The organism is Kitasatospora purpeofusca (assembly GCF_000718025.1).
Taxonomy (GTDB): domain Bacteria; phylum Actinomycetota; class Actinomycetes; order Streptomycetales; family Streptomycetaceae; genus Kitasatospora; species Kitasatospora purpeofusca.
On the sequence record NZ_JODS01000007.1, the window covers coordinates 170,641 to 227,112 of the forward strand.

Sequence of the window (56,472 nt, forward strand, 5' to 3'; positions counted from 1 at the left end):
GTACCGGGCGGCCTGGGCCGGATCGTGGTGCTGCCGTTCCACGAGATCATGCCCGCCGTGCGGGACGGCCGGGTGGACGCCGGCCTGGTCATCCACGAGGCCCGGTTCACCTACCGGAACTACGGTCTGCGCAGCCTGGCCGACATGGGCGAGGCCTGGGAGCGGGAGACCGGCCTGCCGATCCCGCTCGGCGCCATCATCGCCCGGCGCTCGCTCGGCGCGGAGCGGCTGCGCGCGCTCACCGAGGCGATCCGCGCCTCCGTCCGACAGGCCTGGGACGACCCGGAGGCCAGCCGCCGGTACGTGCTGGAGCACGCCCAGGAGATGGACCCGGACGTCGCCGACCAGCACATCGCGCTCTATGTCAACGAGTTCACCGCGGAGCTCGGCGAGGAGGGGCACGCGGCCGTCCGCGCGCTGCTCACCCGGGCCGCCGCGGAGGGCCTGGTCCCCCCGCTCGGCCCGGGTGCGCTGGACTTCTGAGCCGCCGCCCGCCCGACCGTCGCCGGTCGGGCGGGTGACTCATACGTCGAACTGCTCGGCCACCGCGCGCAGCAGGACGGCGAGCTTCTGCCCGGCCGGCTTGGCGGGGTAGCGGCCGTGCTGGAGCCCCGGCAGTACCGCGTCCATCATCGTGATGAGGTCCTGGACCAGCGCCGCCATGTCGTCCGGGCTCTTGCGCTGGGCGGCGGCCACCGAGGGCAGCGCCTCCAGCAGCTGGACCTGCATCGCCTGGTCGCCGCGGTGCCCGGCGACCACGCCGAACTCGACCCGCTGCCCCGGCTTGAGCGACGTGATTCCGGCGGGCAGCGCCTTGGTGTGGACGAAGACATCGCCGCCGTCGTCGCGCGACAGGAAGCCGAAGCCCTTCGTCTCGTTGAACCACTTGACCTGGCCGGTGGGCATCTCGAACAGTCCTCGATGTGGGTATGAGGGATCCCGGCCCTGGCCGGGGATCACTGGGTGGGAGAGCGGGCCGACCCGGGGGACGCGCCCTGCGGGGCGCGCACGATCAGCACACTGTAAGGAGCAGACTAACGGTCCGTCACTGTCTCATCCGCGTTCCGCGAAAGTTCCGTACGGAGCCCCGACGGCCACGCGCGACCCGGAATCGGCATGACCCGGGCGCGACTCGACGCTGTCCACTGGCTCACACCTCCGGTCGGAGAGAACGGGGCGCACTGATCGCACCCCTCGGCACAGCCTGCATACCCCCGCCCAGCAGGGATCAAAACTCCCAGCGCCCGGAAAACTGCGCAACGTGACGGGACCGCTCGCCCGCGAAGCGCTTCCGGGGCCGCCCCGGCGGTACCGCGGCGGCCCGCGTCCCGGGCGGCTCTGCGAGACTGGGACGGCCGCCGGACCCGCCGCCGCGGCCGAACCCCGCCGCAGAGGAGCAAGCCCCGTGAGCAGCGCGAGCAGCGTCGGCAGCCAGAGCGCCGACCGAGGCGACGTCTACGTCAAGGCCGGCACGATCGTCTTCGGCATCGGCGCGCTCGCCACCCTGGTGACCTTCGTGCCGCTGTTCCTGCACCTGACGCCGCTGCCGTCGGCCGCGTACTGGCTGAGCATGCTGATGCCGCTCGGCTTCCTGCTCGCCCTGACCGGTCTGCTGCTCTCCGCGCGCGCCCAGCGGCGCCGGGTCCGCGCCGACGCCTGACGGCGCCGCCGCACGGGGTCGGCACGGGGCACCGGCTCGGGGCACCGGCTCTGGCGCCGACACTGGCCTCAGCGGGCGGCCAGGTGCCCGTCGAGCCAGGCCGGGAAGGCCGTGAGGTCGGGCAGCACCACGTCCGCGCCGGCCGCCAGCAGCTCCTCGGCGCCGTACGGGCCGGTCGCCACGCCCACCGCCACCGCGTCCGCGTGCTTGGCGCCCCGGATGTCGCCGAGGTGGTCGCCGACGTAGACGGTGGCGCCGTGCTCGCGCAGGGCCACGCCCTTGGTCTCCGCCCACAGGTCGCCGACCAGCGCGTCCGCGCTCAGTCCCGCGTGCTCCAGGTGGAGCCGGGCGTTCGGCTCGTACTTGCCGGTGATGACCGCGACCCGGCCGCCGTGGGCGCGGACCGCGTCCAGGGCGGCGTGCGCGCCCGGCAGGGCGACCGTCGGCGCGAAGGCGTGGTCCCGGTAGAGGGTGCGGTAGCGGTGGGCGACCGCGTCCAGCTCCTCCGCCGGGAACCAGTTGCGCAGTTCGTCGAGGAGCGGCGGCCCGAGCCGGGTGACCACCAGGTCGGCGTCGATGGCGGTGCCGGTCTCGGCGGACAGCGCCAGATAGGTGGCCCGGATCCCGGGCCGGGTGTCGAGCAGCGTCATGTCGAGGTCGAAACCCACGGTCAGCGGGACGTCCGAGGTCACAGGCATGCCGTCAGGCTATCCAACCGGCCCGGCCGGCCCGACGCCCGGCCGCGGCCTCGGCCTCGGCGGGCGGGGGGATTTGCCCCGGCTTCGACGCGGAACTTAGGTTTGCCTGAGCTATCTGCGAGAGAGAGCCATGACCGACACCACCGCACCCGGAAGAGCCCGGCTGCTGCGCCGCCGAATACTGTGGCTCGCCGCCGCGCTGGCCCTGCTGGCCGGTGCGGTGCTGCTGAGCCTGGCGGTCGGCAGCCGCACCGTCCCGTTCGGCGACACCGTCGACGCCCTGCTGCACGGCGGGGACAGCACCAACGCCGTGGTGATCCGCGAGCTGCGGCTGCCACGCACCGTCGTCGGCCTCGCGGTCGGCGCGGCGCTCGGCCTGGCCGGCACCGTCATGCAGGGCATCACCCGCAACCCGATCGCCGACCCCGGCATCCTCGGCGTCAGCCAGGGCGCGGCGGCCGGCGTGGTGGTGGCGATCTCCGTGTTCGGGGTCTCCACGCTCACCGGGTACGTCTGGTTCGGCTTCGCCGGCGCGGTGCTCGCCACCGTCCTGGTGTACGGGCTCGCCGGACGCGGCCGGGGCGGTACCTCGCCGGTCAAGCTGGCGCTGGCCGGCGCGGCGATCTCCGCGTTCATCGCCTCCCTCAACACCCTGGTGCTCACCACCGACGCTGCCGCGATGGACCAGTTCCGGTTCTGGCACGTCGGCTCGCTCTCCGGGCGGGACGCGGACGTCGCCCGGCAGCTGCTGCCGTTCCTGGCCGTCGGCACGGTGCTGGTCCTGTCGGTGGCGCGCGGGCTGGACGCGCTGGCGCTCGGCGACGACACCGCCAAGGGCCTCGGCGCGCGGACCGGACCGGTCCGCGCGGTCGGCGCACTCGGAGCCACCGTGCTGACCGGGTCGGCGGTCGCGGCGGCCGGGCCGGTCGCCTTCGTCGGCCTGGCCGTGCCGCACGCCGCGCGCGCGGTGGCCGGGGCGGACCACCGCTGGGTGCTGGCCCTCTCGGCCGTGCTCGGCCCCGCGCTGCTGCTGCTCGCCGACACGCTCGGCCGGGTGCTGTTCCCGCCCTCCGAGGTGCCGGCCGGGGTGATGACCGCCCTGGTCGGCGTCCCGGTGCTGGTCGCGCTGGTCCGGCGGCGGAAGGTGGTGGCCGCATGAGCACCGTCGCCCTGCGCGGCTACACCGTGCTGCGGGCCGGACCGGCCTCCTTCCTGCTGCACCGGCGCGCGGCCCTCGCCGCGCTCGGCCTGCTGCTCGCGCTGGCCGCCACCGTCGTCGCCTCGCTCTGCCTGGGCGAGTCCACCGTGGCGCCCGGCGAGGTGCTGAAGGTGGTGCTCGGGCAGCCGAGCCCGCACGAGCTGGTGGTGGGCGAGTTCCGGCTGCCCCGGGTGGTGGTCGGCCTGCTGGCCGGCACCGCGCTCGGACTGGCCGGGGCACTCATCCAGACCGTCGCCCGCAATCCGCTGGCCAGCCCGGACGTGGTCGGTGTCTCCTGGGGCGCCACCGCCACCGTGGTCGGCCTGCTGGCCTACGGCGTGGTCGACTCCACCGGCCAGGTGCCGTACGCGGCCGTCGCGGGCGGGCTGGCGGCCGGGCTGCTGGTGTACCTGCTGGCCTGGCGGCGCGGGCTGCACGCCCAGCGCTTCGTGCTGATCGGCATCGGTGTCTCGGTCGCGCTCTCCTCCCTGACCTCGGTGTTCCTGACCAAGGGGGACGGCTTCCAGGCGCAGGCCGCCAAGGTGTGGATGACCGGCAGCCTGAACGGCTCCGGGTACGACCAGGCCGGCTGGCTGGCCTGGGTGCTGCTGGCCGCAGTGCCGGTGGCGTTGTGGGCGGCGCGGGCCCAGCGCTCGATCTCCTTCGACGACGCCACCGCCGTCGGCCTGGGGCTGCGGCTGGACCGGATCCGGCTCGGCATGGCCCTGCTCGGCGTGGTGCTCGCCTCCTGCGCGGCGGGCGCCGCCGGACCGGTGGACTTCGTGGCGCTGATGGCCCCGCAGATCGCCGTGCGGCTGGCCCGGTCGGTCCAGATCCCGCTGTTCTGCTCGGCGCTGACCGGCGCGCTGGTCGTGGTGCTCGCCGACCTGCTGGCCCGCCGGCTGCTGGCGCCCGTCGAGCTGCCGGTCGGTGTGGTGACCGGGCTGGTCGGCGCGCCGTACCTGATGTGGCTGCTGATCCGCTCCCGCCGTGGAGGTTCCTGAGCCGTGGAGGCCCCGATGCTGCCCGACACCGAGTCCGCCGAGCCCGTGCAGCGGGTGTCCCACCGCCTGGAGGCGCGGGACCTGACGCTCGCCTACGAGGCCCGCACCGTCGCCGAGGGGCTCGACCTGCGGATCCCGGACGGCCGGGTGACCGTGATCGTCGGCCCCAACGCCTGCGGCAAGTCCACCCTGCTGCGCGCGCTGGGGCGGCTGCTGAAGCCGGTCCGCGGCGCGGTGCTGCTGGACGGCGAGGAGCTGGCCCGCGTCCCCACCAAGCGGATCGCCCGGCGGATCGGGCTGCTGCCGCAGTCGCCGTCCGCCCCCGAGGGCATCGCGGTCGCCGACCTGGTGTCGCGCGGCCGCCAGCCGCACCAGAGCTGGTGGCAGCAGTGGTCGGCGGAGGACGAGGCCGCGGTCGCCGAGGCGCTGGAGCGCACCTCGACCGCCGAGCTGGCCGAACGCGGTGTGGACGAGCTGTCCGGCGGGCAGCGGCAGCGGGTCTGGATCGCCATGGCGCTCGCCCAGGGCACGGACATCCTGCTGCTGGACGAGCCGACCACCTTCCTGGACATCGCGCACCAGGTGGAGGTGCTGGACCTGGTCCGGCGGCTGAACGTGGAACGCGGCCGGACGGTCGTCGCGGTGCTGCACGACCTCAACCAGGCGGCCCGGTACGCCGACCACCTGGTGGCGATGAAGGACGGGCGGATCGTCGCCCAGGGACCGCCGGCCGAGGTGGTCACGGCGGAGCTGGTGCGCGAGGTGTTCGGGCTGGAGTCGGTGGTGGTGCCGGACCCGGTGACCGGCACTCCGCTGGTGGTGCCGGGCGCGCCGTGGGCGGCCACCGTGGACGCATAGCCGCTTTTTACGCACCAATTCGGACATAATCGACGCGCTGCCGTGTCCTTCCGCCCGTCTGCGCTGTCCGAGCCGCCCGAGGTGCCGATGTCCCCGATCACCCGCCGCACCCTGCTGACCGCGCTGCTCGGCGGGCTCGGGGGCGCCGCGCTCACCGGCTGCACGGGCCGGCCCGCCGCGCCCCCGCCGATGGACCTCGCGGCCGCCGCCGAGGCCCCCTCCCCCACCGCGCCGCCGAGCGTCACCGTGGCCACCGCCACCGGCCCGGTCACCGTGCCCGGGGCACCCGCGCGGGTCGTCGTGCTGGACACCGCCGAACTGGACTCCGCGCTCACCCTCGGCATCACCCCGGTCGGCGCGGCCCGGGCGGCGGCGGACCCGGCCTTCCCCGACTACTGGCCCGCCTCCCGGCTCGCCCCGATCGCCTACGTCGGACCGATCGGCGCCCCGGACCTCGCCGCCGTCCGCGCGCTGCGGCCCGACCTCATCCTCTCCAACCAGTCCCGCGACGGCGGCCGCTACGACGAGCTGCGGGCGATCGCCCCGACCGTCCTCACCGCCACCACCGGCGCGGCCTGGAAGGCCGATCTGCAGACCCACGCCGAGGCGCTCGGCCGGCAGGACGCCGCGGCGGCGTTCATGGCCTCGTACCAGCGGCACGTCAACCAGGTGACCGCCGCGCTCGCGAACGCCAGGGCGGGCGGCCGGAAGGTCAGCCTGGTCCGCTTCGTCGAGGGCGGCGGGATCCGCCTCTACGGCCGGCAGACCTTCCCCGGCGCCGTCCTCGCCGACGTCGGCGTCCCCCGCCCGGACTCCCAGAACACCGACCGGCCGGACCAGGAGCTCCCGCCGGACCAGCTCGCCAGGGCCGACGGCGACCTGCTCCTGTACGCCGGCTACGGCGACCCGGAGCGCAACGGCCTCACCGCCACCCTCGCGAGCCCCGGCTGGCAGGCCCTGGAGGCCGTCAAGGCCCACCGCGCCTTCCCCGTCGACGACCAGCTGTGGTTCCAGGGCATCGGCTGCACGGGCGCCAACTACCTGCTCGACGAACTCCAGCGCTTCCTCGGCGCCTGACCGGCTCCTGCCCCGGGACACCCGGCCCGGAGCTCAGTCGTCCTGGTCGGCGGTGGCGTTGAGGGAGGTGATGAGGGCCGAGAGACGGGAGTTCCAGTTCTGGTAGGTCGGCCCCTCGATGGAGTGCCGCTTGGCGAGGTCGCGGACGGTGCGCTGGGCGCTCTTCAGCTTGTTCGCGGCGTCGTCGGGCCGGCCCTCGTTGATCTTGGCGGTGGCCTCGTCGAGGGTGCGGAGCAGCTCGATCTGGCGGGCCCGGTCCTTCTCCACCTGGGTCTGCGCGACGCTCTGGCGCAGGGCGTTGATCTGCACCAGCGGGGCCTGGTTGTGCGGCGGCTGGGTGGTGGGGGCGGCCGAGGGCGTCGGGGACGGGGTGGTGGCCGTCGGGGTCGGGGCGGGGGCCTGCGTCGGGGTGGGCGCCGGGGTGACCGGCGCGGTCGTGGTGGGCCGGGCGGACGGCGCGGCGGCGGGCTTGGACGGCTCGTCGAAGGCGGTGAGGGCGAGCATCGCCGCCCCGGCCGCACCGGCCAGGCCCAGGGCCCCGAACACGATCGGCCGGCGGCGGCTCTCCCGCACCGGCTCGGCCGCCGGGAACGGAGCGGCGGCCGGGATCGGCGCCATCACCGAGGTGGCGGCCGGCGGCGCCGGCTGCGGCGGCAGGAGGGTGGTGTGCCGCTGGTCGGCCGACGGCGGCACGGCCTGGGGGAAGGCCGCGGCGAGCAGTTCGGTGGTCGGGTCGGCGGGCACCAGCCCCGGGACGCAGGCCAGCAGTTCGGCCCGCGCGGCGGCGGCGTCGGCGGGGCGGTCGGCCGGGTGCTTGGCGAGGAGGCGCAGCACCGCCGTGTCCAGGGCGGGCGGCAGGCCGGGCCGCCGGACGGAGGGCGGCAGCGGCAGTTCACCGACGTGCTTGTAGGCGATCGCCACCGGGGTCTCGGCCTCGAACGGCGGCGCGCCGGTGAGCATCTCGGTGAGCACGCAGCCGACCGCGTAGAGGTCGGTGCGGCCGTCCACCGGGCTCGCGGTGGCCTGCTCGGGCGACAGGTAGGCGGCGGTGCCGAGCACCGAGGCGGTCTGGGTGAGGTTGTGCGAGGAGCCAGCGCGGGCGATGCCGAAGTCCACCACCTTCACCCCGCCGTCGTGGGTGATCATGATGTTGCCGGGCTTGATGTCCCGGTGCACCAGGCCCGCCGCGTGCGCGTGGGCCAGCCCCTCGCAGACCGCGGCCGCGATCCCGACCGCCTGCTCGACCGGCAGCCCCGGGCGCTGGGCCAGCAGCACGGCCAGCGACCGGCCCTGCACCAGCTCCATCACGATGTACGGCGAGCCCTGGTCCAGGCCGGAGTCGAAGACCATGGCGATCCTCGGGTGGACCAGCATCGCGGCGTGCTGCGCCTCGCGGCCGAACCGCTCGGCGAACCTCGGGTCGTCGGCGAGCCCCCCGTTGAGGACCTTGACGGCCACCTGGCGGCCCAGCACGTGGTCCACCCCGCGCCACACGGTGGCCATGCCGCCGACGCCGAGTATCTCGACGAGCTCGTAGCGCCCGTTCAGCGCGCGTCCGATCACCTGGAACCGCTCCCCTCAGAGGCCCTGTCCGGGGTCCCGGACCGCCTCGTGCACGTGTGCACGATAGCCCCCGGGGGTGACCGGCCCGTCCGCCGACGGCCCACCGCGGGAAGGGGTGGCGGCCGGGGAACCGGGCAGCGGATCCCCGACCGCCGGCTCGTGGTCGTGCCCGGTGGAGGGGCACGATCGGTGCGGTTCGGCAGGTCGAGCGGGTGCCGGCCCGCCCTGACTGCGGGCGGGCGGGCCGGCGGGGTCCGGTCCGTCCGGACCGGCGGCGCGTTCCGGGGTGCGCCGGCCGGTCCGTCCGGTCCGGCCGGGTGGACGGTGGGCACGGGGGGGCCGACCGGCCACCCGGGGTCCGGGTGGAGCGGGTACTGCGGTGGTGCGGGTACTGCGGTGATGCGGGTACGGCGGTGGTGCAGGTACTGCGGTGGTGCGGGGTGGAGCGGTCCGGATGAACGACGGGCCCGGGGGGATTCGCCCGCCGCTCATCCGGAGTTCTGGGTCACCTCCGGTTGCCCGGGGTGCTGTCGGGTCGTGCCGTGCGGTCCGGCCCCGGCCCTACGGGTGGGTCCGCCGCCGGCGGGACGGTGGCGGTCCTCGGTGCGCGGCCGGAGCCGCCGTCGCCGTTCCCGCCGCTGCCCGCGTTGCCCGGACCGGAGCCCGGACCGCTGCCACCGGCCGCGGCCGCGGGGTCGCCGTCCTTGTTCTTGCCGCCCTGGCTGGTGCCGCCCTGACCGGTACCGCCCTGGCTGTTGCTGCCCTGGCTGTCTCCGCCGCCCGGTCCGGAGCCGCCGCCGGACCTGCCCGAGCCCGAGCCGGAACCGGCGCCCGGCCGGGAGTCCCCGGAGCCGGAGCCCTGGCCGGAGGCGTCCTTGTGGTCGTCGTCGCCCGGGTCGCGGAGCGCCCGCGCGCAGTAGTCCGCCACCTTGTCCGGCCCGCCGGCCTCCGCGATCAGCACGCCGAACTGCGGATCCGCGACCAGCAGCCTCGGGCGCTCGCCCTTGCCCGCCCGGTCGGCGAACACCTTGCACAGGGCCGCGTGGGCGGAAGGGGTCGCGGAACTCCGGCCCTCGCCCGGGGTGCGGGCGGGCGTCTCCTCGGTCCGCTTCTCCGGCCCGGACGGATCGGCCGTGGTCGGATCCGCGGCGGCCGGGCCGCCCGAGGCGGTACCGGGACGGGACGGACTGCCGGACGACGCACCGCCGCTCGCGCCACCGGTCGGAGCGGAGGCGGACGGCGGGTTCGCCGGCCGGGCGGCCGGTGCCTCGGACCGCGTCGCCGCGGTGGCCGACGGGGCGGAGGTGTCCGGGGCGACCACCCCCCGGTGCGGCTGGTCCGAACCGCCGCCCAGGGTCACCGGAAGGTTGCCCGTGCCGGCCGCGACCGCGACCCCGCCCAGCGCCGTGGCACCGAGCACGACGGCAGCGGCCTTCGTACTGAAGGCCCTGGTCAGCGTGGCGGCGGCCATCGAACGTCTCCGGACGGGTGCGGGTGCGGCGGGTACTGCTGCGGACGCGAGACGGGCCTCCCGGAACGCGGCCAGGGCCGCTTCCTCCCCGGCCAGTTCGCCCCCCGTCGCCGGCGCCGCGGCGGCGGCGAGCACACGGGCGACCCGGTCTGCCGGTCCGGCTTCGGACCGGGGGGACCCCGTGCGCCCGGTGCTGCCGTCCGGGCCGGTGAGCGAGGCGCCCTGTCCGGCCGGCGGGCCGCCCACGGCACCGGCGAGCAGCTGCTCGGCGGTGTCACGGTCGATCCGACGGGGTCGGTTGGTGCTCATCTCATGTCCTTCAGCGTCGCGGCCCGGCGTTCTGTCACACCTTGGGGAGAACTTTTTCTCGCGGATCTTCCACGGCCCTGCCGCACGGTCCCGCTGCCCGCCGGACCGTTGTCGGGGACCGACCGCGAGGCCGGGATCCCGGCACCCGCCGCACCACCGCCCCCACCTGTCGGGAAGGACTGCTCCAGCAGCTCGGCGAGCCGCTTCAGCCCCCGGTGCGCGGCCATCCGGACGCTGCCGGAGCGCTTGCCGAGCACCTGGGCGGCGCTGTTCGCGTCCAGCTCCATCACCACCCGGAGCAGTACCGCCTCGGCCTGGTCCCTCGGCAGCCGGGAGATCAGCGCCAGCGCGTCCGAGGTGCCGACGGAGGCGAGGGCCGCCCCGGCCGTGTCGTCCCCGCCGGCCAGCTCGGCGAGGTACTCGACCGGCAGGTCGGCGACCGGCCGTCGGCGCCGGGCCCGCAGGTGGTCCAGGGCCCGGTTGCGGGCGACGGTCGCGGCCCAGCCGCGGAAGCCGTCGCCGTCCCCGGAGAAGGAGCCCAGGTCGCGGGCGATCTGGAGCCAGGCCTCGGAGGCGATGTCCTCGGCGTCCTGGGCGTCCTCGGGCCTCCCGCCGACCAGCACCCGCAGATAGCGGAGCAGACCCGGCTGCACGCTGCGGAAGAGCAGTCGGAAGGCCTCCTCGTCCCCTCGCTGGGCGGCCCGGACGGCCTCGGTCAGATCGACGGGGGCGGGGGCCTCGCGCGGGGGCGGGCCGAGGGGAGGGCCTGACGTCGTGACCGGTCCGGACCGGCCGACGGGGCTGTCGGTGCCCGCTCCGGGGCGTTCTGCACTCTGCACCCGCCACATCATGCGCCATCCGGGCGAACGCCCCGGTCCGGTGAGCCCGACCGTTACCCGGTCCGGCCCCGGCCCGGTCCGCGGGCGGCCCCGGGGCGGTCCGCAGGCGCTCCCGGGCCCGGCGGGCACACGTCGCCGGGCCCTTGGACGGACCGCGCGCGGGGCGAAGGTCCCGGGACCTGCTGGCCTTCGCCCGCGGCCGCGCGACCGCCGCCCTGCCTACGTTGTAGGTGAACGATCCGTTCCGGCCGCCGCCGCCCGCGCCCAGCCCCTCCCCCGCCCCGGGTGCCGCCGAGCACTGCCTGCCCCGACCCCCAGGGACCGTCATGACCACCGCCCGCGAGTTCCACGAACGCGGCCTGCGCGACCACCTCGCGCCCGCGCTCCGGCTCCTGGGCCTCACCGGCGGGCGGCGGACCTTCGCCCTCCCCGACCCGACCCACTGGGCCATGGTCGGCGTGGTCGAGCGGCCCGCCGACGGACGGGTCCGCTACACCTTCGACCTGAGCCTGGTCAGCCGCGCCGACTGGTCCGCCGCGGCCTTCCCCGGTCCGCGACCGGACCCGCGCGCCGTCTACGGCATCGAGTCCTGGCGGTCCCGGATCGGCGAGCTGCTGCCGGTGCGGGAGGACGTCTGGTGGGAGGTGCTGCCCGGGCCGCGCTGGCAGGTCGCGCTGGACGACTCGGTGGCCGCCGTCCGCCACTACGGGCTGCCCGAGCTGCGCCGCCGGCTGGACCGGGAGCGCGGTGACGGCACCGGCGAGACCTATCTGTCCGCCGCCGAACTGGAGCAGGTCAACACCACGCTGCTGGCCGTCCCGGTGGCCCGGATCCAGCGCGCGGAGCTGGTCGGCAGGGTGCTGGTGCTGACCGGCGCCTGGACCCGGGCGGACGCCGCCGCCCGCACCGTGCTGCGCGGCGTCGCCCGGGGATTCCTGTCGGCCGAGGACGAGCGCTTCACCGCCGTGCACTGCGCGGACACCCTGGGCCGGCCGCTCTGGGACTTCGAGCGCAGCTGACCGCAGGTCGGCCCGACGTTGCGTCAACTCGTCCACAGGTCAGGCGTATTCGCAGCTCGGTGGCACTGTCACGGCGCGCACCGTGACAACTGTCATGCGGATCCCGCAACGGACGGCACTGCTGGGCGAGGGGTCCCGCTCGGAACACTGGAGGCACGACGGAGCGGGCAACGCCCCGCCGACCGAGCAGCCAGTCCGGGGAGGACCCACCATGAGCCAGATCGCCGCCGCCGACGCCGTCACCACCGGCGCCGCCACCGCCGTCACCGCCAAGGCACCGCACCCGCTCGTCAGGACCCTCCGCCCGCTCGCCGTCGACATCGCGGGCCCGCTCGCCGCCTTCTACCTCCTCCACTCCGGCCTCGGGACGAGCGAGTTCGCCGCCCTCGCCTGGAGCAGCGCGTTCCCGGTCGCCCGGACCGTTCTCGGCCTGGCCAAGGACCGGACGCTGAACCGCTTCGCCGCCCTGATGCTCGGGGTGAACCTGGTCGGCCTGGTGCTCACCACCGTCAGCGGCGACGCCCGGCTGATGCTCGCCAAGGAGGCCGTGCTCAGCGGCTTCATGGCGCTGGCGATCCTGGGCTCCGCGCTGACCGCCCGGCCGCTGATGTCCGCCGCGCTGCGCCCCTTCCTCACCAAGGGCGAGGCCGCCCGGGAGGCCGCCTGGGACCGGCTCGCCGCCGGCTCGCGGCCGTTCCGCCGCTACGAGCGGCTGTTCTCGGTGATCTGGGGCTCCGCGCTGCTCGCCGAGTGCGTGGCCCGGGTGGCCGGCGCCTTCACCCTGCCGGTGGCGACCATGGCGTGGCTGTCCACGGTGCTGCTGGTCGGCGCGATCGTCGCCGGTTCGATGCTCGGGCAGGCCGCCGCGCAGCCGATGGAGAAGCTGGTCCGCACCGAGGCCGCCGCCGCCTGAGCGGCACCCGGACGCCGACGGACCGCCGACGCACCGCCGACCGACCTCGGACCGCCGCCGACGGACCGCTGTCGGATCGTCACACCCTGATCATCGGACGATCCGAGGAACCATCCCGCTCCACCGGTAGTCCACATAACGAGGGGGTAACGGGACCCCCTCGCCGAGGAAAACGGGGAACCTGATGAGCCGGGCAGACGCGCGCACCACCGCCACCGAGGACCGCACGCTCGTCTGGGACGGCTGCCTCAACGTCCGCGACCTGGGCGGACTGCCCACCACCGCCGGAACCCGCACCACCCGCCGGGCGATCGCCCGGGCCGACAACCTCGACCGCCTCACCGCCGAGGGCTGGGACGCCCTGCTCGACCACGGCGTGCGCACCGTCGTCGACCTGCGCAACATCGAGGAGTACAAGCCGCTCCTCCCGCTCCCCGGGGACGTCGAACTGATCCGCGTCCCGCTGGACGAACTCGCCGGCCCCGCCTGGTGGCAGGCCTACGGCCACCTCGACGGCACCCCGCTCGCCCTGCGCCCCTACTTGGACCACTGCCCGCGCGCCGTCGCCGAGTTGATCGCGACGATCGCCGGCGCCCGCCCCGGCGGACTGGTCGTGCACTGCGGCGCCGGCCGCGACCGGACCGGCCTCGCCGCACTGCTGCTGCTCGCCCTCGCCGAGGTCGAGCCCGCCGAGATCGTCGCCGACTACCTGCTGAGCGCCCCCAACGTCCGCCCCCTCTACGGCATGCTCGGCCTCCCGGACCAGTACCGGCGGATCGACGCCGTGCTCGCCGAGGCCGGCACCACCGCCGAGGCCGCCGTGCACGCCGCCCTCGCCGATCTCGACCCGGTCGCCCGGCTGTCGGCCGCCGGCGTCTCCGCCGCCGACCTCGCGGCCGTCCGCGGCCGGCTGCTGGCCCCCTGAGACTCCAACTCGCCCCATCGTCAACCGATGGTTGACGATTCGGTATCGACAACCTACGGTTGACGGCATGGAGAATCCGATCGTTCCCAAGAGCACTCCGCTGCGCCTCGACGACCTGATCGACGCCATCAAGAAGCTCCACCCGGACGCGCTCGACCAGCTCTCGGACGCCGTCATCGCGGCCGACCACCTCGGCGAGCTCGCGGACCACCTGATCGGCCACTTCGTCGACCAGGCCCGCCGCTCCGGCGCCTCCTGGACCGACATCGGCCACAGCATGGGCGTCAGCAAGCAGGCCGCCCAGAAGCGCTTCGTGCCCAAGGACCCGGCCACGCCCAACGACCTCGACCCCAGCCAGGGCTTCGGCCGGTTCACCGACCGGGCCCGGCACGTGGTGATGGCCTCCCAGGAGGAGGCCCGCCGGGCCGGCAACGCCGAGATCGGGGCCGAGCACCTGCTGCTCGGCCTGCTGGTCGAGCCCGACGGCCTGGCCGCGCGGGCGCTCGTCGGCCAGGGCGTCACCCCGGAGGCGCTGCGCACCGCCGCGACGGCGGCGCTGCCCGCCCCGGCCGCCGAGGTGCCGGCGCTGATCCCGTACGACGCCCGGGGGAAGAAGGCGCTGGAGCTGACCTTCCGGGAGGCGCTGAAGCTCGGTCACAACTACGTCGGCACCGAGCACATCCTGCTCGCCCTGCTGGAGCTGGAGAACGGCGCCGGGGTGCTGGACGACCTCGGTGTGCGGAAGGAGGGGATCGAGCGGTTCGTCGTCGAGATCCTCGCCGCGTTCACCGCCCCGGGCACCGACGGCACCGGCGCCGGGCAGGCGTGACCGGACCGTTCCGGGGGCCGCGGGACGGGCGCGCCCCCGGGACACCGGCGGGGACGGCGGGGACGGCGGGGACGGCGGGGACGGCGGGGACGGCCAGGACGACCGGGACGCCGGTCGCGGTCAGAAGCCCGACACGTGGGTGGTGACGATCCGCACCCGGCCGTCGGCCTTCGCCTCCAGCGCCGCACGCAGCCGCAGCGAGCGCGCCGGGCCCAGGAGTTCGAGCGCCTCCCGGTCCTCGACCCAGCGGTGGTCGTCGAGTTCGCCGGCCGGGACGGTCACGGGGGTGCCGTCCGGGACACTGCCGAAGTCGAACAGGAAGTGCTCGGCCGGGTGGTCGAGTTCGCCCGAGGGGTGGGTCCAGGAGATGGCCAGCAGTTCGCCGGCCTCGCGGACGATGCCGGTCTCCTCCAACAGCTCCCGGGCCGCGCACTCGGCCGGGCCCTCCCCGAGGTCGATCGTCCCGCCCGGGAACTGCCAGTGCTCCCGGTACCCGGCCTTCACCAGCAGGATCCGACCGGACGCGTCCCGCAGGACGCACCCCGCCGCCGCGTAGATCCGCGGCAACGAGGCCAACCACTCTTCACGGGACTTCAACGGCTCGACCGGCACGGCGGGCCCTCCTCGGGCTCTGGGACGATGTGCGCCCCACTCTGCCAGCCGGGCCCCGCCGGCCTCAGCGACGGGCCGCGAGGTGCTCGACCAGCCGGTCGAAGCTGGAGTTGTGGCCGGCCTCGGCCTCCGGGCCCAGGTACATCGCCGGGACGTTCTCCTGCTCCATCCGCACCTCGGTCCGGCCGTCGCCGAGGTCGGTGAGGGTGATCCGGCCGGTCAGGCCGACGCCCTCCTCCAGGAACTCCAGCAGCTCGCCCTCGCGGACCGCCGTGAACCGGCCGCGCACCGGGTAGCGGTCGCCGGTGGCCTCCAGCACCATCGTGCTGTCGAAGCGCCCGCCCACCTCCGGCTCGATGGTCACGGTGTCCAGCGGGACGGTGGTGCCGACCGGGCCCCAGAAGCGGACGAACTGCTCGGGCTCGACGTACGCGCGGAACACCTCGGCCGGGGTGGCGGGCAGCTCGCGGACGATGGACAGGGTGCCGAGGTTCTCGGTCATGGTGGTGGTTCCCTCTGTTCGGTGCACGCGGCCCGGTGCCGCGCTTTCGGAGGGGTAGACCGGGGGCCCGGCGGAAACTCATCGCTCCCCGGCGAAGTTTTTCCGGCGGACTTTCCGGAGAACTTCCCGGCGGGCCGATGAGCCCCGGGCGCCGGACCGGTCTCCCCTGGGTGAAGACCGAGACCCGCACCTCCGCCGCCCCTCCGTTGATCTGCGACCTGGGCGCGCTGACCGCCCCCGACCTGGCCGTGGTCGACGCCCTGGCCCGGCTGCGGCTCGCCGCGGCCCGGCACGGCGTGCGGCTCGTCCTGCGCAACGCCAACGGCCCGCTGCGCGAACTGCTCGCGTTCAGCGGGCTGGCCGCCGTACTGCTCGTCGAACCGGACGAGGAGCAGGACGGCGGGGAGTACTGGGAGGCGTACGGCGGGGAGGCGGGGCTACTCCCCGGCCTCCAGCCGGGGCGGCAGGCCGAACAGCGGGAAGAGCACCTCGGTGTCGAGGAAGTTGGTGACCCCGGTGATCCGGCCCGATGACACCTCCAGCACGATCAGCGACCACGGCTCGTGCCCGCCCGCCGGGCTCGGCCGGTACTGCCCGAACGCCTGGCTGCCGTTGGCCACCACCGGCACCAGCCGGGAACCCCGGCAGCCGGACCCGGGACCGAGCATCCACTCCCGGATGTCCGCGTGCCCGGTCAGCCAGAGCGCGAACGGCGGCATGTTGAGCGTGACGTCCTCGTGCAGCAGCGCCGCCAGACCGTCCATGTCGTACGCCTCGAACGCGGCGACGTACCGGGCCAGCAGCGCCCGGTGGTCCTCGTCCAGGGTCGGGGCCGGGCGGCTCGCGGCGGGGTCGGCGGCGAGCGCGGCCCGGGCCCGCTGGAGCGCGCTGTTCACCGAGGCGACGGTGACGCCGAGCAGTTCGGCGACCTCGTTGGCCCGCCAGCCGAGCACCTCGCGCAGGATCAGCACCGCCCGCTGCCGGGGCGCCAGCCGCTGGAGCGCGGCGACGAAGGCCAGCCGCACCGATTCGCGCTGCGCGGCCACCTCGGCCGGGTCGGCCGTCTCGGGCAGCACCCGGCCGTCCGGCGCCGGGCCGAGCCAGGCGACCTCGGGCAGCCGGGCATCGGTCGCGGTGGCCACGGTGGACGGGCCGGCCAGGTCCATCGGCCGGGCCCGGGCGTTGCGGCCGTTCAGCGCGTCCAGACAGACGTTGGTGGCGATCCGGTAGAGCCAGGAGCGGAGCGCGGCGCGGCCCTCGAAGCCGCGGTGGTGGCGCCAGGCCCGGACCATGGTGTCCTGGACGGCGTCCTCGGCCTCGAAGACCGAGCCGAGCATGCGGTAGCAGTACCCGGTCAACTCCGTCCGGTACCGCTCCAACTGGAGCTCGACCGGCTCCTCCGTCATCAGCTCGGCCATCGCCCGTACCCCCACTCGCCCGCCGCCGTCGATCGTCCCGAACGTACCGCAGGCCACCGACAGCGCCGCCGCGCGCCCCGGACCGGCCCTGACCGCACATCAGGACGGTGACCGGGGCGCGCGGTCGGGTCAGTGCGCGCTGTGCTTCTCGGCGCCGCGGTGGCGGTGGCCCTTGAGTTCGGCGTGCTGCGCGGGCGCGGAGTGCGGGACGGCGGTCGCGGAGTCCCGGCCGCCGTGCCGGAAGGCGGCGCTCGCGGATCCGGCGGCGGCCCGCGCGGAACCGGCCGGGCGGGGCGGGAGCGCGATCGGCATCGTGGCCATCCCCCGGCGCTCCAGCAGCTCCTGGGTGCCGCGGCGGAGCTTGTGAGGGCTCCCCGCTGTTTGCTTGGTCATCGTCGGCTCCCTTCGGCGGCCGTCGGCCGGACAGGCGCCGACCGAGGGCCGTACGGGCGTTATGTCCAGATATGTCGGGAGTTACACCTCAACCCATGGGCACCCGGACGTCAACCCGGTCGGGGCCCCGACCCGGCCGGGCCGTCACCCCATGAGCTCGTGGACGTAGCACCAGCGCCAGTCCTCCCCCTGCTCGTAGGAGCGGATCACCGGATGGGAACTGTTGTGGAAGTGCGCGGTGGCATGCCGCTGCGGCGAGAAGTCGCAGCAGCCGATGCGGCCGCAGTCCAGGCAGAGCCGCAGATGCACCCAGTCCCGGCGCCCCTGCGCCAGGCAGTCGGCGCAGCCGTCCAGGGGTGGCAGGGGCGCGAGGTCCCGGGGTGCGGCGGCGAGGTCTTCGCAGGCGCTCATGGGACGCAGGGTAGTGACGGCGGGCCCGCCCCGCGCCCCGAGACACGCTGCCGGGGGCTCGTGGGAGCATGCCGTCCGTGGGGGATGCGACGGGGAACGCGACAAGCGGCAGGGCCGGCGGCACGGCCGAAGGCACGGACGACAGCACGGGGGGCGACACTTCGGACGGCACAGCGGGCGACACAGCGGGCGTCCCGGCGGACGGCACGGCGGCCGGCCCGCCGCCCCCGCCCGGCCCCCCGGGCATAGCCGCCACCGGCCGGGTCCGCCAGCCGGCCGCGCTGATCCGGCTGCTCGCGGGCCTCGTCGTGATCGCCCTGACCCTGCTGTCCGCCGACTACGCCCGCGCCACCACCAACGGCCTCGCCGAGGACGTCGGCGGCGCCGCCGCCCTGATCCCGCACCCGCTGGGCGGCGTCGCCACCGGCCTCACCACCGCCGCCCTGCTGCTCCTGCCCGGCTGCTCGGCCGCCCGCCGGCTGCTGGCCCCCGGGGCCGACCGGCGGCACGTCCTCCAACAGCTCGCCGACGGCGTGCTGGCCGCCGTCCTGGCGTACGGGGTCACCCTGCTGTTCGCGCTGTGGATCGACGACCCCGCGCCGTTCTCCCTGGTCTCCGCGCTGACCCGGCCGCTGCCCGGCGCCCCGCTCGCCCACACCGAGCCGGTCTACGGCTACCTGGCGCCCGTCCTGGCCTTCCTCACCGCCTCCGCGGCCCGCGAACGCCGGGTGCCGTGGACCGTCCTCACCCTGTCCGCGCTGGCCGGGATCGCCGCCGGGGCGGCCACCCCGACCGCGCTGCTGCTCGGTGTGCTGATCGGCTGGACGGCCGCCCACGGCACCCGCTGGGCCGTCGGCACCCCGGACCCCCGGCCCCGGACCGGCCAGCTGCTGCACAGCCTGCGCGAGGCCGGCCTGCAGCCGGTGTCCGTCACCCCGGACGGCCCGGACCGCTACCTGGTCCGCCAGCACGGGGACCGCCCCGACCTGGACGTCCAACTGCTCGACCGGCAGGCGGTCACCGCCGCCCTGGTCCAGCGGGCCTGGCGCCGGCTGCGGCTGCGCACCGCCCCGCACCCGCGCGCGCTGCGCTCGCTGCGCACCGGCCTGGAGCACGAGGCCCTGGTCTCCTACGCGGCCGTCGCCGCCGGGGTCCGCACCCGCCCGGTCGCCGCCACCGCCGAACTCGGCCGGGACGCGGCACTGGTCGCCTACCGGCGGCTGCCCGGCCGCACCCTGGACGAGCTGGCCGACGAGGAGGTCACCGACGCGCTGCTCGCCGACGCCTGGGGCCAGCTGGCGCTGCTCCAGCGGCGCGCCATCGCGCACCGCGCGCTCGCGCCCTCCGCGCTGCTGGTCGACCCGGCGGGGGCGGTGCACCTGGTGGGACTCGCGGACGGGGACATCGCGGCCGGCGAGCTGGTGCTGCTCAGCGACATCGCCCAGCTGCTCACGACACTCGCGCTGCGCACCGGGGCCGAGCGCTCGGTGCGCGCGGCGGTGTCGGTGCTCGGCCCGGACGCGGTCGCCGCCGCCCTGCCGCTGCTCCAGCCCATCGCGCTGACCCGCGGCACCCGGGCGGCGCTCAAGCAGGCCGCCCGTCGCGACGCCGCGGCGGCCGCGCCCCGGGTGCCGCCGCAGCGCACCGGCCCGGAGGCGCCCGCCGTCGAGCCCGCGCCCGTCGACCCCGCGCCCGTCGACCCCGCGCCTGCCGACCACGCGCCCGCCGACCCCGCGCCCGCCGCGGGACCCGCCCCCGACCTGCTGGACGGCATCCGCGCCGAGGTGCTCCGCAGCCGCCCGCAGGCGCCCGTCCGGCCGGTCCGGCTGGAACGGCTGCGCCCCCGCACCCTGCTCGCCGTCGTCGGCGGCCTGGCGGCCGGGTGGCTGCTGGTGCCGCAGCTGTTCGCCACCGAGCAGAACCCGATCGCGGCCCTCGCCGACGCCGACCCGTTCTGGCTCGCCCTCGCCGTGCTGGCCGCGGCGGCCGGCCATGTCGCGGGGGCGATGGGCTTCGTCGGCTTCGTCCCCGAACGGCTGGACTTCCGCAACGCCGTGCTCGCCCAGGTGGCCGGGTCCTTCGTCAAGCTGGTCTCCCCCGGCGGGGTCGGCGGCGTCGCGCTGAACACCCGCTTCCTCCAGCGGGCCGGCATCCCGACCGCGCAGGCCCTGTCCAGCGTCGGCGTGGGCCAACTGCTCGGCCTGGCCCTGCACCTGCTCCAGCTCGGCGCGTTCGTCTACCTGACCGGGGTCGAGCCCGGCGGCTCCGACCTGGACGCCCTGCCGGCCGTGGTCGGCGGCCTCGCGGTGGCGGGCGTCCTGCTGGCCGCGGTGTCCTCGGTGCCGCCGGCCCGGCGCTGGCTGGCCGCCCGGCTGCGCCCGCTGACCGCCGAGGTGCTGCCCCGGCTGGTGGAGCTGCTGCGCAACCCGGGGCGGCTGGCGGTCGGCTTCACCGGGCAGCTGCTGGTGTCGCTGACCCTGATCGCCTGTCTGTACTGCTGCGCCCGGGCGGTCGGGCAGGATCCGTCCTTCGCCTCGGTCGGGGTGGTGTTCCTGGTCGGCAACGCGGCCGGGAACGCGGCCCCGACCCCCGGCGGGGCGGGCTTCGTGGACAGCGCGCTGGTGGGACTGCTGGAGCGGGCCCCCTCGATGGGGGTGGGCGGCGCGATGGCCGCCGTCGTGCTCTTCCGGCTGCTCACCTTCGTGCTGCCGGTGCTCCCCGGCTGGGCGGCGTTCACCTGGCTCCAGCGCCGCAGGGCGCTCTAGGGCCCGGCGAGGGGTCCCGGCCGGCTACTCCCGGTACTCGTCCTCGTCCAGCGGGACGGTCCGGCTCTGCTCGGCGACGTCCGCGACCTCGGTGGCCGGGTCCGCGCCCAGTGCGCGGCGCTCGGCCAGCTCGTCGTACTCGTCCTCCGCCGCCTCGTTCTCCGCCTCCACGGCCTCGGCGACCTCGTCCAGGTAGTCCTCGTGGTTCTGCGGCATGGTGTCCGTCCTCGTTCCTCGAAGGTTCCTCGGAGGCTTCCCCCGGCCCGTGGGTCCCGCTCGCTGGGGTACTCGCAGTATCCGTCGGCCACCGGCCCGGCGCGACGCGCCACCGGCCCCCCGGCGTGTTGCCCGCCCGGGGAATTGACCCGGGAAAACCGGCCCGGAATGCACCCCGCCCGGGGTGCACCCCGTTCCTAGGCTCGTACCCATGACGAACACCACCACGCACCGGACCACCGCCCGCCTCGACTTCGCCCGCACCGCCCCCAAGGTGTTCCGGGCGATGATCGCCCTGGACGCCGCCGCCCGCGCGGGCCTCGACCCGGCCCTGGTCGAGCTGGTGCAGGTCCGCTCCTCCCAGCTCAACGGCTGCGCCTACTGCCTGGACATGCACGTCAAGGACGCCCGCAAGGCCGGCGAGAGCGACGAGCGGATCTATCTGCTCCCGGTCTGGCGCGAGGCCCCGGAGGAGGTCTACAGCGAGCGCGAACGGGCCGCCCTCGCGCTGGCCGAGGAAATCACCCGCATCGGCGACGGCGTCTCCGACGCGGTGTACCAGCGGGCCGCCGAGCTCTTCCCCGAGCCGGAGCTGGCGCAGCTGATCTCGCTCTGCTTCACCATCAACGCCTGGAACCGGATCAACGTCGCCACCCGCAAGACCCCCGGGACGCCCTGACCCCCGCCGCGCGGGACACGGGCCCCGCCGGGCACCGGGGTACGATCGGAGCCGTACCAGCAGGGCTTACCCACACCTCCCGGTGGCCCCGAGGCCCTTACGAACGACGGGGAAACGCATGTCCGGCTCGCACTACTTCTCCGGTGCACCCGATGTCGCCAGCGAGCGCCGGCCGATCACGGTCACCCTGCCGGACCTCACCCTGGAGCTCAGCACCGACGCGGGCGTCTTCTCCCGCAGCCGGTTGGACCCGGGCACCCGGATCCTGCTGGAGCAGGCGCCGCCGCCCCGGGTGCGCGGCCCGATCCTGGACATCGGCTGCGGCTACGGCCCGATCGCGCTGACCTGGGCGAGCCGCCGCAAGCGGCTCCCGGTCTGGGCGGTGGACGTCAACGGCCGCGCCCTGGACCTGGTCCGGGACAACGCGGAGTCGCTGGGCCTGGGCAATGTGCACGCCGCGCTGCCGGAGGAGGTCCCGGCCGAACTGCGGTTCGCGGCGATCTACTCCAACCCGCCGATCCGGATCGGCAAGGCGGCGCTGCGGGGGCTGCTGGAGCAGTGGCTGGACCGGCTCACCCCGGACGGCTCGGCCTTCCTGGTGGTGCAGAAGCACCTCGGCTCGGACTCGCTGCAGAAGTGGCTGAACGAGCACGGCTGGCCGACCACCCGGCTGACCTCGGTCAACGGGTTCCGGATTCTGGAAGCGCGGCCCCGCCCGACGGCGGGCGAGGGCCCCGAGAGTGGACGAGGGACGACGTCGTGAAGCAGCTCCGCGGGACCGAACTGAAGCGGCTGCACCGCTCCTGGCGGCGTGGCAACGAGTTCCGGCTCGCGATGATCCTGGAGAACCTCCAGTCGCCGTTCAACGTCGGCTCGGTGGTCCGGACCGGCGCCGCGATGGGCGCGGAGAAGCTCTACCTCACCGGTGACACCCCGTCGGTGCGCTCCTCCGGCGCGCAGAAGGCCGCGATGGGCACCGACAAGTACCTGAAGGTGGAGCACTTCCCCACCGTCGCCGAGGCGGTGGCCGCGGCGAAGGCCGACGGCTTCAAGGTGGTCGGCCTCGAACTGGCCGACGAGGCGGTGCCGATGTTCGCCGCCGAGCTGACCCCGGCCGTCGCCTTCGTGCTGGGCCACGAGGACCGCGGCATCACGGCGGACGCGCTCGCCCTCTGCGACCAGGTGGTGTTCGTGCCCCAGCTGGGCCGGGTCGGCTCGCTGAACGTCTCCGCCGCCGCCACGGTGGCCTGCTACGAGGCGCGCCGCCAGGGGTACGCGATCAGCGGCACCCCGGACGGCTCGGACGCCGGCGGCTTCGACATCGACCTCGACGACGAGTGATCCGCCGCCGGCGGGAGGGCGCCCCTCCCGCCGGCGGACCGGCTCGGATCCCGGCGGATCCCGGGAGTCCCGGCGGATCCCGGGAGTCCCGGCGGGTCCCGGCCGGGTCAGACCTCGACCAGCACCTTGCCCCGGTTGTGCTCGCGGTCCAGGTAGAGGCTGCGGTAGGCCGACGGGATCTCGTCGAAGCCCTTGTGCACGGTCTGGTGGTAGCGGATCTCCCCGTCCCGGACCAGCCCGCCCAGCTCCTGGTGCATCTGCGCCAACAGCGGCTCGGTGAACCACTCCTGGGCGAAGATGCCGCGGATCGTGGTGCGCGGGAACATGATGTACGGCAGCAGCCTCGGCCCGGTCAGCTCACCGTTCACCGTGGTCGCCCACTGCCAGCAGACCGCCACCCGGCTGTCCACGTTCAGCATCGTGAACACCGCGTCGGTGACCGTGCCGCCCAGGTTGTCGAAGTACCGGTCGACGCCGTCCGGCGCCGCCAGCAGCAGCGCCTGCCGGGCCTTCTCCGCGTCGTCGCCCTGGGTGTAGAGCACCACCTCGTCGAAGCCCAGCTCGCGCAGGTACTCGGCCTTGCCCGGCGAACCGGTGGTGCCGACCACCCGGCCGGCCCCGGCCCGCTTCGCCAACTGGCCCACCAGGGTGCCGATCGAGCCGGAGGCGCCGCTGACCACCACGGTGTCGCCGGGCCGGACCTCCAGGAAGCGGGTGAGCGTGCCCCAGGCCGTCATCCCGGGCGCGCCCATGATGCCGAGCGCCGTGGAGACCGGCAGCCGCTCGCCGTACCAGGACGGGTCGAGCCGGCGGTAGGCCGGGAACACCATCGGGAAGATGCCGGTCGTCCACAGCTCCTCGGCGCCGTTGTGGACGACGTGGGTGCGCCAGCCGCCGAAGCCCTGCACCAGGTCGCCGACCGCGAACGCCGCCGCCGGACCGGCCTCGACCACCTCCATGATCGAGTCGGCGCCCATGTGGTGGCCGATCGGCGTCTCCAGCGCCAGGCCGTTCTGGTACGGGTCCACCGAGACGTACCTGGTCCGGAAGAGCATCTCGTCCGGCCGCAGGTCGATCCGGACGTCCTCCACGACCTTCTCGTAGACCCGGTTGACGTCGGGCACACCGTCCAGGTGCTCCCGGACCACCCACTTCTCGATCCTCATGCCAGGGCTCCCGTCTGCACGTTCTCGCTGTCCTCGCTGTTCTCGTCGCTCTTGCCGCCCTTGCCGCCCTTGCTGCTAGCGGCCTTGCTCGCGGCCTTGCTCGCAGGCTTGCTCGCGGGCGGCACCGTCCGTCGGCCCGGCTCCGCGGGCCGGCCCACCGGGATCACCAGGTGGGTCGGCATCGGGGCGCTCGGGTCGATCCCGGCGGTGAACTCGATCCCGTCGTCCCGGCAGACGAACTGCATGACGTGCCGTCCGGCGGCGGCCGCCCGGATCAGCCCGCCGATGGTCGCCCAGACCCCGGAGAGGTAGAAGTTCGACAGCCCGGGCAGCACCGGGCCGCTCTTCTTGATCTCCTCCTCCACCGTCTCGGCGCCCTCCACGAAGGGGTTCCAGCCGGGGAAGGTGCCGTCGTAGACGCCCGTGTAGCGGACCTGGGTCAGCGGGGTGGACACGTCGGCGACGGCCACCGCGTCCTTGAAGCCCGGGTAGCGCTCGTCCAGGAAGCCGACGATGCCGTTGCGGACCCGCCGTTTGGCCGCCATGTACTCCCGGCCGTGCTTGACCGGCAGGGTGTGCAGCTCCTCGCCGCGCCGCACCCGGGAGGACTGCTCGGGGCCCTCGTGCAGTGCCCGCCAGGGGGCGATGTCGGAGAAGTACGTCGCGAACACCACGGTGGAGTTCTCCGGCGCCAGCTCCGGGTAGTGCCGGGTGCGGAACTGCACGTTCACCGAGGGGCAGCGGATCCCGGTCAGCTCCGCCGTCTCCCGCTCGCCCAGCAGGTGGGTGGTGCACGGGTCGCCCTCGGGGAACGGCTTGCGCAGCCCCAGGAAGAGCGACACGTACCCGGGCGACAGCTGGCCCGGCTCGTCGATCAGCGAGGTGTAGAGCCGCCGGTAGGTGTCGTTGAGGTACTGGCCCTTGAGCAGCTTCATCACGGTGGTGTGGCCGTCGGCGGCGGACACCACGATGTCGGCGCGGAACTCCCGGCCGTCGCTGAGCCGCACACCCACCGCGCGGTCCCGCTCGACCAGGATCTCCTCGACCTTGGCGTTGTAGGTGATCTCGCCGCCGAGACCGAGGTAGCGCTCCTCGATCGACCGGGCCAGCGCGAGCGAACCGCCCTCCGGCACCCCGGCGGCGTGGTTGGCGTGCGAGGCGAGCTGGAAGTAGAACGGCAGCACCGGGAAGGCCGGGTGCTTCTCGTAGAGGATGAAGTTGAACGCCTCGCGCAGCAGCGGGTCGCGGAACCGCTGCGAGAAGTCCGTCATCAGCAGCGTGATCGACTTGCGGATGGTGTTGAAGTGGGGGACGAAGGAGGCCAGCATCCGCCAGCGCTCCAGCCGGCCCATCAGCCCGACCGGCTTGAGGAACGGATAGGCCGCGAGCGCCTTGCGGAAGGTGCGGATCCCGGCGCAGAACTCGCGGATCGGGGCGGCGTCGGCCGGCGAGAGGCCGAGCAGGTGCGCCTCCAGCCGGTCCGGATCGGAGTAGAAGCGGACCTCCCGGCCGTCCCGGCCCCGGACGATGTTGAAGACGTCGAAGTGCCGCATCTCCTTGCCCTGGAGCGCGCCCAGTTCGAGCCAGATCTGGTACATCTCGTTGCCCGGGCCGTTGCCGAGCAGCCAGCTGATGCACCAGTCGAAGGTGAAGTCGCTGCGGTCCCAGCCGGTGCAGGAGCCGCCGGGGATCTCGTGCATCTCGAAGATCCTGGTGCGGTAGCCGTTCATCCGGGCGTAGCACCCGGTGGACAGTCCGCCGAGACCGCCGCCGATGACGATCATCGACTCCCGCCGGGGTGCGGTGTCTTTCTGCCGTGCCATCTCTGGCCTTCCTCGTGGTCCTTGCCTTGCCTGGTGGTGCCTGGCGGTGCCTGGCGGTGGCCCGGTCGGGCCGCCCGCGACGGCGGTCACCAGGCGATCGGGAGCGCCTGCAGACCGTTCACCATCGAGGCCTCCTTCCAGCGCAGTTCGCGCTCGGGGACGGCCAGCCGCAGGCCGGGCAGGCGGGTCAGCACCCGCTCGATCGCCACCTGCAGCTCCAGCCGGGCCAGGTGCGCGCCGATGCAGTAGTGCACGCCGTGGCCGAAGCCGATGTGCGGGTTGCCCGGCCGGTCGAGGACCAGCCGCTCCGGCTCCTCGAACACCTCCGGGTCCCGGTTGGCGGCGGCGGTCGCGATCATCACCGCCTCGCCGACCCGGATCACCACCCCGCCCAGCTCGACGTCCGCGGTGGCGTACCGGGGCAGGCTGAAGCCGGTGAGCAGCGGCACGTACCGCATCAGCTCCTCGACCGCCCTGGGGATCAGCTCGGGCCGCTCCCGCAGCCGTGCCGACTCCTCGGGGTTGACCAGCAGCTGGTGGAAGAAGTTGCCGATCTGGTTGGTGGTGGAGACGAAGCCGGCGATCAGCAGGTCGCAGGCGATGGAGAGGAGCTCCTCCTCGCCGATCAGCCGCTGCTCGCGGCAGGCCCGGACCAGCGTGGTGAGGAGGTCCTCGCCGGGCTCGCGGCCGCGCAGCTCCAGCACCCCGGCCATGTAGTCGATGAACGCCCGCCCCTCGACCGCGAGCACCTCGCCCGGGGTGACGGCGGAGAGCACCGTCTCCGCCCACTCCCAGAGCATCCGGTGGTCCTCGGCGGGGATGCCGAGCACCTCGCAGATGATGGTGGTCGGCATCGGGATCGCGAAGTCCTCGACCAGGTCGGCCGGGGCGCCCGCGGCGAGCATGCCGTCGAGCAGCTCGTCGGCCAGCTCCGCGGCCCGGATCCGCAGCCGCTCCACCCGGCGGGCGCTGAACTCCTTGGCCACCAGCGAGCGCAGCCGGGTGTGCTCGGGCGGTTCGGTGGAGAACAGGCCGGCGCCGGTGCGGGACACCGGGCGCATCCGGGGCTGGTCCTCGCCCATCGCGGCGGCCAGGCTGAACCTCGGGTCGGCGAGCACCGCCCGGACGTCCTCGTACCGGGTGGCCAGCCAGGCGCCGTCGCCGTACGGCATCCGGATCCGGACCAGCGGCTGGTCCCGCAACTCGGCGTAGCGGGGGTCGAGTTCGAGGCCGTTGGGCTCGAACGGGTAGGTCAGCGGCGGGTGCTGCCGGAGCATGGTCGCTTCCGTCTCTCGTGCGGGGGCGGGCAGGCTCGGGGCCCGCCCGGGGGCCGTCTCAGGACGCATGGGTGGCGGCTCCGGTGAGGATCGACCGGGCGAGCCCGGCGTTGTGGGCGATGAACTCGCGGTCGAGCATCTCGGCGTGGGTGCCGAAGCCCTTGAAGACCGCCGTCCGGGTGGCCGAGCTGCCGTGCCAGGCGCCGTCCCGGCCGGCCTCGTACAGCGCGACCTTCTCGTCGTCGGAGATCACGCTGAGCGCGGCGGCGACCACCCCGTGGTTGGGGGTGCGGCTGCAGAACCGCAGGTAGTCCCGGGCCTGTTCGCGGGTCTCCCGGGCGACGGCGGCGGAGCCGGTGTGCCGGTGCAGGTGCTCGGCGAGCTCGGTCTCGAAGGCCTGGAGGTGCTCGTCGGCGAGGTCGAAGGACTCCGGGATCCGGTGCGAGTCCATGATCACCACATTGGGCACCGCGCGGCCGCGCCGCTCCAGCTCCTTGGCGACCTCGAAGGCGAGGTTGCCGCCGAGCGAGTAGCCCAGCAACGCGCACGGGCCCTCCGGCTGGAGCGCCTCGACCAGGTCGGCGTACTGGTCGACCTTGTCGTCCCCGGACACGTAGTTGAAGGCGATCGTGCGGTACTCCGGCAGGTGCGCGGCGAACTGCCGGTACACCAGACCGTGGCCGCCGGCGGGCGGGAAGCAGAACAGCGTCTGCCGCTGCTCCTGGTTGAAGCCCAGGTAGGGCTGGGCGCCCTCGATCCGGCCGGTGATGATGTGCTCCACGGTCTTCGCCATCCCGTGCAGGGTGGTGACCTTGAACAGCTGGCTGACCGGGATGCTGATGTTGAACTCGGCCTGCAGCCCGTGGATCAGCTCGATCAGTCTGATCGAGGAGCCGCCCGACTCGAAGAAGTCGTGCTGGAGGCCGGGCTCCTCGATGCCGAGCAGGGTGCGCCAGTGCTCGGCCATCCGGACCTCGTAGAGGGTGACCGGCGGTTCGGCGGCCTCGGCGGCGTCCGTGCGGGGCTCGGGCAGCGCCGCCACGTCCACCTTGCCGTTGGCGGTGAGCGGCAGCGCGGGCAGTTCGGTGAAGTGGGTCGGGATCATGAAGGTCGGCAGCTGCCCGGCCAGGTGGCGGCGCAGCGCCCGGTGGTCGAAGGTCCGGCCGGGCGCCGGCACGCAGTACGCGCAGAGCACGTGCTCGCCGCCGCGGTCCGCCCGGACGGTGACCACCGCCCCGGCCAGCTCCGGCCATTCGGCCAGCCGGGTCTCGATCTCGCCCAGCTCGATCCGGTGGCCGCGCACCTTGATCTGGGAGTCGGCCCGGCCGAGCAGGTGCACCCCGCCGTCGGCGTCCCAGCGGGCGAGGTCCCCGGTGCGGTAGAGCCGGACCGGCTCGGTGCCGTCGGCGCCGCCGAGCGGCAGGGTGGCGAAGCGGCGCGCGGTCTGCTCCTCGTCTCCGAGGTAGCCGAGCGCCACGCCGGAGCCGCCGATCCACAGCTCGCCGGTCACCCCGGGCGGGACCGGCCGGCCCTGGGCGTCGAGCAGGTGGAAGGCGCTGTTCGGGAACGGCCGCCCGATCGGGACCATCCGGCTGGGCTCCAGGCCGTCCGTCGGCCCCTCGAAGTACGCGCTGTCGATGGTGGTCTCGGTGAGCCCGTAGGAGTTGACCAGCCTGGTCCGCGGGCCGCACAGGGCGCCCAGCCGCCGGTACTCCTCGACCTTCCAGACGTCCGAGCCGACCACCAGCAGCCGCATGAACGCCAAGTCCTGCCCGGTGCGTTCGCAGTGGTCCAGCACGGTGCGGACCACGGCCGGGACGAACTCCGCGGCGTCCACCCGCTCGGTGCGCATCACCTCGTACAGCCGGGCGGTGTTGAACAGCAGCTCCCGGCCGACCAGCACCAGGGTGCCGCCCGAGCACAGCGCGCGGACCACGTCGCCGGTGAAGACGTCGAAGGCGGGGCCGGCCATCTGGAGGTGGGTCCTGGCGTCGGTGTCCAGGCGGTACTCGGACTGCCAGGCCCGGTACGCCGAGGCGAGGTTGCCGTGGGAGACCCGCACCGCCTTGGGGCGGCCGGTGGAGCCGGAGGTGTGGATGACGTAGGCCGGGTCGTCGAGGCCCACCGGCACGTCGGCGAAGCCCTCGCCGTCGGGGTCGTCGGCACCGGTGGTGCCGTCGGCACCGAGTTCGGCGGTGGTGACCAGCCGGGCCGGGAGTCCGCCGAGCCGCTCGCGGTCGTCGCCGACCAGCAGCCCGGCCCCGGTGTGGCCGACCAGGTACGCCAGCCGCTCCACCGGGTGACCCGGATCCAGCGGCAGGTAGGCCGCGCCGGTGCGGAGCACCGCGAGCAGCGCCACGATCAGCTCCGGCGACTTCTCCAGGCAGAGCGCGACCACCGTGCCCGGTCCGGCGCCCAGCGCCCGCAGCCGCACGGCGGCCCGGCGGGAGCGCCCGGCCAGCTCGCCGTACGTCAGCCGGACGGTCGGGCCGGACTCGGCCGGCACCGCCACCGCGGGCGCCGCCGGGTCGGCCGCCGCCGCGCGCAGCACCAGCTCGTGGACCGGCTCGGCGAACGGCACCCGCCGGTCGGCGCCGCTCCACTCCCGGAGCACCACGGACCGCTCCCGCTCGCCGAGCAGCTCCAGCCCGGTGGCCGCCCGCTCCGGCCCCGCCGTGGTCAGCCCGTCGAGCAGATTGACGTAGTGGCGCGCCATCCGCGCCGTCGTCCCGGGCAGGAAGAGGTCGGTGTTGTACTTGAAGACGCAGTGGAAGCGGCGCTCCGCCTCGTCCTCGTAGGCGGACAGGGTGAGGTCGAACTGCCCCTCCTCCTCGGGGAGTTCGATGTACTCGAGGTGGTACCCGTACTTCTCGGTGGCCACCTTGTGGTGCAGCAGGATGAACATCGCCTGGAAGACTGCCGAGCGGCTCGGGTCGTGCTGCAGCCCGAGCTGCTCCACCAGCAGCACGAACGGGTACTCCTGGTGGTCCAGCCCGCCGAGCACGGTGGTCCGCACCCGCTCCAGCAGCTCGGCCACGGTCGGCCCGCCGGCCAGCGAGACGTGCAGCGGCAGCGGGTTGACGAAGTAGCCGTAGACGCCGGCGAACTCCTCGTCGGTGCGACCCGTCACCGGGCTGCCGACGATGATGTCCTCCTGGCCCGCGTAGGCGTGCAGCAGCAGGTAGTAGGCGCTGAGCAGCACCATGAAGACGGTGACGTTGTGCGCGCGGGCCAGCGCGTGGACCCGGGCGCTGAGCTCCTCGTCCAAGACGAAGAACTCGGAGGCGCCGTTGTGGGTCTGCACCGCCGGCCGGGGCTTGTCGGTCGGCAGGCTGAGCAGCGGCACCTCGGCCGGCAGGTGGGAGCGCCAGTACTCCAGCATCCTCGGCGCCTCGCGGCCGGCCAGGAAGGCGTTCTGCCGGTTGAGGAAGTCCAGGTAGCGGGCGGCGACCGGGGGCAGCTCGGGCGCCCGGCCCCGGCGCAGCCCCTCGTAGACGGCCAGCAGCTCCTCGATGAAGGTGAAGGTGGAGATCGCGTCCGAGATGATGTGGTGGACGGCCTTCATGATCACCCAGCGGGCCGGGCCGCGCCGGAACAGCCGGAACCGCACCAGCGGGTCCCGCTCCAGGTCGTACGGTCGGCGGTACTCGCGGACGATCATCGCGTGGATGTCGTCCCAGGCCAGGTGCTCGACGTCGAAGACGTCGAAGTCCGGCTCCACCTCGGCGGAGATCCGCTGCACCGCCCGGCCGGCGTCGAGCGTGAAGTTCGCCCGCAGGCTCGGGTGGCGCTCGACCATCGCCCGGAAGGCCGCCGCCATCAGCTCGGGCTCCAGCTCCACCCGCACCTCGACCGCGCCGCCGATGTTGTAGGCGAAGCCGTCCGGGTTGAGCTGCTTGAGGAACCAGAGCGCCTTCTGGTTGTGCGTCAGCGGGTGCGCGGACTCGTCCTCGTAGCGCTCCACCCCCGCCGCCCCCGGACCGGCCGGCTCCTCGTCCAGCAGCTCGGTCAGCGACTCGTGCAGCCGGGCGACCAGCTCGGCCACCGGGGCGTTCCCGAGCAGCGCCACCACCGGGAGGGTGACCCCGAGTTCGCCGCTCAGCCGGGCGCGCAGCTCCATCGCCAGCAGCGAGTCCAGCCCGAGGCCGCCGAGACCGGCGGCCGGGTCGACCCGGTCGGCCGGCACCCGCAGCACGGTGGCGGCCAGCTCGGTGAACAGCTCGGTGAGCAGTGCCCGCCGCTCCTCCTCGCCGGCCGTCCGCAGGGTGTCCAGCAGCCCGGTCCGTTCGACGGCCGGCGTGGACTCCCGTGCGGCCGCGGCGAGTTCGGTCACCAGCGGCGGCGGGGCCGGGTACCAGGAGAGGAAGACCGGCCAGTCGACCACGGTGGCGACCAGCAGCTGGGCCTTGTCCTGGCCGAGCACCCGCTCCAGCACGGCCATACCGGTCTCCGGGGCGAGCGAGCTCATGCCCCGGCTGTGCCGGTAGTGGTCGATCAGGCCGAGCTCCTCGATCATCCCGGTGGCCCAGGGGCCCCAGTCCAGGCTGAGCGCGGGCAGGCCGAGCGCCCGGCGGTGATGGGCGAGGGCGTCCAGGAAGGCGTTGCCGGCGGCGTAGTTGGTCTGGCCGGCGGTGGTCAGCAGGGAGGCGATCGAGGCGAACAGCACGAAGTGGTCCAGCGGCTCCCCGGCCAGCTGCCGGTGCAGGGCGAGGGCGCCGAGCACCTTGGGGCCGTACACGGTGTCGAAGGCCGACCGGTCCAGCTCGCCGACCAGGGTGTCCCTGACCTGCCCGGCGAGGTGGAAGACGCCCCGGACCGGCGGCCGGTCCAACCGCCGGTACTCGGCCAGCCAGGCGGCCAGCGCGGGCTCGTCGGTGACGTCCAGCGCGGCCGGGACGACCTCGGCCCCGAGCTCCTCCAGCTCGCGCAGGAAGGCCGCCCGCTGCCCGTCCCGGCTCTCCGGGTCGAGCGCGCGCCACGACTCGCGCGGCGGCGGCGTGCTGCGGCCGACCAGGATCAGCCGACGGGCGCCGCGCTTCACCAGGGTGCGGCAGAGCAGTTGCCCGAGCGCCCCGAACGCCCCGGTCACCAGGTAGGCGCCGTCCGCCCGCAGCCGCGGCGCCAGCGGGCGACTGAGCCCCTCGGCGGTCCGGAGCCGGCTGGTCAGCCGCCGGCCGCCGCGCAGCGCGATCTCGTCCTCGTCGGCCAGCGCGAACTCGCGCAGCAGCGCCTCGGCCTCCGCCTCGGCCTCCGCCTCCGCCTCGATGCCTGTGGCGGGGAGGTCGATCAGTTTGCCCTGGTGGGTGGGGAGCTCCTGGTGCCGCAGCACCCGGGTGATGCCCCAGGCCGGGGCGGCGAGCGGCTCCACGGCTTCGCCGGGGGCCACGGCCTGCGCGGCCCGGGTGATCACATGGAGCCGGCAGTCGGGGAGTTCGGCCGCCAGCAGGGCGGCGAGCGTGACCAGGCTGTAGGCGCCGGGGGCGGTGTGGCCGGCCGCGGTGGCGGGGTCGGCGGTGGCGAGCCCGGGGCGGTCGAGGTTCCACAGGTGGACCACGGCGGCCGGGTCGGGGGCGCCCCCGGCCCGCCGGTCGGCGAGCAGCCGGGCCAGGTCCGCGGCCGAGCCCGGCTCGACGGTGGCCGTGCGGCCGTCGGCGGCGGCCCGGTAGCCGGTGCCTGGGCGGACCCGCAGGCAGCTGCCGCCGCGGGCGGCGATCCGCTCGGCCAGGGCGTCCGCGACCCCGCCGCCGTCGGCGAACAGCAGCCAGTGGTCGGGGTGCTCGGCCAGCAGGTCCGGGGCGTCGCCGGCGGCCGGCAGCTCCGCCCAGGCCGGTTCGGCGAGCCAGCCGTCGATGGTGCCGAGGCCGACCGCGGTGGCGGCCCGCTCGACGTCGGCGGCCCGGAAGCCGGTGACGCCGCCGAGCGGGGCGCCCTGCTCCTCGTACACCGCGAGGTCGCCGAGGAGTTCGGCGCCGGCGTCCCGGGTGACGGTGGCGTGCACCCAGAGCGGGCGCTCGCCGACCGCGTCCAGCCGGACCTCCCCGATCGCCACCGGCAGCCGGATCCCCCGGGCGTCCGCCGGCCGGTCGGCCAGCAGCTGGGGCGTCAGCAGGGTCTGGAAGAAGGCGTCCATCACCACCGGGTGCACCTGGTGCCGCTCGCCCTGCCCGGCGACCGGGGCGGGCGGGCGGATCCGGGCGAGTGCCTCGCCGGGGCCGATCCAGACCTCCTCGATGCCCTGGAAGGCGGGGCCGTAGTGGTAGCCGAGCGCGGCGAGTCCGGCGTAGCAGTCCGCCCCGGCGAGCCGGCGCAGCGCCCGCCCGCGGACCGCCTCCGCGTCCAGCGGCCGACCGGGCCGGCGACGCTGGCCGGGGCGGACGGTGCCGACGGCGTGCACGGTGCGCTCGCGGCCCTCGCCGGTGGCGACGGTGAAGGTGCCCTGCTCGGCGCAGAGGGTGAGCCGGACGGCGCGGCTCTCGTCGTCCGGCAGCAGCAGCGCCTTGCGCAGCTCGATGTCGGCCAGGGCGGCGTCCGTCCCGCCGGTGAGGGCGCGGACCGCCTGGACGGCCATCTCCAGATAGCCCGCGGCCGGGAACACCACGTCCCCCTGGATCCGGTGGTCCTCCAGGTAGGGCAGGGCCTCGGCGTCGAGCCGGGCCTCCCAGGCCGGTTCGGCGCCGGGCAGCCGGCGGCCGAGCAGCGGGTGGTCGACCAGCCCCTGCCGGACCTCGGCGACCGCCCTCGGCTCGACCCAGTGCCGGTCGCGCCGGAACGGGTAGCGGGGCAGCGGGACGATCCGCCCGGCGGGCTGGAGCACCGACCAGTCGACCTCGACACCGAGGTTGTGGAGCGCGGCCAGCGAGGTGGTGAAGGTGGCCTGTTCGTCCTCCTGGCGGCGGATCGAGGGCAGGGTCCGCGGCTCGGGCCGGTCGGCCGTGCCCGGGTGGGCCTCCACGGTCTCCTGGATCGAGCGGCCGAGCACCGGGTGCGGGCCGATCTCCAGGAACAGGCCGTAGCCGTCGTCGGCGAGCCGCTCCACGGCCTGCCGGAAGCGGACGCTGTCGCGGACGTTGTGCCACCAGTACCCGGCGTCCAGCTCGGTGCCGCGCGCGGTGCCCTCGCGGCCGGTGAGGTAGAGCGGGGTCTGCGCCGGGCGGGCCTTGATGTCGGCGAGCGACTCCAGCAGCTCGTCCTTGATCAGGTCCATCCGGGCGCTGTGGTAAGGGACTTCGACGGTCAGCGGACGGGCGAAGACCTGCTCGGCGGTGAGCGCGGCGGCCAGTTCGGCGAGGGCCGGGGCGTCCCCGGCGAGGGTGAGCGCGGTGGGGCTGTTCACGGCGGCGACCGAGACCGCGCCCCCGTACGGGCGGATCCGGCGCAGCGCCTCGGCCTCGGTGAGCGAGACCGCGAGCATGCCGCCGGTGCCGGCCAGCTCCTGCTGCAGCCGGCTGCGGTGGAACACCACCTTGACCGCGTCGGCGAGGTCGTAGACCCCGGCCTCGTAGAAGGCGGCGACCTCACCGGTGGAGTGGCCGACGATCGCGTCCGGCCGCACGCCACGGCTGCGCCAGAGCGCGGCCAGGCCGGTCTGGACGGCGAAGTTGGCCGGCTGGGCGAGCCAGGTCTCGGCCATCCGGGAGTCCGCCTCGTCGGCGGTGAGCTCGTCGATCAGGGACCAGCCGGCCAGCTCGGCGAGGTGCTCGGCGCAGGACTCGACGGCCTCCCGGTAGACCGGTTCGGTGGCGAGGAGGCGGCGGCCCATCGCCCACCACTGCGGGCCCATCCCGGTGAAGACCCAGGCGAGCCGGCGGTGCCGGGCCTCGCGGCGGTGGCCGGTGAGGACCCGGGGGTGCGGTTCGCCGCGCAGATGGGCGGTGAGCGCCTCGTCGAGCGAGGCGCGGGCGGCGTGCTCGCGGGCGTCGTAGACCACCGAGAGCCGGGCGTCGTGGTGCTGGCGGCGGTGGGCGAGGGTGTGGCCGAGGTCGGCCGGGCGGGCCGGGCTGCCGCCGCGGACGCCGGCCAGTTCGGCCTGGACACCGGCGGCCAGTTCGGGCAGGGCGGCGGCCTCCCTGGCGGTCAGCGGCAGCACCGTCCAGCGCGGGCGCCCGGCGGCCGGTCCGTGCCCGGTGCCCCCGGCAGCGGCGGTGGCGTCGTCGGCGGTGGCATTGTCGGCGGCGCCGGCCGGCGCGGGTACGGACACCGGTGACGGCTCCGGTGACAGCTCCGGTGACGGCTCCGGCGCGGCCTCCAGCAGGACGTGGGCGTTGGTGCCGCCGAAGCCGAAGGAGTTCACCCCGGCCCGGGCCGGGCCCTCGTGCTCCGGCCAGGGGGTGACCTCGGTGGGGATCTCGTACGGCAGGGCGGCCGGGTCGATCGCCGGGTTGAGCCGCTCCAGGTTGATGTGCGGCGGCACGGTCCGGTGCTTGAGGGCGAGCGCGGACTTGATCAGACCCGCCAGCCCGGAGGCCGACTCGGTGTGCCCGATGTTGGTCTTGACCGAGCCGACGTAGCACTTGTCGCCGGGACGGCGCCCGACGGCGAGGGCCCGGGCCAGGGCGCCCGCCTCGATCGGGTCGCCGACCGGGGTCGAGGTGCCGTGCGCCTCGACGTACTGGAGGCTGCCGGGGACGATCCCGGCCTCGGCGCAGACCCGCTCGATCAGGGTGACCTGGGCGTCCGGGTTGGGCACGGTGATGCCGTTGGTGCGGCCGTCCTGGTTGACGCCGCTGCCGATGACCACGGCGTGGACCGGGTCGCCGTCGCGCAGCGCGTCGGAGAGCCGCTTGAGCGCGACCACCGCGACGCCCTCGGCCCGGACGTAGCCGTCGGCCGACGCGTCGAAGGTGCGGGAGCGGCCCTGCGGGGAGAGGAAGCCGCCCTTGGTCTCCGCGATCGTGTACTGCGGGGCGATGTGCAGCAGGGTGCCGCCGGCCAGGGCGAGGTCGGTCTCGCCGCGCTGCAGGCTCTGCACGGCGAGGTGGACGGCGACCAGGGAGGAGGAGCAGGCGGTGTCGAGGGAGACGCTGGGGCCGCGGAAGTCGAAGCAGTGCGAGATGCGGTTCGACACCATCGTCATCATGGTGCCGGTGGCGGTGTGCGCGGCGAGGGTGTCGAAGGAGAGGTCCGAGAACTGGACGATCTTGTAGTCCAGGGTGAACGCGCCGACGTAGACCCCGACCTCACGGCCCGCCAGTTCGGCCGGCTTCTGCCCCCCGTCCTCCAGCGCCTCCCAGGCCACCTCCAGCAGTTTCCGCTGCTGCGGGTCCATGTGGTCGGCCTCGCGGCCGCTGATGCCGAAGAACGCCGGGTCGAACTCGTCGAAGCCGTCGATGTAGCCGCCGCGGCCGCCGACCAGCCGGCCGGGCTTGGCCTTGTCCCGGCTGCCGAGGGTGGCGACGTCGTAGCGGCTGCGCGGGGTCGGGGTGATGCAGTCCTTGCCGTCGAGGAGGTTCTGCCAGTAGGTGCGGTGGTCGCTGGCCCCGCCTGGCAGGCGGCAGCCGATCCCGATGATCGCGATCTTCTCCCGACCGGCGCCCGGCGCGGCGGACGGGCCGCCGGGGACGGGGCGTTCGGAGGGTTCGGGGAGGTCCGGGGAGGTGACGAAGCGGGAATCCGTCATACGAGTCGAGTCCTTGGGTCGCTGCGTTCGCGCGCGCTGGCGGGCTGCGGGAGCGCCGCGCGCGCCGGGGGACAGCGGCCGCGCGCCGGGTTCCGGGCAGGCCGGAAGCCGGGTCGGCCGAAGGGGCGAGCCGGTCGGGAGGAGCGGTGGGGACGGGCCGGTGGGACAGGGCTGGGGCGGGACGGCGGGGCAGAGCATGGACGGGACGGCGGGGCAGGGCGGGGACGGGACGGCGGGGACGGGACGGCGGGCGCGGCTCAGGTGGTGCCGGTCGGGGAGCGCTCGGCCCGGGCGGGGCGGTGCCAGGCCTGGAGGTGGCTGGCGACCACCCGGCCGGTGGCCGGGAAGTCGGCCGGATTCGCCAGCCCCACCGCGAGCGGCCGGCGGCCGGGCCGCCAGGTGAAGCTGCCGAACACGTGGTCCCACACCGACAGGTCGGAGCCGTAGTGCCCGGCCTCCGACAGATCGGTGCTGTGGTGCAGGCGGTGCTGCTCGGGACCGGCGAGCACATGGTTGAGCGGGCCGATCCGGACGTCGATGTTGGCGTGCACGAAGTAGCCCTGGGCGACGACGAACAGGCCGACCACGAACACCGTCGGCGCCGAGAACCCGGCCGCGGCCAGCGCCAGCTGGACGGCGCCCTGGGTGAGCAGCACGTCCAACAGGTGGTTGACCCCGTTGTTGCCGACGTTCACCTTGTCGGGCACGTGGTGGACGCCGTGCAGCCGCCAGAGCCGCGGACTGGTGTGGCACCAGCGGTGGACCAGGTAGTTGGCCAGCGATCCGAGCAGCAGGGCGGCCGGGATCTCCACCCACGGCGGCAGCGCCGACCGGGGCGGGGCCAACCAGCCGACGAGGGCGGCCACGGGCACCTGGGAGAGTGCCCCGCCGATCATCGTCAGCAGGAAGTAGACGCCGTACCAGCCCCACTCGCGCACGCTCGGAGACCATTCCGGTTCGTACGGAATCAAATGTTCGAGCAGGGACATGAAAGCGATCACGCCGAGCAGGAACAGCTGGTTCACCCGGTCGAGGTCCCAGCGCAGACGCAGGGCCGCGACGGCTATCCCCACCAGGGTGACCAGCAGGAACGGGTAGGCGACGTGGCGCAGCACGGTTCGAAGCCGCTCGCCCATGACGACCCCCTTCGCTGTCCGCGGTCGAACAGTCACCAAAAGTGTTCGTTCAGATACTAAGGGCGGTCCGAAGTCATAGCGAGGCATTTTCGAGGGGAATCATGGAATTCTCGATTTGTCTGATGATCTGTAGACAAATAATTAGCCAGAAGCCGCGAGAATCCGGCCAGCGGCGAGCTTTTACGGATTATTCGATGACGGCATGATCATCCCGGCACGTTTGACGCTCCGGAGCAGCGGAGCCGTCTCCACCGCGACCACCCCCTCCAGCTCGCCCAGCCCCTGGGTCAGGTAGTCGTAGAACGCCCCGGTGTCCCGGCAGACCAGCCCCGCCACCAGGTTGCTCGGCCCGGTGGTCGCCGCCACGAAGCCCACCTCCGGGTGCTCCGCCATCGCCCGGCCGACCGCCGCCAGCCGCCCCGGCGCCACCGTGAGCCAGCAGAACGCCTCCACCTCGAAGCCGAGCGGGCGGGGATCGACGTCCACGTCGAAGAAGAGCAGCCCGCCGTCGACCAGCGCGGCCAGCCGCCGGCGCACCGTCGTCTCCGGGCTCCCGGACGCGGCCGCCAGCGCGGCCAGCGGGGCCCGCCCGTCCACCGCGAGCGCCGCCAGCAGCGCCCGGTCCAGCCCGTCCAGCCCGTCCAGCCCGTCCAGCACGTCAGGAACATCCGGAACGTCAGGAACGCCCGGGACATGCGGAACGTCAGGAACGCCCGGGACATGCGGGAGGCCCGGGGCCTTCGCCGCCGTCGGCCCGGTCCCCGCCGCGGCCCGGAGCCGGGCGATCTGCCCGTCGGTCAGCGCCGAGGTCCGCCCGCTCCACGCAACCTGGCCGCCGACGTAGGTGCGCAGCAGGTAGTGCGCGGAGACCGACAGCACCCGCGGGCTCCGGGGCAGGGCGCCGAGCAGCAGTTCCTCGCGCTCCGGCCGCAGCCGTGCGCGGGCGTTGCAGACGATCTCGCCGCCGGACAGCAGACTCACCCAGGAGGTGTCCGGCCGCCGGGCCAGCGCCTCGGCGAGCGGGGCGGCGGCGTCGGGCACGCACCGGATCCGGGTCAGCCAGTCGACCTGGCCGAGCAGCCGGGCGTCGGTCCGCCCCACCACCCGCACCACCCCGGCGGCGCGCAGCCGCTGGTAGCGGCGGGCGACCGTCTGGTCGGACACCCCCAGCACCTCGGCGATCCGCCGGAACGGCGCCCGGCCGTCCACGTGCAGGGCGTGCAGCAGCGCCCGGTCCAGTCCGTCCAGCGTCACGGTTTCCACCAGCCGGATGGTAGGCGGTGTCGAGATCCGCCGGAAAGGCCCCTGCGAGCGGCGCGGGAGCGGCCGCCGGACCGAGAGTGACGGGGCGTCCGGCCGCAGTGGCCGGGCCTGGACGAGGGGGAACGGGGATGCGCACATGGGGACCGCTGGTGGCGGTCTGCCTCGGGGTGTTCATGCTGCTGACGGACGTCAGCATCGTGATCGTGGCCCTGCCGGACATCGGCGCGGGGCTGGACATGGACTTCGACGGACTGCAGTGGGTGCTCGACGGCTACGCGCTGGCACTGGCCGCGCTGCTGCTCGGCCTCGGCGCCCTCGCCGACCGGGTGGGCCGGCGGCGGGTGTACACGGTGGGCCTGGCGGTGTTCGCGCTCGCCTCGCTGGCCTGCGGCCTCGCCCCGGACGGCGCCACCCTGGTGGGAGCCCGGATCGTCCAGGCGGGCGGCGGTGCGGCGATGTTCGCCACCGCGATGGCGCTGCTCAACCTCTCCTACCGGGGCCGTGACCGGGCGGTGGCCTTCGGCGTCTGGGGCTCCGTCAGCGGCGCGGCGGCGGCCGTCGGGCCGGTGGCCGGCGGCCTGCTCACCGAGTACCTGGGCTGGCGGTCGATCTTCCTGGTGAACCTGCCGCTCGCGCTCGCCGCCGTGGTGCTGGCCCGGCGGACACTGCCGGAGTCCCGCGACCCGGGAGCCCGCCGGCTCGACCTGCCCGGCGCCGCGTCCTTCACCGTCGCGGCCGGGGCGGCCGTGCTGGGGCTGATCCGGGGCGGGACGGACGGCTGGACCTCGCCCGCCGTCCTGGGCGCCGGTACCGCCGCGGTCGTGGCGCTCGCCGTGTTCGCGCTGGTCGAACGGCGCAGCGCGCACCCGCTGCTGGCGCCCGCTCTGCTGCGCCGACCGGCCTTCACCGGGGTCCTGCTGTGCGGCGCCGTCTACTCGGCCACCGCCTTCTCCGGCCTGCCCTACATCTCGCTCTGGCTGCAGTCGGTGCTCGGCCTCGGCCCGATGGCCGCCGGGCTGACCCTGCTGCCGATGAGCGTCGTCGCCTTCGCCGTCCCGGCGCTGGCGGGCCGTCGGCTCGCCGCGCTGCCGGTCGCGGTGCCGCTGGCGGGCGGCCTGGCCGTGATCGGGCTGGGCACCCTGCTGCAGGGCGCCCTGGACGGCTCCTCCGGCTGGACCGCCCTGCTGCCAGGCCTCGCCCTGACCGGCCTCGGCATCGGCGCGGTCAGCCCGGTCCTGGCGTCCGCCGCGATGGCGGCCGTCCCGCCCGAGCGAGGCGGCATGGCCGGCGGCGCCCTCAACACCTTCCGGCAGCTCGGCCAGGCGCTGGGCATCGCAGTCCTCGGGCTGGTCCTGCACGGGGGCCTGCGCGACGCCCTGGCCGGCCACCCGGCGGCCGGGCCCGACCCGGACGCCACCGCCGGCGCGCTGGCGTCCGGCCGGCCCCCGGCCGGGCTGCCCGGGGAACTGCTCCGGACCGCCTTCGCCACCGGCCTCGACCGCACCCTGCTGGCCGCCGGCCTCACCGCCCTGGCGGGCGCCGCGCTGGTCGCGGTGCTGCTGCGGCGCCGGCCGGAGCGGGCGGGGTCACCGGACGACCAGTCGCCAGCGGTCCTCGAGGCCCCAGGTCCGAACCGCCACCAGACTGCCGGGCGGTAGTTCCACCGGCTCGTGCCGCCGCCGACCGAAGGTGCTGGTGGCGCCGAGCGGCTTCAGCCGCTCGTCCAGCACGGTCGCCTCCGCGAGCCCTCCGTGCCACCGCCCGGTCCGCACGGTCAGCCGCCCCGGCGGCCCGGCCCAGCGGACCACCTCGGCGCCCCGGCCGGCGAGCCGACGGTCGAAGGCGGGCACCGCCGTGAGCGGGACCACCTCCAGCCGCCACCGGCCGCCGCTCTCCACCCGGACCTGCTCGGGTTCGCCCGGCTCCGGCGGGCCGCCGACCGGCATGGCGCCGCCCCACTCCCCCGGGCTGCCGTACCCGGTCGCGATCCGCCGGCCCCCGGCCTCGACCGTGACGGACGAGGCCGTGTCCGCGAGCGACCAGGCCCGCAGTACCGCCGGGGGCCCGGTGTAGGCCAGGACGTCGTGTCCGGTGCCGTCCGCCCGGCCGGTCAGCTCACGGGCGTCCTCGACCGGCAGCAGTTCCAACCGCCACCTGCGCCGGCTGCGGATCACCTCGCCCCGGAACGGGCCGAGCGCCCGCCGGGCCGGGTCGGCGGGCACCAGTAGCCGCTGGACACCGTTCCGCGCCATGACATGGACGAACGCCAGCCTCCCACCGGCGTGGTCCTCCAGTCCCAGCAGGACTCCGTCCTCGGTCTCGACCTCCAACAGGGCCGGACCCGCCCCGTCGGGCCACGCGAATACCTCGCGGCGGTCCCCGATACCGTGCCGCACCGTCTCCGTCGACGGTGGCAGGTCCGCCGGACGGCCGGTGAGCGACCAGTCCTCCCCCTGCTCGACCACCAGCAGCTGCCGGCCCTCCAGCAGCAGCGTCCAGTTGTCCGACCGGTACAGCTTCCCGGCCCGGTCACCGGTCGCCAGCACCTCCCGGCCGCCGTCCGCCGTGGGCCGGACCAGCCGGAACAGCTGGGCGTCGTTCGTCGAGGAACGGTGCGTGACGTCGACCAGCACAGTGCCGCCCGGGTGGACCAGCACCCGGGGACCGACGCCGGTGACCCGGCCGGTCAGCTCGGCCGCCTCCGACGGATCGTGGAGCCGCAGCTGCCACCGGCGTGGGCCGGTCACGGTGATCCGGCGCAGCTCGTCCTGCCTCGCCGGGGGGACCAGCACGCTCCAGGCGCCCTTCCCCCGGTGGAGCTCGGTGCCGTCCGCCCCGCCCGCGAGCACGGTGATCTCCTCCAGCCCGTCCACCGCCACGGTCAGTACCACCGTCCGGGCCGGGGTCGGGTAGTCGACCTCCACCGTTCTCCCGCCCCGGGCGACCCACTCCGTCCGTTCCCCCATCGCTACCTCCCCTTCGACGGCAGTGTCGCCACCGGGCGGCGACGGGCACCACCCCGCGGACGTCACAACCCCGCTCCACATCAACCGGCCGCACCCGGCTTGCCCCTCGCCCGGCCCGAGCCAGGGGCCGGCGCTCAAGTCGGAGGCCGGGCGGAGTGGAGAGTCGATGAGGCCGACTTCCTGTTTCTGGGGCTTTCTTCGGTGGTTCCCTTGCCGTCTGCAAGGGAACCACCGAACCCGAGCCACGCCGCCGGTGAAATGGGGATTCGGAGCGGCCGACTTCCCACTCCGCATCGCCCGACCTCAGCCGGTTGCCCCGACAGCGGCCAGCCACGGCGGTCGCCACCTTCCCATTGAGGAAGGGACGTTGGCCGACCACGCCCTGCGCGGCTGCTCCCGCTGTTCGGGCCGCGAAGCGGTTCCCGTCAGGTGCGAGGCGCGGTACCGGAGGGGAGTCGCTCCGTGTCGGCACCGAACGGAAGGAAGACGGTTCGAGTGGCGAGGAGCCAGCTGCCATCGATGTTGTGAAAGGTGTCCTCGTAGTGACCCACGTTCGCCGGGAGGCGGGGCTCGATGATGCCGCCGGTGTAGCCGTCGACCCGATATGTCGTCAGATACGAAACTGCGCGAGCCTTCGTCGCGGACTCGACCGTGACCAGGATGTTCGTCATCAGGCGACGCGAGAGCCTGTCCGAGGGGCGCGACGCGAAGTACGCACCCAGGGCCTCACGACCCTTGATGCGGCGGTCGCCGTGAGGCCAGTACCAGACGCCGTCAGGCGTGAACAGTTCAGCCACCGAACTCGGCTCACCGAGGTCGAGGCGGTGGATGAAGTCCACGATGATCCGCTCGCAAGCGCGTTCCGCGAGCAATCGGTCGATCGGGGTAATGATCTTGTCGTCCATTCCCTCTTCCTAGCAGCTGGATCGGGTAGCGGAGCAGCGGTTTTCCGGCGCCGTCCGGCACCACTGCCGAGTCGACTCGGTACTTCTCGCTGCGGACCCGGCCGGCCTGAACCTTTCTCCGGTGGCTCCCTACGCTGGGCAAGGATCCACCGGAGCACGGCGCGGACCCTCGTTGGGTCCGGTGAGAGCTGCTGAGCTGCACCGGCAAAGACTGGGAGCGGAGCAGGAAGTCGAACGGGCCGACTTCCTGCGCCACCGGAACGCCGCTGTCTGTGGGCACAGCCGTTCGCCGACGCTGTTCCTCGGTGTCGCCGACTTCCTGTTCCTGCACGCTCGTTCGGTCGCTCCCTTGCTGCTCGCAAGGGAGCCACCAGGGCCGGGCCGTGTCACCGGGTGGAGTGGGAGGTCGGTGGGTTCGACTTCCCACTCCGGGAGGGTTACTGGGGTATGCGGGTGCGGGGTTGCCGGTCGGCCTGGTGGGCGGTCCAGGTGTGTTCGGTGGTGCCGTCGGGGAGGGTGTGGGTTTCCCAGTGGCCGTGGCGGGTGATCGGCGGCGGGGGCGGGCCGATCTTCAGGGCCGTGACGACACCGGTGATCACGGTGGCGATGGCGAGGGCGAGGAGGACGGCGAAGGCCGCGCCGACGAGGAACCTGCTCACTTGCGGGGCACCTCGCGGAGCAGGGCGAGGAGGTTGAGGAGGGTGGAAACGGGGGCGTCGCCGAAGTCGACGAGGAGGCGGCCGTCGATGGTGGGCTCCGCCGCCACGGCGGCGGAGCCCCAGCGCAGGCCGTGGGGTCTGCCGCGTTCGTGGAGTTCGAGGAGGAGGGCGGTGACCTCAGGTTCGGTGTAGGTGCGCAGGTAGGGGTCGTGGGGGTCGACGGGGGCGTTCACGCGGCGAAGTCCAGCTCGAACCAGACGACCTTGCCGGTCCTGGTGGGGTCGACGCCCAGCCGGTGGGTGAGGGCGCGCACGAGGTGGAGGCCGCGCCCGGAGACGGCGTAGGGGTCGGCGGAGATGCGGGGCTCGGGCAGGTCGGGGCAGTCGTCGCAGACGGCGACTCGGAGGATGGTCGGCCGCAGGGAGACCAGGACGGCCGGGGCGGGGCAGCGCCCGTGCCGCCAAGCGTTGACGAAGAGTTCCTGGAAGGCGAGCTCGGCGTCGGCGATGGCGTCCGGCCGCCAGCCGGCGGTGTGGAGGACGGAGCGGAGTTCGGCCCGGACGGCGGAGCAGTCGGGCGGGTTGCAGGCACGCATGGCGAACCTCCAAGGGGAGGGGCAGGGAAGGGGGAGGAACGTACGCCGAAAGCGGGCAGCAGGCGCCTACCGCCGCAGGGAACAGGCGTTACTGACGATCCATCGGATCGACCTGACGGGACCATATCTCAAGCCCGTGGGAAATTTTCCATGGACCCGAGATATTCCCTCTACCGTGGTAACTCCGGCCGTAGATGGACCCACCTCCGATGGGCGCGGCAGACTGTGAACACCCCGGCACGGAAGGACCCCATGGCACGACCGAACCCCACCCTCCGCCAACGCAGGCTGGGCGCAGAGCTCCGCAGAATGCGCGAGCAGGCCGGCTTCGGCGGCAGCCAACTCGGCCGCTCCGTAGGGATGAACCCGGCTCAGGTGACGCAGATGGAGACCGGGAAGATCGGCATCAGCGTCGACCGCCTGCGCACCATCGCGGCCGCCTGCATGTGCACCAATCAGCCTTTGATCGACGCCCTGGCGGAGATCATCACCGAACGAGGCAAGGCCGGCTGGTGGGAGTCGTACCGGGGCACGCTCTCCGAGGACTTCCTTGAGATCGCCGAGCTGGAGGGTCACGCCCACGGGCTTGCGACCTACACCATCACTTTCATCCCCGGCCTGCTCCAGACAACCGGCTACGCCAATGCGGTCTTCTCGCAGGCCTATCCGCCCATCCCTCGACGCGAGATCGACCTCAGAACCGCCTTCCGAATCCAGCGCCAACACACCGTTCGGTCCGGCGAAACAAAATACACGGCGTTCATCCACGAGACCGCACTCCGCATACAGTTCAGCGGCCCGCAGGTCCGCGCCAACCAGCTTGACGCCCTCATCGAGGACTCAGAAGTCCCTGGTATCACCATTCGAGTTCTACCGTTCGACGTCACCGGACTGCCAAGCCCCATCGACAACTTCACCTATGTCGACGGCCCTATCCCGGAGCTCGACACAGTGCAGAGCGACACCGGCTTCGGAGTCCGGCATCTCGATACGCCTGCCCATGTCGCGAGATTCCGGTCCATCCTCGCCCGGATGGCTTCCATGGCACTTCCCGCAGATGAGTCACGAGACTTCATCCAGTCCGTGAGAAAAGAAATGAACAACAAACATGACTAACGGCACATGGCAGAAGTCAAGTCGCAGTGGTTCCCACGACGACTGCGTTGAAGTTCGAACTTCGGACGCGCTGATTGAGCTCCGCGAGTCTGACGACGGCGAGACGATTCTCCGCACTACCCCCGCCGCCGCAGCAGCCCTCCTCCGCGCCATCAAATCCGGCGAACTCGACCACCACGCCTGACCCTCAGCACCCCGGCGTCCCCTCGCTCGACCCGAGCGAGGGGACGCAACCACGCCGCTCGGACCCGGTATCCGACCCCCTCAGGCGACCCGGAGGAACAGCGCCTGCGTCCCGGCCGACACCACCGGCTAGCGACCCCGTTCCGGGCCGGGCGTCCGCGCCACACCGGCCCGTCCGGATCCATTTCCACATCCACGAGCGACACGAAGTGCGCACGAATGCACTCTTCGGCGGCATCAACCCGGCCCACGAGAGGGATTCCTCGGCCAATTCCGACACCGGTCCGGCCGTAAAGATCCATCGCCCCGGTGAACAACTCATCTCCGGAGCCGAAGGAGTGGTGGAGGCCGCCTTCGACTACCCCGATCGCCTCGGCGAGATCGGCGGCCGAGGCGCCGGCATAGCCCCCGACCCTGAACGCCTCCATCGCCCGCACGACGACAACATCCGGCCCGAAGCCCTTCGGCCTGCCCATGCCGCCGCCGTAGCCGGAATGTGAACCATGGGCCGAACACTTTGCAGGGCGGCCTGAACTGCCCGCTCCCCCTTGGCAGCCGTTCGCCACACCCTGGCGCACCCCACAACAACCCTGCCAGCATCGCCATCGGCGCGCACAGGAAGTGCGCGAATCGTTCACTGCGACTACACCAATGTGGCCGCAGTGCACCGAGGGGATCCCGCAATGGCAATCAAGACCTTACGGAACCGCATCCCGCACCTGTTGACAGCCGTACTCCTGATCCTGGGGCTGATGACCGCCGCAACCGCCCAGGCGCAGGCCGCTCCGCAGCAGCTGGGCGGCAGCGCGGTCGTCTGCTCCAACTCTCCGATTCCGACCGGCTGGGTCATCAACAGCGTCTCCACCAGCAGCAGTTGCGGCTCCGGACGCGCCTACACCATCAGCGACACCGCCGGCCTGAACTACACCACGGTGTGCTCGTTCTCCCCCGTCCCCGCCGGCTGGGTGATCAACAACGCCTTCACCACCAGCAACTGCGGAGGCGCCACCTACGCCCACAACATCAGCAACACCGCCAACATCAACTACACCACGGTGTGCTCGTTCTCGCCCATCCCCACCGGCTGGGTCGTCAACAGCGGCTTCACCACCAGCGACTGCGGCGGCAACACCTACGGCTTCAACATCAGCAGCACCGCCAACGTCAGCTACACCACCGCCTGCTCCTTCTCCCCCATCCCCACCGGCTGGGTCACCACCAGCGCCTCCACCACCAGCAACTGCGCGGGGGCCACCTACCTGTACAACATCGTCAACACCGCCGGCCTCAGCTACACCGTCGCCTGCCCCTTCTCCACCATCCCCACCGGCTGGGTCATCACCAGCACCTTCAGCACCAGCAACTGCGCCGGCAACGGCTACGCGTACAACATCCGCAGGGCCTGACACCCCCGCCCCAACGGCCCCCGCGCGCGACCCGAGCGCGGGGGCCACCCTTTGCACTTCCGGTGAGGGGAGTGCTCCCACCGCACCCTGGTGCCGTCTTCACAACTCTGACACCATCTCAGCCGCGACAGACAGGCAGTGAGCGAATGGTTCGCCGCGGCTGCATCCGCGCAGCCGGGGGCCACCAAGAGAATCTGAGGCCGACCTTGACGACCTTCCGGACCCGCGTCCCGCACCTGATCACGGCCGTACTGCTGCTCCTGGGGCTGATGACCGCCGCATCCACCCAGGCGCAGGCCAACCCGCAGCGGCTCACCGCCGGCACGACCATATGTTCCAACTCGCCCATTCCGGCGGGGTGGGTCGTCACAGGCTCCTACCGCAACAACGGTTGCGCGGGTGCCGGTTACATCTACACGATCCTCGACACCAGCAACCTGACCAACGTCACGGTCTGCTCCAACTCCCCCATCCCCACCAACTGGGTGATCACGGGCTCCTACACCACCAGCACCTGCGAGGGGTTCGGCTACGCCTACACCCTCGCCAAGATCACCACCCAGACCACCACCACGGTCTGCTCCTTCTCCCCCATCCCCGCCGGCTGGGTCGTGACGGGCTCCTACGGCACCGGGACCTGCGCGGGCAGCAACATCGCCTACACCATCCGCAGGCTCTGACGGACCCTCGGAGAGTGTTCCCACTGCACCCTGGTGCCACATCAGCATCTCTGACACCATCTCAGCCGCGACGAACAGGCAGTGAGCGAATGGTTCGTCTCGGTTGCGTCAGCGCAGCCGTGGAACGTCGAGAGGACCCCGAGGCAGACATGAAGACCGCGCGGAAGCACGTCCCCCACCTGATAACGGCCGTACTGATGCTCCTGGGGCTGATGACCGCCGCGAGCGCGCCGGCTCAGGCCGCCACGCAGCAGGTCACCGCCAGCGCGAGCATCTGTTCCAACAACCCCATCCCGGCCGGGTGGGTCATCACCTGGTCGTACAGCACCAACGCCTGTCCGGGCACCGGCGTCGGCTACAACATCACCGATTCGAACGGTGCGACCAGCCTCAGCGTGTGCTCCATGTCGCCGATCCCGCCGAACTGGGTCATCACCTGGTCCTACAGCACCAACAGCTGCATCGGCACGGGCGTCGGCTACAACATCGCCAATGTCACCAACTCCACCAGCGCCAGTGTCTGCTCCATGACGCCCATTCCGCCGAACTGGGTGGTGACCTGGTCCTACAGCACCAACTCCTGCGTCGGCACCGGCGTCGGCTACAACATCGCCAACGTCACCAACTCCACCAGCGCCAGCGTCTGCTCCTTCACCCCGATGCCGCCCAACTGGGTCGTCACCTGGTCCTACAGCACCAACAGCTGCGTCGGCACCGGCGTCGGCTACAACATCGCCAAGATCACCACCCAGACCACCGCCTCCGTGTGCTCCTTCTCCCCCCTCCCGGCGGGCTGGATCGTCACGGGCTCCTACAGCACCAACAGCTGCTACGGCAGCGGCACCGGCTACTACATCCGCAAGGCCTGACCGCAGGCGGCCCCGTGCCGAGGCTCACCCCGACCGTGGCCGCGGCAACCTCTTACTCAGTGCCCCTCGCTCGACCCGAGCGAGGGGCACGCTCATGCCAGCACGCGCGCGCCAGGTTCACTGCACCCCAAAAGGTCTTCTGTTACCAATCAGGAATTTTCCGCCGGATTCCGCACCTACCCGCACAACCTTCAAGGAGGCCCGATACGCCCCAATTCACATCGACCAGCAATATCTCGCGAACCTCATCTTAGTCCCCATTGCCACGAAGTCGATATTAATCCGACAAAAGAACCATGTCGACTCCCCGCGATCACTCGCATACACCAGAGCTCCAGAATTAACCGACGGATCATCTCGAAAGGGGCAAATCAAAGGCCAGAATCAGCATCTCAGTGGCCCCACAGTAAACGATCTGCCAGAATTCCCTCGGGGGCTGTCGCACGGCTGATACCAACTCACTCCACGGCGTGCGGCGCAAATTCGATCAAGGGGGCTCCATGATTCGACGCGCAATAATTGCTATTGCAGCAACGGCACTGACGGCCGCAGTAACCACAGGGATTTCACCGGCCACCGAACCTGATCTCACGGACCAGCAGTTCGCGCACCTGGATCCCGCCCGGCAGACAAAGATCCTCGAACCGCTTCGAGCAGTAGCAAACGCGCTGGGAGACCAGGGTCGATCGACCCACTCCGGCATCTATGGGTCACTCACCATCGATGCCCCCAAAGGGCACGTCGTGCTTTATGTGACGGATATCTCAAAAGCGAACCGCCTCATCGCTGATGCCAAGAAGTCCTCACCCTCAATCGACACGTCGGTGATCAGGCTCGCGAAAGCGAACTACTCCCGAAAGGACCTCGCCGAAGCGCGGGACCAGGTCATGGCGGACTCCGAGTCACAGAAACTTCTGTACTCGGTCCGCTCCGTGTCATTGAACCCCGACTCCAGCGGCCTCAAGGTTGTCACGGACAAGGTCAACGCCGCCACTGCCGTCGCAAAGTCCGAGGCCATGCAATACCGGACCGCCACAGGGGCTCGTATCCCCATCTCCTTTGAAGCAGGCGAAGCGCTGGAGAGCCTTGAATGGCGCTGGAACGATGAGCAGCCATTCATCGCCGGAGACTACGTGGGAGTCAACGGCCATCAATGCACGACGGGAGCCGTCGCAGGCATAGGAACCGGCGACTTCATCCTCACCGCTGCTCACTGCTTCCCCGATGGCTGGGAGGTCTACGGAAACGCCTATCCGTATCACGACCTGGCGCATCAATGGACAGGCAATCGCATCGGAACCGTTACCAACGTCTCTCCCCAATGGGACATGGAAGCGATCTACACAGGGACCAGAGGAGGAATCGGGGCAACATCCGACGAAGCGGACAACGTCCCGGGCCAGTGGTACCGGGTGGAAGGTGTTGCCTACAGTTACAACGGCGATTGGGTGTGCCAGAACGGCATTACGTCCTACTATTCCGGCCATGGTGTGCCGTGCGGCATCAAGGTCACCAACGATGACACCAGCTGGAGGACAAGCAACCCCTACTGGTGGGACGGTTTGCAGCACACCTCCCGCGGAGTCTGTGGGCACGCCGACAACTGGGCCGCTGATCACGGAGACAGTGGCGCTCTGGTGTTCGCCTTCAGTGGTGGTACTCGCCAGGCCCGAGGAAGTGTCTCGGCCGGCTCGGACACCAAGAACGTTTGCTGGACCGAAATCAAGGACTACTTCAGGGAAGTCGGGCTGAGCCTTTCCCCCTACCATGCTTGAATGAGCCCGAATCAGTCGGCAGAACGGATGAGTTGACGTGAAATGGCAACGCTCGGCGGCCGCTTCGTCGGCAGGGCTGCTCATGAGCCTCCTGCTCAGCTCATGCGGTAGTGGATCATTGTCGAGTGCCAGCGACGGGGTTCCCGAGTCTCCCCAGGCACCGATCGATCCCATTACGTACTCCGCCCTGCAAAACCTGGAGTCGGCACTGGGCGAACAGGGACGGGCGGAGTTCAAGGACACCTTTGGCGCGCTCCAACTCGACCCGGCCGGACGACACGTGATCCTGTTCGCGACCGACGAGGGCCGGGCACGTTCCCTTGTCGAAGCGGCCTCGAAGAAGCACCCAGGCATCGAGACCTCCTACACTGCGATCCGGAAGTGCCAGTACTCCCGAGGCATCGTCGACCCCGCGATCAAACTGATCGGAGAAGCGGCGGAGTCAAACAAACTCCCAGCCCCCGTCTACTCCGCCGCCATGTTCCCGGACGGCTCCGGCATCAAGATCGCTACCACCAAGGCGGGCACCACCTCGAAGGACCTGAAGGACGCCGTCGCCAAGCTGGTCGGCGACGTCCGCGTCTCCTACGAGGAGAGCCTCCCGATCCACAACCTTGACGCCACCGCCACGATGGGCGCCCCGATGAAGTGACCGGGCCAACGCTGCGGCCGGAGTGGGAAGTCGAACCCGCCGACTTCCCACTCCGGCCGTCATGCCCGCCACCTCTGATATCACTGGGAGCCAGGCACACCAGCACAGCACCACAGAACGGACCGGCCCCATGGACGACGGGACCACCCGCATACCCGGCGGCTACTGGGACCCGCTGCCCACTGCCCGGCGGCTGCTCGTCAAGCACCCGTCCCTCGACCACTTCGGCGGGCTCTGGGCGGAGCGCAACTGGCGCAACGTCCCCGGGCCGTTCTACGGGGCGGACACCGACGGCATGCAGATGGGGCGGGACGGCGCGCCGTTCCACATCGCGTACGACGACGAGTTCGGGCCGCTGGACGGTCGGGAGTTCGTCTACCGCCAGCCGACCGACGCCGCACAGACCAAGGACCTCCTCAGCGGCTGCTTCTTCGGTCACGGCGGCTTCGCGATGGAAGGCGACGAGCACTGGACCGACGCATCCGTGCGCGAGTGGTGGCAGGAACGCGGGCGGGTGCGCGAGTGGGCGGTCACGACCTCCGAACGCTGGTCGCAGGTCCGCGGCCAGTACCGGAAGCACTACCGGGACGCCGCACAGGGGCTGCGCGACTACCTGTTGCACCTCGACGGCGGCCTGGACACGTACCTCCGTGGCTACCTCTTCCACCTCGCGGAGGGCCGCTCGCCACTCCCCGGCGAAGCACGCCCCGAACTGCTCCGCTCCCGCAGACCCGCCCCTCCCCGCACGGCGGACCCCGTCCTCGCGGGCTACTTCGTCGCCGCGCCGGAACCCCTGAACGGCACCGGGATGCCCCGCACCGAGCAGTTGACCACCGCCTCCGACTGCCTGACCGACCAGCTCTGGCAGGACGGCAGCTGGTTCACCACCCCCGCCGAGGCCCTGGCCGCCTGCGGCATGATCGACGTCCCCGCCGACGCCCGGCTCTTCGCCCTGCTCGTCCCCGGCGACCACGTCGACGCCTTCGTCACCGACATCCGCGAGGCGGAGACCCACGAACCGGTCCTGCTCGCCCACCTCGACGGCCCCGACCCCACCCCAGAGCCGGCCGAGGGCGGCCACGCCCTGGGCTGGGAGGTGCTCGGCTACGACCAGGGCATCCTGCACACCTGGCTCTGCAACGACCTCCACGACGACGCCGTCCGCGAGCTCGGCATCACCACCGACAACCGCGGACTGCTCCCCGACCGCACCACCGCAGACCGCCTCGCCACCTGGGCCAACGCCCGCGACGACACCAAACCGGTCACCTGGTTCCCGGCCACCCTGCTCACCTGGGACAGCCCCATCGAGACCACCTTCGTCCCCGTCGTCACAGCGCAGCCGACCCCCGCCCCGCCCCCTGGTGGCAACGCCTCGCCGATCTCTTCTGAGCCCGGTCAGCCCGCCGCGACCGAGTCGAGGTGAGCGAGGACCGCCGCCGCGCCGTCCTCGGTGGCGATGGCGTGGGCGAGTTCGGTGGCGCGGCGGTGGTAGGACGGCTCGGTGAGGGCGTCCGTGATCGCGCTGGCGAGGGCTTCGGCGGTGAGGTCCGCGAACGGCAGGGAGCGGGGCGCGACTCCCAGTTCGCACAGCCGGGCCGCCCAGAACGGCTGGTCGGCCATGACCGGAACGGGCACAGCGGGCACGCCGGCCCGCAGGGCGGCGGCCGTGGTGCCTGCCCCGGCGTGATGGACGACGGCGGCGGTGCGCGGGAACAGCCAGTCGTGCGGGACGTCGCCGACGGCCAGGACGTCGCCGCCGAAGCCGTACAGCCCGGCCCACCCGGCCTGCACCACCGCCCGCACACCGGCCCGCCGCACGGCCCCGGCCACCAGCTCGCCGAGCCGCTCGCCCTCCCCCACCGCCATGCTGCCGAAGCCGATGAACACCGGGGGCGGCCCGGCCTGGAGGAAGTCGACCAGTTCGGCCGGCGGCTGCCAGCCCTCCGGCCGGGCGGACCACCAGTAGCCGGAGGCGTCGACCCAGGACGGCCAGTCCGCGGGGCGCGGCAGCACCGACGGGCTGAAGCCGTGGAAGACCGGCCGCACGCCCGACGGCACCGAGGGCACTGACGGCTCCTCGGCGGGGAGCCCGAAGTGCGACCGCAACCGGGTCGCGGCGCCCGAGAAGACCCCCTCCGCCCGCCGCACCACGTCCCGGCCGGCGGCGAGCCTGCCCTCCGGCCCGTCGAGGTCGCCGCGCGCGTTCGGCAGCGCGAACTCCCCGGTGGGGACTGACGGTACGAGGTAGGTACCGATCACCGGAATGCCGAGGGCATCCCCCGCCACCCGGGCCAGCGGCGCCGGGCCGAAGGCCGTGAGCAGTACATCGACGCCGCCCTCCACGGCCTGCGCGACCCCGTCGGCGAGCCCGTCCGCGTACGCCCGCGTCAGCGCCTGGACCTCTTCCCGCGACCCCGCCCGGCCCCAGTCCCGGATCAGCCCCTGCGGATCCCCCGGCACCGCCCGGAACCCCAGCCCGCACCCCCCGATGAGCGCCTCGAACGCCGAATGCGCGGCCACCGAAACCTCGAGCCCCGCCTCCTGCAACCTCCGCCCCAGCCCCGTGAAGGGCGCGACGTCTCCTCGTGAACCGGCGGTGATGATCAGAGCACGCATGCGCCCGATTCTCCCCCGCCACCAAGATCCCCGTCACCGAACCCCGTTGACGGAGTGGGAAGTCGGACTCGCCGACTTCCCACTCCGCCCACGTATCAGGGACAGGAGACGTTGACGGTCACCTCATGCGTGGCGGACACGCTGCTGCCCCCAGTTGCCGAGGACGTCCTTCATATGGACGCCGTAGTAGGACCACAGCTTCCAGGCCCCGGTCTGGCACGCGTAACGGCTGCCCTCACTGGCCGTGCTGTTCTTGCCGGAGGCCTCGAGGCACACGGCGTCCTTGGTCTCGGTGCCGTCGGGGAGGGTGATCTTGTAGTAGCCGGGCTCCCAGATGCGGCAGCCGTTCGACGGGTCCTGACAGCCGATGCCGAGGACCCCCTCGGCCCGGGCGCGGGCCCCGCGGGGCCCGCGCGCCGTCAGCCCAGGGTGTGACGCAGCCGGTACTCCGCCGACGCGCCGCCCCCGGCCAGCGCCACGGCGGCGGCGTGCCGGGGCCCGGCCGGTACATCGGTGACGGCCCAGCCGGCCGGACGGCGTGCGGGCTCGGCGGTGCCGAGGTAGTCGGCGGCGGGCGGGCGCCCGAGTCCGATGCCGAGTCCCTTCAGGTACGCCTCCTTGCGGGTCCACAGCCGGGCGAACGAGCCGGGACGGTCCGCCGGCCGGACGTCCGCGAGTTCGGCCTGCTCGGCCGGGTGCAGCGTCGTGGCGAGCACCTCCACGCTGTCGGCCGCGGGCAGCGGCTCCACGTCCACGCCGACGGGGGCGGCGGCCAGGCCGATCAGCACCCGGCCGCCGCCGTGGGAGAGCGAGAAGTGCGGGTCCCCGGCAGCGGCCCCGGCCGGGCCGCCGGCCAACCGCGGCCGCCCGTGCGGTTCGGCGCAGCCGGGGCACGGCTCCCGGCCGAAGGCCAGCGCCGCCGGGGCGAGCCCCAGCCGCCGGCCGAGCACCTGCCGCAGCGCGACGTGCGCGGCCAGGTAGACCGCCCGGTCGGCGTCCCGGACGAAGCGCCCGGCCCGCCGGTGCTCCTCCTCGTCGAGGCCGTCCAGCTCGGCCGGTCCCACCGGTACGGCGGCGGCTTCGAGCAGCCACAGCTCGACCGTCCCCGGATCCTGCGCGTTCATCTGTCCCCCTTCACCCGCACCGACCCCCAACGGCGGAGAACGACGACGGGCGGCCCGGTGTCACCGGACCGCCCGCGTCGGCGTACCCGCGCGCGTCACCTGCCGACGCGCGCCTCGCGGAACGGGCCGGGGTTGCCGACCGGCGTGGCGACGGCCTCGCCGACGCCCTGCTCGCCCAGCTTGTCCAGCACCGACTCCAGCAGTTCGGTGTCGCAGTAGATGTGGAGCTCGGTGATCTTGCCCCACTTGATCCGGACCACGTGCACGCCCTGGTTCGAGTAGCGGTTGCCCTCGCGGTCGGTCAGGTGGTCGACCCACTCGGCGAAGGCCACGGTGTCCCAGGGCCAGCCCTTGGCGACGACCTTCTTCAGCTCGAAGCGCAGGTCGGGCATGACCTCCGCCAGCCGGTCGTACCACCGCTGGATCTGCTCGGCGGTGTCGCGCCCGCCCGACAACGCGTGCGCACCGGAGAACCAGTGCTCCGCGTCGGGCGTGAACTGCCGCACGATGGCAGCGTAGTTGCCGCGGTTGACGTCGGCGAACGAATTGCGGAGATTGCGCCGGACGATGGCGTGGTACACGTTTCCACCTCTGGTCGTAGACAGGCCGGTCGATAGTGGTGACGGTGCGTCAAAACCTTACGACTTCTCGACGGCCAGCGGCGGCGCCCCGCCCTCGCGGAGCCCGAATCGTTCGTACAGCCACCGGAGCGGCGCCGGGGCCCACCAGTTCCACTGGCCGAGCAGACGCATCAACGAGGGCACCAGCAAAGCCCGGACGATGGTGGCGTCCAGCAGCACGCCCAGCGCGGTGCCGAGCCCGAGTTCCTTGATGAACACGATCTCGGAGGTGGCGAGCGCGCCCAGGGCGACGCAGAACAGCACCGCGGCCGCGGTGACGACCCGGCCGGTGCGGCCCAGGCCCTGGGCGACCGACTCGGCCTCGCCGACCCCGGCGTCCCTGGCCTCCTTGATCCGGGCGAGCAGGAACACGCCGTAGTCGGTGGAGAGTCCGAAGACCATCGCGAACAGCAGCACCGGCTGGGTGGCGTCCAGCGCGTTCTGCGCCTCGGTGCCGAACAGCCCGGCGCCGTGGCCCCATTGGAAGACGAAGACCAGGATGCCGAAGGTCGCGGCGAGGGTGAGCAGGTTCATCAGCACGGCCTTGAGCGGCAGCACCAGCGAGCCGGTCATCAGCAGCAGCACCAGCATGCTGGTGAGGAAGACGATCAGCGCGGCGGCCGGGAGCCGGCCGGTGAGGCTGTCCTGCAGGTCGACGAAGGTGGCGGTCTGCCCGCCGACCAGGACCTCGTCCGGGCCGGAGAGCGCCCGGACGTCCTTGACCAGGGTCTGGCTCTCCCCGCTGAGGCCGGGCTCGCGGGGGGTGACCTGGAGCAGCCAGGTGTCCGCGTTCAGCGCCACGGCCGGGGTGACGGCGGCCGCGCCGGGCAGGGCCGCGATCCGGTCACGCAGCGCGTCCACCCGGGGCTGCGCGCCCGCCGTGTCGCCGCCGGCCGCGACCACGACCTGCACGGACTCCAGCGGGTCGGCCGGGAAGTCGGCACGCAGGGTGTCGGCGACCGAGCGGCTGCTCGTACTGGTGGGCAGCGAAGCGGGACCGACGGTGGTGAAGGCGACCTTCAGGAACGGCAGTCCGAGCAGCACCAGCAGCGCGCCGGCGCCGATCGCGACCAGCGGGGCCCGCCGCATGACCCCGCGGGCCAGCGCGAACCAGCCGCCCTCGGTGTTCTCCGGCGCCTCCAGCGAGCGGCGGAACCGGGCCGGGGCCAGGAAGTCGATGTGCCGGCCGAGCAGTCGCAGCATCGCGGGCAGCACCAGCAGCGCGACCAGCAGCGCCGAGGCGGAGACCAGCAGACCGCCGACCGCCATCGAGTAGAGGAAGCGCTGGCGGAAGACGAACAGCGAGGCCATCGCGGCGCTCA

Annotated in this window: 51 protein-coding genes (2 of these 51 cut by a window edge); 24 read left to right on the top strand and 27 right to left on the bottom strand. The window is 73.3% G+C overall.

From position 1 onward, the window contains the following. A protein-coding gene (locus IF01_RS0113465; RefSeq protein WP_030393599.1) for a 1,4-dihydroxy-6-naphtoate synthase crosses the window boundary here: on the top strand, nt 1–483 show its 3' portion. Its footprint begins 363 nt before the window's first position; only the last 483 of its 846 coding nucleotides appear in the window; its start codon lies beyond the left edge, outside the window; its stop codon occupies nt 481–483. Nucleotides 484–522: 39 nt separating this feature from the next. Here IF01_RS0113465 and IF01_RS50975 read toward each other — a convergent pair whose 3' ends face one another. Next, the gene (locus IF01_RS50975; RefSeq protein WP_030393600.1) at nt 523–906 is read right to left on the bottom strand and encodes a cold-shock protein; all 384 of its coding nucleotides are present in this window, start codon (nt 904–906) and stop codon (nt 523–525) included. Between the two features lie 499 nt (nt 907–1,405). Here IF01_RS50975 and IF01_RS0113475 point away from each other — a divergent pair, with 499 nt between their 5' ends. Continuing rightward, on the top strand, nt 1,406–1,660 hold the full coding sequence (locus tag IF01_RS0113475; protein ID WP_030393601.1) for a hypothetical protein: 255 nt from the start codon (nt 1,406–1,408) through the stop codon (nt 1,658–1,660). Between the two features lie 68 nt (nt 1,661–1,728). Here IF01_RS0113475 and IF01_RS0113480 read toward each other — a convergent pair whose 3' ends face one another. Then, entirely contained in the window at nt 1,729–2,358 is a 630-nt protein-coding gene (locus IF01_RS0113480; RefSeq protein WP_030393602.1) for an HAD family hydrolase, read from the bottom strand. 130 nt (nt 2,359–2,488) lie between these two features. On the opposite strand from IF01_RS0113480, the gene IF01_RS0113485 reads away from it, so the two are divergent. The 4 genes from IF01_RS0113485 to IF01_RS0113500 all read left to right on the top strand — a co-directional run bounded on the left by IF01_RS0113485 (nt 2,489) and on the right by IF01_RS0113500 (nt 6,495). Then, on the top strand, nt 2,489–3,517 hold the full coding sequence (locus IF01_RS0113485) for a FecCD family ABC transporter permease (protein WP_030393603.1): 1,029 nt from the start codon (nt 2,489–2,491) through the stop codon (nt 3,515–3,517). Then, nucleotides 3,514–4,560: a FecCD family ABC transporter permease gene (locus IF01_RS0113490; protein WP_030393604.1), complete on the top strand. Its 1,047-nt coding sequence runs from the start codon at nt 3,514–3,516 to the stop codon at nt 4,558–4,560. The genes IF01_RS0113485 and IF01_RS0113490 overlap by 4 nt, the downstream gene beginning before the upstream one ends. 15 nt (nt 4,561–4,575) lie before the next feature. Further along, nucleotides 4,576–5,418 (top strand): ABC transporter ATP-binding protein, encoded by an 843-nt coding sequence (locus tag IF01_RS0113495; protein WP_030393605.1) that lies wholly within the window; start codon nt 4,576–4,578, stop codon nt 5,416–5,418. An 87-nt stretch (nt 5,419–5,505) separates the two neighbouring features. Then, a complete protein-coding gene (locus IF01_RS0113500; RefSeq protein ID WP_030393606.1) occupies nt 5,506–6,495 on the top strand; it encodes an ABC transporter substrate-binding protein in 990 nt (329 codons plus the stop codon). Nucleotides 6,496–6,528: 33 nt separating this feature from the next. On the opposite strand, the gene IF01_RS0113505 is transcribed toward IF01_RS0113500, so the two are convergent. The 3 genes from IF01_RS0113505 to IF01_RS0113515 form a co-directional block, all read right to left on the bottom strand. Continuing rightward, a complete protein-coding gene (locus IF01_RS0113505; RefSeq protein ID WP_051755290.1) occupies nt 6,529–8,058 on the bottom strand; it encodes a protein kinase domain-containing protein in 1,530 nt (509 codons plus the stop codon). A 505-nt stretch (nt 8,059–8,563) separates the two neighbouring features. Continuing rightward, nucleotides 8,564–9,838 carry a hypothetical protein gene (locus tag IF01_RS48215; RefSeq protein WP_037779736.1) on the bottom strand — a complete coding sequence of 425 codons (1,275 nt, stop codon included), beginning with the start codon at nt 9,836–9,838 and terminating at the stop codon, nt 8,564–8,566. Beyond that, entirely contained in the window at nt 9,835–10,686 is an 852-nt protein-coding gene (locus tag IF01_RS0113515) for an RNA polymerase sigma factor (RefSeq protein ID WP_244215501.1), read from the bottom strand. The genes IF01_RS48215 and IF01_RS0113515 overlap by 4 nt, the downstream gene beginning before the upstream one ends. Before the next feature lie 317 nt (nt 10,687–11,003). Between IF01_RS0113515 and IF01_RS0113520 the strand changes: the two genes are divergently transcribed. The 4 genes from IF01_RS0113520 (at nt 11,004) to IF01_RS0113535 (ending at nt 14,363) form a co-directional block, all read left to right on the top strand. Continuing rightward, on the top strand, nt 11,004–11,696 hold the full coding sequence (locus IF01_RS0113520) for a hypothetical protein (RefSeq protein WP_030393610.1): 693 nt from the start codon (nt 11,004–11,006) through the stop codon (nt 11,694–11,696). Nucleotides 11,697–11,907: 211 nt separating this feature from the next. Continuing rightward, nucleotides 11,908–12,609 (top strand): VC0807 family protein, encoded by a 702-nt coding sequence (locus tag IF01_RS0113525; RefSeq protein ID WP_030393611.1) that lies wholly within the window; start codon nt 11,908–11,910, stop codon nt 12,607–12,609. 184 nt (nt 12,610–12,793) lie between these two features. Further along, nucleotides 12,794–13,534 (top strand): tyrosine-protein phosphatase, encoded by a 741-nt coding sequence (locus IF01_RS0113530; RefSeq protein ID WP_051755292.1) that lies wholly within the window; start codon nt 12,794–12,796, stop codon nt 13,532–13,534. Between the two features lie 67 nt (nt 13,535–13,601). Next, on the top strand, nt 13,602–14,363 hold the full coding sequence (locus tag IF01_RS0113535; RefSeq protein ID WP_030393613.1) for a Clp protease N-terminal domain-containing protein: 762 nt from the start codon (nt 13,602–13,604) through the stop codon (nt 14,361–14,363). Nucleotides 14,364–14,483: 120 nt separating this feature from the next. On the opposite strand, the gene IF01_RS0113540 is transcribed toward IF01_RS0113535, so the two are convergent. Then, complete coding sequence (locus tag IF01_RS0113540; RefSeq protein WP_051740454.1) at nt 14,484–14,975, bottom strand: NUDIX domain-containing protein; 492 nt, start codon at nt 14,973–14,975, stop codon at nt 14,484–14,486. A 64-nt stretch (nt 14,976–15,039) separates the two neighbouring features. Beyond that, entirely contained in the window at nt 15,040–15,477 is a 438-nt protein-coding gene (locus IF01_RS0113545; protein ID WP_030393615.1) for an SRPBCC family protein, read from the bottom strand. Nucleotides 15,478–15,647: 170 nt separating this feature from the next. Between IF01_RS0113545 and IF01_RS0113550 the strand changes: the two genes are divergently transcribed. Continuing rightward, nucleotides 15,648–16,010 carry an STAS domain-containing protein gene (locus IF01_RS0113550; RefSeq protein WP_244215498.1) on the top strand — a complete coding sequence of 121 codons (363 nt, stop codon included), beginning with the start codon at nt 15,648–15,650 and terminating at the stop codon, nt 16,008–16,010. On the opposite strand, the gene IF01_RS0113555 is transcribed toward IF01_RS0113550, so the two are convergent. The 3 genes from IF01_RS0113555 to IF01_RS0113565 all read right to left on the bottom strand — a co-directional run bounded on the left by IF01_RS0113555 (nt 15,915) and on the right by IF01_RS0113565 (nt 17,699). Beyond that, nucleotides 15,915–16,895 (bottom strand): sigma-70 family RNA polymerase sigma factor, encoded by a 981-nt coding sequence (locus IF01_RS0113555; protein WP_078879926.1) that lies wholly within the window; start codon nt 16,893–16,895, stop codon nt 15,915–15,917. The two genes, IF01_RS0113550 and IF01_RS0113555, sit on opposite strands and share 96 nt — an antisense overlap. Nucleotides 16,896–17,024: 129 nt before the next feature. After that, a complete protein-coding gene (locus IF01_RS0113560) occupies nt 17,025–17,288 on the bottom strand; it encodes a hypothetical protein (RefSeq protein ID WP_157855215.1) in 264 nt (87 codons plus the stop codon). A gap of 144 nt (nt 17,289–17,432) precedes the next feature. Then, nucleotides 17,433–17,699: a UBP-type zinc finger domain-containing protein gene (locus IF01_RS0113565; protein ID WP_030393619.1), complete on the bottom strand. Its 267-nt coding sequence runs from the start codon at nt 17,697–17,699 to the stop codon at nt 17,433–17,435. Between the two features lie 77 nt (nt 17,700–17,776). Between IF01_RS0113565 and IF01_RS0113570 the strand changes: the two genes are divergently transcribed. After that, the gene (locus IF01_RS0113570; RefSeq protein WP_157855216.1) at nt 17,777–20,464 is read left to right on the top strand and encodes a lysylphosphatidylglycerol synthase transmembrane domain-containing protein; all 2,688 of its coding nucleotides are present in this window, start codon (nt 17,777–17,779) and stop codon (nt 20,462–20,464) included. 24 nt (nt 20,465–20,488) lie between these two features. Here the strand turns inward: IF01_RS0113570 and IF01_RS0113575 are convergent, their stop codons facing one another. Continuing rightward, nucleotides 20,489–20,680, bottom strand: coding sequence for a hypothetical protein (locus IF01_RS0113575; RefSeq protein WP_030393621.1), 192 nt, complete (start codon nt 20,678–20,680; stop codon nt 20,489–20,491). Nucleotides 20,681–20,891: 211 nt separating this feature from the next. Between IF01_RS0113575 and IF01_RS0113580 the strand changes: the two genes are divergently transcribed. From IF01_RS0113580 to IF01_RS0113590, 3 genes are all read left to right on the top strand, one after another. Next, nucleotides 20,892–21,359 carry a carboxymuconolactone decarboxylase family protein gene (locus IF01_RS0113580; protein ID WP_030393622.1) on the top strand — a complete coding sequence of 156 codons (468 nt, stop codon included), beginning with the start codon at nt 20,892–20,894 and terminating at the stop codon, nt 21,357–21,359. A gap of 118 nt (nt 21,360–21,477) precedes the next feature. Then, nucleotides 21,478–22,122, top strand: coding sequence for a class I SAM-dependent methyltransferase (locus IF01_RS0113585; RefSeq protein ID WP_037779739.1), 645 nt, complete (start codon nt 21,478–21,480; stop codon nt 22,120–22,122). After that, on the top strand, nt 22,119–22,700 hold the full coding sequence (locus IF01_RS0113590) for a TrmH family RNA methyltransferase (protein ID WP_030393624.1): 582 nt from the start codon (nt 22,119–22,121) through the stop codon (nt 22,698–22,700). Before IF01_RS0113585 ends, IF01_RS0113590 begins: the two co-directional genes overlap by 4 nt. A 107-nt stretch (nt 22,701–22,807) precedes the next feature. Here the strand turns inward: IF01_RS0113590 and IF01_RS0113595 are convergent, their stop codons facing one another. The 6 genes from IF01_RS0113595 to IF01_RS0113620 form a co-directional block, all read right to left on the bottom strand. Next, entirely contained in the window at nt 22,808–23,866 is a 1,059-nt protein-coding gene (locus tag IF01_RS0113595; RefSeq protein WP_030393625.1) for an MDR family NADP-dependent oxidoreductase, read from the bottom strand. Then, nucleotides 23,863–25,689 (bottom strand): phytoene desaturase family protein, encoded by a 1,827-nt coding sequence (locus IF01_RS0113600; RefSeq protein WP_030393626.1) that lies wholly within the window; start codon nt 25,687–25,689, stop codon nt 23,863–23,865. The genes IF01_RS0113595 and IF01_RS0113600 overlap by 4 nt, the downstream gene beginning before the upstream one ends. Nucleotides 25,690–25,775: 86 nt before the next feature. Then, nucleotides 25,776–26,966 (bottom strand): cytochrome P450, encoded by a 1,191-nt coding sequence (locus tag IF01_RS0113605; RefSeq protein WP_030393627.1) that lies wholly within the window; start codon nt 26,964–26,966, stop codon nt 25,776–25,778. A gap of 58 nt (nt 26,967–27,024) precedes the next feature. Beyond that, entirely contained in the window at nt 27,025–36,582 is a 9,558-nt protein-coding gene (locus IF01_RS0113610; protein WP_078879927.1) for a non-ribosomal peptide synthetase/type I polyketide synthase, read from the bottom strand. Nucleotides 36,583–36,839: 257 nt separating this feature from the next. Next, nucleotides 36,840–37,718 (bottom strand): sterol desaturase family protein, encoded by an 879-nt coding sequence (locus IF01_RS0113615; protein ID WP_030393629.1) that lies wholly within the window; start codon nt 37,716–37,718, stop codon nt 36,840–36,842. A gap of 180 nt (nt 37,719–37,898) precedes the next feature. Then, a complete protein-coding gene (locus IF01_RS0113620; RefSeq protein ID WP_030393630.1) occupies nt 37,899–38,981 on the bottom strand; it encodes an Lrp/AsnC family transcriptional regulator in 1,083 nt (360 codons plus the stop codon). Nucleotides 38,982–39,109: 128 nt separating this feature from the next. Between IF01_RS0113620 and IF01_RS0113625 the strand changes: the two genes are divergently transcribed. Beyond that, nucleotides 39,110–40,639 (top strand): MFS transporter, encoded by a 1,530-nt coding sequence (locus IF01_RS0113625; RefSeq protein WP_051755296.1) that lies wholly within the window; start codon nt 39,110–39,112, stop codon nt 40,637–40,639. Here the strand turns inward: IF01_RS0113625 and IF01_RS47480 are convergent. The 5 genes from IF01_RS47480 to IF01_RS41690 form a co-directional block, all read right to left on the bottom strand. Beyond that, nucleotides 40,568–41,947, bottom strand: a complete 1,380-nt coding sequence (locus IF01_RS47480) for a hypothetical protein (RefSeq protein WP_157855217.1) — start codon at nt 41,945–41,947, stop codon at nt 40,568–40,570. The genes IF01_RS0113625 and IF01_RS47480 overlap by 72 nt on opposite strands. Nucleotides 41,948–42,372: 425 nt before the next feature. Then, entirely contained in the window at nt 42,373–42,852 is a 480-nt protein-coding gene (locus IF01_RS0113635; protein WP_030393633.1) for a nuclear transport factor 2 family protein, read from the bottom strand. Nucleotides 42,853–43,289: 437 nt separating this feature from the next. After that, on the bottom strand, nt 43,290–43,511 hold the full coding sequence (locus IF01_RS0113640; protein WP_030393634.1) for a hypothetical protein: 222 nt from the start codon (nt 43,509–43,511) through the stop codon (nt 43,290–43,292). Continuing rightward, complete coding sequence (locus IF01_RS0113645) at nt 43,508–43,744, bottom strand: hypothetical protein (protein WP_030393635.1); 237 nt, start codon at nt 43,742–43,744, stop codon at nt 43,508–43,510. The genes IF01_RS0113640 and IF01_RS0113645 overlap by 4 nt, the downstream gene beginning before the upstream one ends. Continuing rightward, a complete protein-coding gene (locus tag IF01_RS41690; protein WP_037779740.1) occupies nt 43,741–44,106 on the bottom strand; it encodes an ATP-binding protein in 366 nt (121 codons plus the stop codon). Before IF01_RS41690 ends, IF01_RS0113645 begins: the two co-directional genes overlap by 4 nt. Nucleotides 44,107–44,358: 252 nt before the next feature. Here IF01_RS41690 and IF01_RS0113655 point away from each other — a divergent pair, with 252 nt between their 5' ends. Both IF01_RS0113655 and IF01_RS45445 read left to right on the top strand, forming a co-directional pair. Further along, nucleotides 44,359–45,222, top strand: a complete 864-nt coding sequence (locus IF01_RS0113655) for a helix-turn-helix domain-containing protein (protein ID WP_030393637.1) — start codon at nt 44,359–44,361, stop codon at nt 45,220–45,222. Further along, on the top strand, nt 45,215–45,406 hold the full coding sequence (locus IF01_RS45445) for a DUF397 domain-containing protein (RefSeq protein ID WP_078879930.1): 192 nt from the start codon (nt 45,215–45,217) through the stop codon (nt 45,404–45,406). The genes IF01_RS0113655 and IF01_RS45445 overlap by 8 nt, the downstream gene beginning before the upstream one ends. On the opposite strand, the gene IF01_RS51540 is transcribed toward IF01_RS45445, so the two are convergent. Continuing rightward, the gene (locus tag IF01_RS51540; RefSeq protein ID WP_078879931.1) at nt 45,375–45,881 is read right to left on the bottom strand and encodes a helix-turn-helix domain-containing protein; all 507 of its coding nucleotides are present in this window, start codon (nt 45,879–45,881) and stop codon (nt 45,375–45,377) included. The genes IF01_RS45445 and IF01_RS51540 overlap by 32 nt on opposite strands. Nucleotides 45,882–46,088: 207 nt before the next feature. Here IF01_RS51540 and IF01_RS0113660 point away from each other — a divergent pair, with 207 nt between their 5' ends. From IF01_RS0113660 to IF01_RS43875, 6 genes are all read left to right on the top strand, one after another. Then, a complete protein-coding gene (locus IF01_RS0113660) occupies nt 46,089–46,811 on the top strand; it encodes a hypothetical protein (protein WP_157855219.1) in 723 nt (240 codons plus the stop codon). A gap of 206 nt (nt 46,812–47,017) precedes the next feature. Beyond that, nucleotides 47,018–47,491, top strand: coding sequence for a hypothetical protein (locus IF01_RS0113665; protein ID WP_051755298.1), 474 nt, complete (start codon nt 47,018–47,020; stop codon nt 47,489–47,491). 149 nt (nt 47,492–47,640) lie between these two features. Beyond that, nucleotides 47,641–48,360 (top strand): hypothetical protein, encoded by a 720-nt coding sequence (locus IF01_RS0113670; RefSeq protein ID WP_030393640.1) that lies wholly within the window; start codon nt 47,641–47,643, stop codon nt 48,358–48,360. Between the two features lie 500 nt (nt 48,361–48,860). Next, the gene (locus IF01_RS48220; protein ID WP_157855220.1) at nt 48,861–50,135 is read left to right on the top strand and encodes a chymotrypsin family serine protease; all 1,275 of its coding nucleotides are present in this window, start codon (nt 48,861–48,863) and stop codon (nt 50,133–50,135) included. A 37-nt stretch (nt 50,136–50,172) separates the two neighbouring features. Further along, nucleotides 50,173–50,787, top strand: a complete 615-nt coding sequence (locus IF01_RS48225) for a hypothetical protein (RefSeq protein WP_157855221.1) — start codon at nt 50,173–50,175, stop codon at nt 50,785–50,787. Nucleotides 50,788–50,917: 130 nt separating this feature from the next. Beyond that, entirely contained in the window at nt 50,918–52,213 is a 1,296-nt protein-coding gene (locus tag IF01_RS43875; RefSeq protein WP_051755300.1) for a hypothetical protein, read from the top strand. Here the strand turns inward: IF01_RS43875 and IF01_RS0113690 are convergent. The 4 genes from IF01_RS0113690 to IF01_RS0113710 all read right to left on the bottom strand — a co-directional run. After that, nucleotides 52,186–53,406 (bottom strand): glycosyltransferase, encoded by a 1,221-nt coding sequence (locus IF01_RS0113690; protein ID WP_030393644.1) that lies wholly within the window; start codon nt 53,404–53,406, stop codon nt 52,186–52,188. The two genes, IF01_RS43875 and IF01_RS0113690, sit on opposite strands and share 28 nt — an antisense overlap. A gap of 419 nt (nt 53,407–53,825) precedes the next feature. Continuing rightward, on the bottom strand, nt 53,826–54,530 hold the full coding sequence (locus IF01_RS0113700) for a 4'-phosphopantetheinyl transferase family protein (protein WP_037779741.1): 705 nt from the start codon (nt 54,528–54,530) through the stop codon (nt 53,826–53,828). Nucleotides 54,531–54,625: 95 nt separating this feature from the next. After that, nucleotides 54,626–55,111, bottom strand: a complete 486-nt coding sequence (locus IF01_RS0113705; protein WP_051740464.1) for a nuclear transport factor 2 family protein — start codon at nt 55,109–55,111, stop codon at nt 54,626–54,628. A 57-nt stretch (nt 55,112–55,168) separates the two neighbouring features. Continuing rightward, on the bottom strand, nt 55,169–56,472 hold the 3' portion of the coding sequence (locus IF01_RS0113710; protein ID WP_078879933.1) for an MMPL family transporter. It continues 859 nt past the right edge of the window; 1,304 of the gene's 2,163 nt are visible here — the last part of the coding sequence; the start codon falls outside the window, past its right edge — the gene reads right to left on this strand; its stop codon occupies nt 55,169–55,171.

Bases quoted from the DNA above. Each gene is read 5' to 3' on its own strand.
- IF01_RS50975 (WP_030393600.1), bottom strand. From the start codon at position 906: ATGCCCACCGGCCAGGTCAAGTGGTTCAACGAGACGAAGGGCTTCGGC.
- IF01_RS0113480 (WP_030393602.1), bottom strand. From the start codon at position 2,358: ATGCCTGTGACCTCGGACGTCCCGCTGACCGTGGGTTTCGACCTCGAC.
- IF01_RS0113485 (WP_030393603.1), top strand. From the start codon at position 2,489: ATGACCGACACCACCGCACCCGGAAGAGCCCGGCTGCTGCGCCGCCGA.
- IF01_RS0113490 (WP_030393604.1), top strand. From the start codon at position 3,514: ATGAGCACCGTCGCCCTGCGCGGCTACACCGTGCTGCGGGCCGGACCG.
- IF01_RS0113495 (WP_030393605.1), top strand. From the start codon at position 4,576: ATGCTGCCCGACACCGAGTCCGCCGAGCCCGTGCAGCGGGTGTCCCAC.
- IF01_RS0113500 (WP_030393606.1), top strand. From the start codon at position 5,506: ATGTCCCCGATCACCCGCCGCACCCTGCTGACCGCGCTGCTCGGCGGG.
- IF01_RS48215 (WP_037779736.1), bottom strand. From the start codon at position 9,838: ATGAGCACCAACCGACCCCGTCGGATCGACCGTGACACCGCCGAGCAG.
- IF01_RS0113515 (WP_244215501.1), bottom strand. From the start codon at position 10,686: ATGTGGCGGGTGCAGAGTGCAGAACGCCCCGGAGCGGGCACCGACAGC.
- IF01_RS0113520 (WP_030393610.1), top strand. From the start codon at position 11,004: ATGACCACCGCCCGCGAGTTCCACGAACGCGGCCTGCGCGACCACCTC.
- IF01_RS0113525 (WP_030393611.1), top strand. From the start codon at position 11,908: ATGAGCCAGATCGCCGCCGCCGACGCCGTCACCACCGGCGCCGCCACC.
- IF01_RS0113530 (WP_051755292.1), top strand. From the start codon at position 12,794: ATGAGCCGGGCAGACGCGCGCACCACCGCCACCGAGGACCGCACGCTC.
- IF01_RS0113535 (WP_030393613.1), top strand. From the start codon at position 13,602: ATGGAGAATCCGATCGTTCCCAAGAGCACTCCGCTGCGCCTCGACGAC.
- IF01_RS0113545 (WP_030393615.1), bottom strand. From the start codon at position 15,477: ATGACCGAGAACCTCGGCACCCTGTCCATCGTCCGCGAGCTGCCCGCC.
- IF01_RS0113555 (WP_078879926.1), bottom strand. From the start codon at position 16,895: ATGGCCGAGCTGATGACGGAGGAGCCGGTCGAGCTCCAGTTGGAGCGG.
- IF01_RS0113560 (WP_157855215.1), bottom strand. From the start codon at position 17,288: ATGACCAAGCAAACAGCGGGGAGCCCTCACAAGCTCCGCCGCGGCACC.
- IF01_RS0113565 (WP_030393619.1), bottom strand. From the start codon at position 17,699: ATGAGCGCCTGCGAAGACCTCGCCGCCGCACCCCGGGACCTCGCGCCC.
- IF01_RS0113575 (WP_030393621.1), bottom strand. From the start codon at position 20,680: ATGCCGCAGAACCACGAGGACTACCTGGACGAGGTCGCCGAGGCCGTG.
- IF01_RS0113580 (WP_030393622.1), top strand. From the start codon at position 20,892: ATGACGAACACCACCACGCACCGGACCACCGCCCGCCTCGACTTCGCC.
- IF01_RS0113585 (WP_037779739.1), top strand. From the start codon at position 21,478: ATGTCCGGCTCGCACTACTTCTCCGGTGCACCCGATGTCGCCAGCGAG.
- IF01_RS0113595 (WP_030393625.1), bottom strand. From the start codon at position 23,866: ATGAGGATCGAGAAGTGGGTGGTCCGGGAGCACCTGGACGGTGTGCCC.
- IF01_RS0113600 (WP_030393626.1), bottom strand. From the start codon at position 25,689: ATGGCACGGCAGAAAGACACCGCACCCCGGCGGGAGTCGATGATCGTC.
- IF01_RS0113605 (WP_030393627.1), bottom strand. From the start codon at position 26,966: ATGCTCCGGCAGCACCCGCCGCTGACCTACCCGTTCGAGCCCAACGGC.
- IF01_RS0113610 (WP_078879927.1), bottom strand. From the start codon at position 36,582: ATGACGGATTCCCGCTTCGTCACCTCCCCGGACCTCCCCGAACCCTCC.
- IF01_RS0113615 (WP_030393629.1), bottom strand. From the start codon at position 37,718: ATGGGCGAGCGGCTTCGAACCGTGCTGCGCCACGTCGCCTACCCGTTC.
- IF01_RS0113625 (WP_051755296.1), top strand. From the start codon at position 39,110: ATGCGCACATGGGGACCGCTGGTGGCGGTCTGCCTCGGGGTGTTCATG.
- IF01_RS47480 (WP_157855217.1), bottom strand. From the start codon at position 41,947: ATGGGGGAACGGACGGAGTGGGTCGCCCGGGGCGGGAGAACGGTGGAG.
- IF01_RS0113635 (WP_030393633.1), bottom strand. From the start codon at position 42,852: ATGGACGACAAGATCATTACCCCGATCGACCGATTGCTCGCGGAACGC.
- IF01_RS41690 (WP_037779740.1), bottom strand. From the start codon at position 44,106: ATGCGTGCCTGCAACCCGCCCGACTGCTCCGCCGTCCGGGCCGAACTC.
- IF01_RS0113655 (WP_030393637.1), top strand. From the start codon at position 44,359: ATGGCACGACCGAACCCCACCCTCCGCCAACGCAGGCTGGGCGCAGAG.
- IF01_RS45445 (WP_078879930.1), top strand. From the start codon at position 45,215: ATGACTAACGGCACATGGCAGAAGTCAAGTCGCAGTGGTTCCCACGAC.
- IF01_RS51540 (WP_078879931.1), bottom strand. From the start codon at position 45,881: ATGGGCAGGCCGAAGGGCTTCGGGCCGGATGTTGTCGTCGTGCGGGCG.
- IF01_RS0113660 (WP_157855219.1), top strand. From the start codon at position 46,089: ATGGCAATCAAGACCTTACGGAACCGCATCCCGCACCTGTTGACAGCC.
- IF01_RS0113670 (WP_030393640.1), top strand. From the start codon at position 47,641: ATGAAGACCGCGCGGAAGCACGTCCCCCACCTGATAACGGCCGTACTG.
- IF01_RS48220 (WP_157855220.1), top strand. From the start codon at position 48,861: ATGATTCGACGCGCAATAATTGCTATTGCAGCAACGGCACTGACGGCC.
- IF01_RS43875 (WP_051755300.1), top strand. From the start codon at position 50,918: ATGGACGACGGGACCACCCGCATACCCGGCGGCTACTGGGACCCGCTG.
- IF01_RS0113690 (WP_030393644.1), bottom strand. From the start codon at position 53,406: ATGCGTGCTCTGATCATCACCGCCGGTTCACGAGGAGACGTCGCGCCC.
- IF01_RS0113700 (WP_037779741.1), bottom strand. From the start codon at position 54,530: ATGAACGCGCAGGATCCGGGGACGGTCGAGCTGTGGCTGCTCGAAGCC.